The sequence below is a fragment of the Pseudonocardia xinjiangensis genome (assembly GCF_050948425.1).
Classification (GTDB): Bacteria; Actinomycetota; Actinomycetes; order Mycobacteriales; family Pseudonocardiaceae; genus Pseudonocardia; species Pseudonocardia xinjiangensis.
On record NZ_CP192009.1, the window covers coordinates 5922238 to 5979361 of the forward strand.

Sequence of the window (57124 nt, forward strand, 5' to 3'; positions counted from 1 at the left end):
GTGCTCGCGCTGCTCGCTCCGCAGCCCGGTGATCGAGTGCTCGACATCGGGTCGGGGCCGGGCTACTTGGCGGCCTCGCTCGCCGACGCCGTCGGCCCGACCGGCACCGTGTACGGGCTGGATCCGAGCCCGGCGATGAACGCGATCGCCCGGACCCGCAGCGCCACCAGGCCCTGGATCCGCATCGAGGACGGCGACGCGGTGGCCCTGCCCTACCCGGACTCGTCGTTCGATGCCGCCGTCGCCACGCAGGTGTACGAGTACGTGCCCGACATTCCGCGGGCGCTGGCCGAACTGCGGCGGGTGCTGCGGGCGGGCGGGCGGACGCTGGTCCTGGACACCGACTGGGACTCGCTCGTGTGGCACACGACCGACCGGGAACTGCACCGCCGGGTCATCGCGGCATGGGAGGAGCACGTCGTCCACCCGCACCTGCCGTGCCTGCTGGCCGGCCTGCTGCGCCGCGCCGGCTTCACCGTGCCCGAGCAGCGAGTGGTGGTGCTGTTCAACCCCCAACTGCATGCGCAGACGTTCAGCGCCAACATGATGGAGCTCATCGCGGAGTTCGTCGTCGGCCGCCAGAGCGTCACGGCCGAGGACGCCGTGGCCTGGCTCGGCGACCTGCGCGCCCGCGCCGACGAGGGCAACTACCTGTTCAGCCTCACCCGCTACGTCTTCCTCGCCACCGCCACCTGACCTCACGTGGCGACAGCCGCCGGTCGCCGGTCCCCGGCGGCCGGCACCTGGCGGCGGCCCCGCCGGTTCCGGGTCCGGTTCAGCCAGTACTCGGCGACCAGCAGGTTCACCACCCAGCTCAGCCACATGGACACCCCGACGGCCTGGGCAAGCGCCGCCGGGTCGACGGGGCCCCCGCTCATCACCTCGGGGGCGAACACCGCGATGCAGAGCATGCTCCACGGCCGGTTCGCGACGATGGAGAACGTCAGGGCGACGCTGCGGACCATCCACTCGCGGTGCTGGTCGAACCGCCGGGCCCGGGCGGCGCGGTAGCCCGCCACCGCGGTGCCCAGCCAGAGCAGCGCCAGCATGGTGTTCGCGACCTGACCGGTGGCGCCCCCCGTCTGCGCGAAGGGGGCGACGGCCAGCACGGCCACCCCGCCGGGCAGGACACCCAGAGCGAGGTAGGCGCGGCCGCTCCAGCGGTGCACGGCGGGATGCGTCCGCCGCAGCCACGGCCAGACCTGCAACGACGCCGTCAGCAGGGCGATCGAGCCGAACCCGATGTGCGCCACCAGCGCGGGGTAGAACCACGGGACGTCCTCGGGCACGGACAGCCGCGCCTGGGCGGGGGCGAGCCCGAGGTAGGGCGGGAGGGCGACGGCGAGGAAAGCGATCGTCAGCACGCCCAGCGGGAGGGCGAGCGTGCGAACGCGACGGGCGGCGGGAGCGCTGGGGGACACCAGTGACCTCCGGATCGGGAGCGGGTGTGATCACCCTCCGCCCGGGCCGGCCCTCGGTCATGCCGGTGCGCCAGCATCTCCGAGGTAGGGCAGCCCATACCGCCCGCTAGTCACCCGTCCTTCTCCGCAGAGCGCGGAGCTGCGTCCGGACGTCCTCCAGATCCCACCGGGCGTGCCCCTTCGGGGTCTCCATCGTGGGTGTGAGGGTGCCGTCCTGCCGGTACTGCTGGATCAGGCGTGCCGACACCCCGAGCTCCTCGGCCAGCTCACTGGTCAGGAGCAGCCTCGGCCGTCGTTCCTTCGGGGCACCTGGGCAATGTAGGCCCGGGCGATGAGGATCAGTCGGTCTTCCTGCGAAGTGCCCGGAGCTGCGTCCGTAGGTCCTCGAGATCCCACCGGAACTGTCCGCCAGGGGTCTCGATCCTCGGGGTCAGCCGCCCCTCGCGCGCCCACCGGGACAAGGACCGCTCGGCCAGTCCGAGAGCGTCGGCAGCCTGCTTCGTGGAGAGCAGTCGTTCCGCCGCCATGCCCGGACGCTACCGGTTGGCCGATATAGCCCTGATGGCGAGCACGGCTGAAACGGCGAGTCTGTGGCCGACATGGCGAGAATGGCTGGTAATGGCCGTGATCCCGCGGGTCAGCCCGCTCCCGCGGCGCGCAACGAGGCGCAGTCGCCGCCCGTGGGCAGCGCGCCCCGGGAGATCGCCCCCAGCACGAGCCCGGTGACGGCGGCATCGGTCGGCAGCTGGGAGTGGCTGACCCGCGCGCCGGGGCAGACCGACTGGACCGGCACGTTCGCCGCGCCCGCGAGCCGCGCGGAGTCCGGCGGGGTGACGGTCTCGTCGTCGGCGGTCCAGATCGACAGCCACGGCAGGGCCGCACCGACGTTCGCCCTGGCCAGCTCGGCGAGGTCGCCGCTGCCGGGGGCCAGCTGCCGGCACGCCTCCGGGCAGGCGTCCGGCGCGCCCGCCGCCGCGGCTGCCGCGAGCGTCGTGCCGGCCAGGGGCGCGCCGAGCGTGACCACGCGGCGGGCCTTCGCGGCGCCGTCGTCGCGGGCAACCCAGAGGCCGGTGACCACGCCACCTGCCGAGTAGCCGATCACGTCGACCGACGGTGCCCCCGCTGCGAGCTCCGTGTCGACCGCGCGGTCGAGCACGTCCACCTGCGCCGACAGGTCGCCCGTGCCGTCGCCGACGAGCGTGAGCACCTGTGCGGTGCGGCCGGTGGCCTCGATCCGCCCGGCGAGGGTGAGCAGGCTGTCGCGGGACCCGCCGTAGCCGGGCACGAGCAGCACCGGGCCGAGCCGGTCCTGGGCCGGCCGGGCCGCGGGGTCGACGGCCGGGCCGCGACCGCCGGCCAGCCGCACCCCGACGACCACCCCGAGCACCACGACGAGCACTCCCACCACCGCCACCAGCAGCCGCCGCCGAGGGCTCACGGTCGCGGCCCCCCGCTGACGGGCGACTCGCCCACGGAAAAGGGGCGACTCGCGGGCGGCCGGGGACATCCCCGCGAGTCGCCCGTTTCGCGCGCACGAGTCGCCCCCGTCCCAACCCCCCGCGAGTCGCCCGTTTCGGGAGCGCGAGTCGCCCGATTGACGCGCGCGAGTCGCCCGGCCCGCACCCGCACCCCACCCGCCCCGGCCACGTCCTCGCAGAACCGCCGTGCTCCTCGCAGACCCCACAGCACCTGCGACGAGCACACCCGGTCTGCGAGGAGACCCAACGGCCGGCGAGTCGCCCGGTGCAGGGTCACGCCGGGGCTCCTGCGAGCAGGCTCCCGATCACCCCGTCGGCGAGGAGACGCCCGCGGCGGGTGAGCACCGCACGGCCCGTCGCGAGCGCGGTGGGATCGAGCAGGCCGTCCTCGGCGGCACGGGTGGCCGCGGTGCGGCCCTCGCCGTCGAGCAGGTCCAGCGGGAGCCCCACCGCCAGGCGCAGCTGCAGCATCACGCGCTCCATGTGGCGCTCGGACTCCGCCAGCACCTCGCGGCCCGCCTCCGGCGACGTCCCCTCGGACAGCAGCGTGGCGTACCGCGCCGGGTGCTTGACGTTCCACCACCGCTCACCGGCCAGGTGCGAGTGCGCCCCCGGCCCGAGCCCCCACCAGTCCCCGTCGAGCCAGTACCCGAGGTTGTGCCGGCAGACCGCAGGTTCCGACGCGGCCCAGTTCGACACCTCGTACCAGTGCAGCCCGGCGGCCGAGAGGCGGTCGTCGATCAGCTCGTAGCGGGCCGCGGCCACGTCGTCGTCGGGAGCGGGCAGCTCGCCCCGGGCCACGCGGCGGGCCAGCGCCGTGCCGTCCTCGACGATGAGCGCGTAGGCCGACACGTGGTCCACACCCGCCGCGAGCACCGCGTCGAGCGAGGCCCGCAGGTCGTCGTCGGTCTCGCCCGGTGTGGCGTAGATGAGGTCGAGGTTGACGTGCTCGATCCCGGCGGCCCTGGCCTCCCCCGCGGCGGCGACCGCCCGGCCGGGGGTGTGCCGGCGATCGAGCACCCGCAGCACGTGCTGCGCGGCCGACTGCATGCCCAGCGACACCCGCGTGAACCCGGCCTCGGCGAGGCCCGCGAAGAACTCCGGCGACGTGGACTCGGGGTTGGACTCGGTGGTCACCTCGGCGCCGGGGGCGAGCCCGAACGTCTGCCGGACGGCGTCGAGCACCTGGGCGAGCCGCTCGGCCCCGAGCAGCGACGGCGTGCCTCCGCCCACGAACACGGTGTCGACGGGGCGGGTTCCCACCGTCCGGGCGGCGAGGTCGAGCTCGCGGCGCACCGCGTCGAACCAGCCGTCCGGCGACGCCCCGGAGCCCGCCAGCTCCGACGGTGTGTAGGTGTTGAAGTCGCAGTAACCGCACCGGGCCGCGCAGAACGGCACATGGACATAGATGCCGAACGGCGACTGGGGGGACACGACATCCCAGTCTGCCACTCGCGCACCCGACCACGAGCTCGCCGGTACGTCCGCGGGCTGCGGAGAAGGGCGACTCGCGGACGAAAAGCGGGCGACTCGCGCACACGAGACGGGCGACTCGCGGGCAGAAGGCGGGCGACTCGCGCACACGAGACGGGCGACTCGCGGCCCGAAGCGGGCGACTCGCGGGGCGGAAACGGGCGACTCGCGGGGGTGGGGGCGGGCGGGGGGCGTCCTCGGTCACAACCGGGCCGCGGGGCGGGACGGTCGTGTTGATCGTGACTAGCGTCGATGGCACCCCGGGGCGCCCGGGCACGTGACCGGGAGGACCGGGATGTCGATCGACAGGCCGCGCCGGCCGGCCGGCGTGTTCGCCGACCTCGTGTCGACGACGACGTCCACCGCACCGCGGCAGGTGCTGGGGCGAGCCGTCGTGATGGGCGGGTCGGTTGCCGGGTTGCTGGCAGCGCGGGTGCTCGCCGACGTGGCCGCCGAGGTCGTGATCGTCGAGCGGGACGGGCCCGATCCCGGAGTGGACGACCGGCCCGGCGTGCCGCACGGACTGCAGGTACACGCGCTGCTGGCGGGCGGGCGGCTGCATCTCGACCGGTGGTTCCCCGGCTTCTCGGCCGACTGCGTGGCGGCGGGGGCCTTCGTGGCCCCGTCCCGCGATCTGCGACCCGCGCTGACCGGGCGCCACCGCTGGCTGCGCAGCGTCGACCCCGGCGTCATGTCGGGGAGCAGGCCGTTCCTGGAGGGGATGATCCGCCGCCGGGTGCTCGCACTCCCCGCGGTCACCGTGGTCACCGGGCGCGCCACCGGCCTGGAGTGCCGGGGCGGGGCCGTGACCGGCGTGCACGTGGAGGCGGGCGGCGAGCAGCGCCTGGAGCGAGCGGACCTCGTCGTCGACGCCACCGGACGGGCGAGCCGGCTCGGCGAGTGGCTCGAACGGGCCGGCTGGGACCGCCCGGACCTGCTCCGGCTGCCGATCGAGCTGAGCTACGCCACCGGGTACTTCCGGAGGACGGAGACCCCCGAGCCGCCCATGTGGCTCATCCGCGACCTGCCGGGCCGGACGAACGGCGGGGTGTACGGGCCGATCGAGGACGACCGCTACATCGTGATGATCTCGGCCTACGGCGACCACCGGCCCGGCAGCACGATCGAGGACTTCCGCGCGCAGCTGCGGGCGGACCTGCCGGAACCCTTCACGGTGGTCTCGGCCGGCGAACCGCAAGGGCCGATCCGGACCTACCACATGGCCGACAGCCGCCGCCGCGACTTCGGGCCGCCGCACCGTCTCCCGGCCCGGCTGGTGGCGGTGGGCGACGCGGTGGCGTCGTTCAACCCCACCTTCGGCCAGGGCATCTCCTCGGCGGCGCTGCATGCCGTGTGCCTGGAGTCGTACCTCTCCGACGGCCCGGATCTCGATGCTCCGGCCGACGGGTTCTTCGCCCGGCAGCGGGTCGTGGTGGATGCTGCCTGGCGGTTGTCGACGATCATGGACGTGCGCCGCACGGGTGTCGTGCTGCCCCTGTCACTCCGGGAGCGGCTGGCCCGGCGCCTCACGGGCCACGTCCTGAGCGCCGGGGCCCGGGACGCCGCAGTGGAGGCCGCGGTGACCGCGGCGGGCTTCATGCTGGTGCATCCCGACGCGCTGCTCACCCCGGCCGTGCTCGCGCGGGCCGCCGTCGTGCACGGGCGGGTGGCGGTGGCCCGAGGTGTCGTGGCGGCGCGGCATGGGCTGCGGTGGCTGGCCGGGCGGGTGAACGAACGGCGCGGCCGGCGCCCGCTGCCGGTCGAGGCGGCCTGACGGCAGCTCAGCGACTGTGCGGCAGGATCGACGCCGAGTGTTCGCCTCGCCAGAGATCCGGCCGCCACCGCTGCACGAGCGGAGCAACGGGCGGCGGCTCGCCGGGCCCCGCCCACACCACGAACAGCCAGCATCGCTCGCCGCCGAGCCGCCATGCGGTACGGAGTTCGGGGTGCCGGCGCACGGCCTCGGCGTCGGCCGGGTGGAGTTCGAGCGCCACCACGATCGGGGTCCTCTCCGGCCGCCGGTCGAGCCACCGGATGTACGTCTGGGCGCTGATGCGCCGGCGCCGGTCGGAGACGCGCAGCGAGACCGCGGCGATCTCCGTCCACACCAGGCGGAACGCCGGCCTGCGGCGGCCGGTGTCGAGCCGGATCCCCTCATGGTCGATCAGCAGCCGCAGCGGCCGTCGAAGCTCGAACAGCGCCTGCGACAAGAGGAGCGCGAGCAGCCCGAGGCAGCCCCCCAGAACCCCGGCGACCACCCGTGCCGTCAGGCCTCCGTGCACCTCGCCCCGGACCGCGGCGACGAGGACCACCACGGTGAGCCCCCACAGGATCGGTGCCGAGATCAGGAGCCCCGGCGCGCTCCTCCTGCGCAGGTCGATCACTCCGCTCTCCACGCGGCGAGACGCTACGCAGACGGGCATCGGTACGGGGCCGTTCGGCGAAGACGTGTGAGTCCGCTCCCAGCATGCGGACGTCCATGGATCGTAGACCGGACAAGTGGCACGCTGTCCGTTGTGACTGCGCTGACCCTGCGACTCGTGGCCCGGCGCCACGTGGACCTGCACCGGGTGAGCAGCGCGCTCTGTCGACAGCGCTGATCTCGCGCCCCCGACCACCACATCTCAGCTGGCGCCGAGGCCTGCCGCCCTGACCGCGGTGTGCCCGTGCCGCGATCCGGAGGCTCCGTCTTGCCCCCCACCACGTCCGTTCCCGGCAAACGCAAGCGCGGCGAAGGCCAGTGGAAGCTGGGCTACCGCGAGCCCCTCAACCCGAACGAGCGCACGAAGAAGGACGACGACGGGCTGAACGTCCGCGCCCGTATCGAGAACGTCTACTCCAAGCGCGGGTTCGACTCGATCGACCCGGCCGACCTGCGCGGCCGGATGCGCTGGTGGGGCCTCTACACGCAGCGCCGGCCCGGCATCGACGGCGGCCGTACCGCGGCGCTGGAGCCCGAGGAGCTCGACGACCGCTACTTCATGCTCCGCGTCCGCATCGACGGCGGGGCGCTCACCACGGAGCAGCTGCGGGCGATCGGCGAGGTCTCGCAGGACCACGCGCGGGGCACCGCCGACGTCACCGACCGGCAGAACATCCAGTACCACTGGATCCAGATCGAGGACATGCCCGCGATCTGGAAGAAGCTCGAAGGCCTCGGCCTGCTCACCACCGAGGCGTGTGGCGACACCCCTCGCGTCATCCTCGGCTCGCCGGTCGCCGGGATCTCCGCCGACGAGAAGATCGACCCGAGCCCGGCGATCGACGCGATCCTCGAGCGCTACATCGGCAGCCCCGAGTTCTCCAACCTGCCGCGCAAGTTCAAGACCGCGATCTCCTGGCAGCAGGACGTGGCGCACGAGGTGAACGACGTCTCGTTCGTCGGCGTCGAGCACCCGGAGCACGGCCCCGGCTTCGACGTGTGGGTCGGGGGCGGGCTCTCCACCAACCCGAAGATCGCGCAGCGGCTCGGGGCGTGGGTCCCGCTCGACGAGGTCCCCGACGTCTGGGCGGGGATCATCTCGGTGTTCCGCGACTACGGCTACCGCAGGCTGCGCCACCGCGCGCGGATCAAGTTCCTCGTGGCCGACTGGGGCGCGGAGGAGTTCCGGCGCGTGCTGGAGGACGAGTACCTGGGCCGCAAGCTCGTGGACGGCCCCGCGCCCGCCACCCCCGAGAGCCCGATCGACCACATCGGCGTGCACAAGCAGGTCGACGGCCGCAACTACATCGGCGTCGCACCGGCCGCCGGGCGCGTCTCGGGAGCCACGCTGGTGGCGCTGGCCAAGGCCGCGGAGACCGCGGGCTCACGCCGGGTGCGGCTCACGCCGCAGCAGAAGATCGTCGTGCTCGACGTGCCCGACCGCAACGTCACGTCGCTGACCGCAGAGCTCGCCACCCTGGGCCTGCAGGTCGAGCCGTCGCCGTGGCGGCGCGCCACGATGGCCTGCACCGGCATCGAGTTCTGCAAGCTCGCCATCGTCGAGACGAAGGAGCGGGCGATCCGGCTGGTCGAGGAGCTGGAGCGCCGGCTCGCCGACGTCAGCCCGGACGTCCCGATCTCGATCCACCTCAACGGCTGCCCCAACGCCTGCGCCCGCACGCAGGTGGCCGACATCGGGCTCAAGGGCCAGATCGTCACCGCCGCCGACGGCACGCAGGTCGAGGGCTTCCAGGTGCACCTGGGCGGCGGCCTCGGCCTCGACGCCGGGTTCGGGCGGAAGCTGCGCGGGCTCAAGGTCACCAGCGCTGAGCTGGGCGACTACGTCGAGCGGGTCGTCCGCCGCTTCGTCGACCAGCGCGAGGACGGCGAGCGGTTCGCCCAGTGGGTCACCCGGGCCGCGGAGGGCGATCTCAAATGAGGCGCGAGGTGAGCCGGAATGTCTGAGCGTGCCGTCCCCTTCTACTGCCCGTACTGCGGCGAGGAGGACCTCCGTCCCGCGGAGCAGACCGAGAAGGTGCCGCACGGCGCCTGGTACTGCGCCGACTGCCTGCGGACGTTCTCGCTGAAACTCGTCGGAATCGGAATCGCGGAGACAGTTCGATGAGCGCAGCTTGCGCAGCGAACCATCAACACAGCGTCGCCGCGAAGCGGGCGACCGAGCGCAGCGAGGGAGCACGGTGAGCGGAGCTTGCGCAGCGAACCATCAACACAGCGTCGCCGCGAAGCGGGCGACCGAGCGCAGCGAGGGAGCACGATGAGCCTTGCGACAGAGGTTGACCTGCGGGCGGTGGCCGAGCGCGGTGCGGCCGAGCTGGGCCCGGACGCCACCGCCGAGCAGCTGCTCACCTGGGCCGCCGGAACGTTCGGCGAGCGGCTGATCGTCGCGTCGAACATGCAGGACGCGGTGCTCGTCGACCTGGCTGCCCGCGCGCTGCCGGGGGTGGACGTGCTGTTCCTCGAGACCGGCTACCACTTCGCCGAAACCATCGGGACGCGCGACGCCGTCGAGCACAGCTACGACGTGCGGATCGTCAACGCGACGGCGGAGCACAGCGTCGCGGAGCAGGACTCGCTGCTCGGCAAGGACCTGTTCGCCCGCGACCCGAACCAGTGCTGCGCGCTGCGCAAGGTCGCCCCGCTGCAGAAGACGCTCGCGGGTTACGACGCCTGGGTCACCGGCGTCCGCCGGGTCGAGGCACCGACCAGGGCGAACACGCCATTGGTCACGTTCGACGAGAAGTTCGGGCTGGTGAAGATCAACCCGATCGCCGCGTGGAGCGACGAGGACATGGACGCCTACATCGCCGAGCACGGGGTGCTGGTCAACCCGCTCGTGTCGGAGGGCTACCCGTCGATCGGGTGCGCCCCCTGCACCGCGAAGCCGGCGCCGGGCGCGGATCCGCGCAGCGGCCGCTGGGCGGGCACGGGCAAGATCGAGTGCGGGCTGCACGTCCAGTGACCGCCGCCGCAGCCCCCACCCTCGACGCGCTCGAGGCCCTCGAGTCCGAGTCCATCCACATCTTCCGCGAGGTGGCGGGAGAGTTCGACCGTCCGGTGATCCTGTTCTCCGGCGGCAAGGACTCCACGCTGCTGGTGCACCTCGCCGTCAAGGCGTTCGCGCCCGCGCCGGTGCCGTTCCCGCTGCTGCACGTCGACACCGGGCACAACTACCCCGAGGTCATCGACTTCCGCGACCGGATCGTCGAGCGGCTCGGGCTGCGCCTGGAGGTGGCGCACGTCCAGGACTGGATCGACGACGGCCGACTCGTCGAGCGCCCGGACGGCACGCGCAACCCGTTGCAGACCACCCCCCTGCTCGACACGATCGTCGAGCACCGGTTCGACGCGGTGTTCGGCGGCGGCCGGCGCGACGAGGAGCGGGCGCGGGCCAAGGAGCGGATCATCTCGCTGCGCGACGCGTTCGGCCGGTGGGACCCCCGCAGCCAGCGCCCGGAGCTGTGGAACCTCTACAACGGCCGCCACGCGCCCGGTGAGCACGTGCGCGTGTTCCCGATCTCCAACTGGACCGAGCTCGACGTCTGGCGCTACATCCAGCGTGAGGGGATCGAGCTGCCGTCGATCTACTTCGCCCACCAGCGCGAGGTCTTCCGCCGCGACGGCATGTGGCTCGCCGAGGGCCCGTGGGGCGGCCCGCGCGGCGCCGAGACCCTGGAGATGCGGGACGTCCGGTACCGGACGGTCGGCGACGGTTCGTGCACCGGTGCCGTCGAGTCCACGGCGGCCACGGTGGAGGAGATCATCGCCGAGGTCACCGCGTCCCGGCTCACCGAGCGCGGGGCCACCCGCGCCGACGACCGCCTCTCCGAGGCGGCGATGGAAGACCGGAAGCGCGAGGGGTACTTCTAGTGACACGGGATCTGCTCCGCTTCGCCACCGCCGGCAGCGTCGACGACGGAAAGTCCACTCTGGTCGGGCGCCTGCTGTACGACACCAAGTCGGTGCTCGCCGACCAGATCGAGGCCGTGCAACGCGCGTCGGTCGACAAGGGACTGGCCACTCCGGACCTGTCCCTGCTGGTGGACGGCCTGCGCGCCGAGCGCGAGCAGGGCATCACGATCGACGTGGCCTACCGCTACTTCGGCACCCCCACACGCGAGTTCGTGCTCGCCGACACCCCGGGACACGTGCAGTACACCCGCAACACGGTCACCGGCGCCTCCACCGCGGAGCTCGCGGTCCTGCTCGTCGACGCCCGCCACGGCGTCGTCGAGCAGACGCGCCGGCACGCCGCCGTGCTCGCCCTGCTGCGGGTGCCGCGGCTGGTGCTGGCCATTAACAAGATCGACCTGGTCGACTACGACGAGGCCGTCCTCGCCGCCATCGCCAAGGACTTCGCCGGCCTCGCCCGCTCGCTCGGTTTCGCCGACGAGGCCGTCGTGACGATCCCGGTGTCGGCGCTCGTGGGCGACAACGTCGTCGAACGCTCGGCGCGCACGCCCTGGTACGACGGCCCGACCCTGCTCGGGCACCTGGAGTCGGTGCCTGTGGCCGGTCCGGAGGTGGCAGCGCCGTTCCGCATGCCCGTCCAGTACGTGATCCGGCCCAGAACCGAGGAGCTGCACGACTACCGCGGCTACGCAGGCCAGGTCGCCGCCGGCACCGTCCGGCCCGGTGACGAGGTCGTGGTGCTGCCCGGCGGGGGCCGCACCACCGTCGAACGCGTCGACACGGCCGACGGACCGCTCGCCGCGGCCGGTGCCGGACGCAGCGTCACGGTGCTGCTGACCGACGACATCGACATCGCCCGCGGCGACGTCCTCGCCTCGGCCACGGCCCCGCCCCGGCTGACCGACGCGCTCGACGCCACGCTGTGCTGGCTGTCGGACAAGCCGCTGCGGCCGGGCGCCCGGCTGCTGCTCAAGCACGGCGCGCGCACCACCCAGGTGATCGTCGGAGCGCTGGGCGAGCGGCTGGACACCGACACCGTGTCCTATGTGGACGCTCCGGAGCAGCTGGGGATCAACGACATCGCACGCGTCAGCCTGCGCACGGCCGACCCGCTGCCCGTCGACGACTACGCCGACATCCGCGCCACCGGCAGCTTCCTGCTGATCGACCCGTCCACCGGCAACACGCTGGCGGCCGGCCTGGTCGGCAGCCCGCTCCGGCTGGCCACCTAGCCGCCGTGGCGCTCCAGCCCGTTCCCACCCGCCTGCCGTCGTACGCAGGAGGGCTCCGCGCCGGGGCCGAGGGGGCAGCACCGGTGCTGGTGGCCGTCGCGCACGGCAGCCGCGACCCGCGGTCGGCGGCCACCGTGGCGGAGCTCGCCGACGAGGTCCGCAGGCAGCACCCGGGGCTCGACGTGCGCGTGAGCTTCCTCGACCTGTCCGCCCCCCGCCTGCCGGACGTGCTCGCCGGCGTCGCCGCGGAGGGTCACCGGCGCGTGGTGGTCGTCCCGCTGCTGCTGGGCCACGCCTTCCACGCGAGGGTCGACGTCCCGGGCGAGGTCGCGAAGGCCGCCCGGCGCCACCCCCAGCTCGCCATCACCACGGCCGGCGTGCTCGGCGGCAGCCCGCTGCTGGAGGCCGCGGCCCTGGACCGCCTCGCCGCCGTCGCCGGCCCGCTCCCCGACCCGGGCCTCGGTGTGGTGCTCGCCGCCATCGGCTCTTCCCACGCCCCGGCGAACGCCGCCGTCGCCCAGGTCGTCGAGGGCTGGGCCCGCCGCTTCGGGTGGGCGGGCGGGGTGGCGGCCTTCGCCACGTCGACGTCCCCGACCGTGCCGCAGGCGATCGCTGCGCTCCGCGCGCAGGGCGCCGAGCGGGTGGCGGTGGCCCAGTGGATCCTCGCCCCGGGCCTGCTCCCGGACGCGATCGCCCGCACGGCCCACGCCGCAGGCGAAGACGTCCTGCTCGCCGCCCCCCTGGCCGCCCACCCGGCAGTCGCGACCCTGGTGGCCGACAGGTACCGGATGGCCCCCGCAACCCCCACCCTCTGCCGCACAGCAGGCTGACCACCCCCACCCCACCCGCACTTCGGACGCCCCGCGACCGCCCGCGAGTCGCCCGATTCCGGTGCGCGAGTCGCCCGATCCGCGCGCACGAGTCGCCCGATCCGGGCGCGCGAGCCACCGGGCCCGCACCCGGCCGCCGGAACCGCGCCCCACCGCCCCAGCCGCGTCCTCGCAGAGCGGCCGTACCCCTCGCAGCCCCCACAGCACCTGCGACGAACCCACCCGCGCTGTGAGGACACCGAACCACCCGCGAGTCGCCCGGATCGGTGGCCCGAGTCGCCCGATCTGCGCGCCCCCGCCCCCCGGGCCGCGCACGAGCCGTCCCCAGCCCTACCGCTGCACACCATGGAGCCGTACTGCTGCTGGGACGCGCCTCAGACCGCACTCCGAAGTGCGCCCGCGGTGTGGATGTCCGGACATCCTGCGCTCGCCCATCCGGCGTATCGCCCGGCCGGGGAGGTGGTGTCCGTACATTTCGTGCGGTTCCCGCCTCTCGGACGCCTGGTTGTCCTCCCCCCGGACGGGACGCACGATGGTGCAGTGACGTCGACGCAGGTGTGCCCGCAGGGCCCCACCGTGTCCCGACGTGCCGACCTCGCCTCGATGTCGGGGTTCCTGGTCACCGATCTCGAGAGGTTCTGGCCGTCCCGCCGCGGCCACGCCTTCGACGAGTTCTGTCGCTGACCTCCCGCATCGCCCGCTGATCCGCCGCCGCGCCTCCGCGCGCGCCATCAGCACACGTGCGCTCCGCCTGCCCGGGCATTCCCGGTCGGGCACGCCCCACCCAGAACAGGACTCCATCCGATGCCCCGGCTCCGCACCCCCGCCCTGATACCGGCCGTGATCACGGCCGTGATCGCCCTGCTCACCGCCACCGCGTGCTCGCGCGCCGAACCGGCGCCCACCGACAACGCCGCGCCCGTCAACGGCGGGAAGGCGACGGAGCTGCGGCTCGGGTACTTCCCGAACGTCACGCACGCGCCGGCGATCATCGGCGTGGAGCAGGGACTGTTCAAGGCCGAGCTGGGCGACACCACCTTGACGCCGCAGACCTTCAACGCTGGCGGCGACGCCGTCAACGCGCTGCTCGGCGGCTCGCTCGACGCCACCTACATCGGCTCCGGACCGGCGATCAACGCCTTCGCGAAGTCCGACGGCCAGGTGCGCGTGATCGCCGGTGCCACCGCGGGCGGCGCACAGCTCGTCGTGAAGCCCGACATCACCGATCCGCAGCAGCTCAAGGGCAAGACGATCGCAACCCCGCAGCTGGGCAACACCCAGGACATCGCGCTGAAGGTGTGGCTGAAGAAGAACGGGCTCACCGCGGGTGACGGCCCGCAGGACGTCAAGATCGCCAACCTCGACAACCCGCGCACGCTCGACGCGTTCCGCCAGGGCAGCGTCGACGGCGGCTGGCTCCCGGAGCCGTGGAGCTCCCAGCTCGTCCTCAACGCCGGTGCGAAGGTGCTGCTCGACGAACGCAGCCTCTGGCCGAACGGCCGCTTCCCCACCACCGTGCTGCTCGTGCGGGCCGACTTCGTGCAGAAGTACCCGGAGACCGTCCGCGAGCTGCTGCGGGCACACATCAAGGCGATCGACCTCGCCCAGACCGATCCGGCCCAGGCCAAGACCATCGTCAACCAGGGTCTGCAGAAGCTCACCGGCAGCGCGCTCCCCGGGCCCGTGATCGACCGTGCCTTCGAGAACATCACGCTCGACCCCGATCCGCTCGCCTCGACGTTCCCGCATCTCGCGCAGGACAGCGCCACGGCAGGGATCACCGAGAAGCCGACCGACCTGGCGGGCTTCCTCGACGTCGCGCCGCTGAACGCCGAACTCCAGGCCGCCGGCAAGCCGCCCGTGGACGCCGCAGGACTCGACAAGCCCGGAGGCAACTCATGACCGCCACCCTCGACCGTCACGTCGGCACCCAGCACCGCGCCGCGGTCGACCTGCAGGGCGTCGGCAAGGTCTTCGGCCGGGGCACCTCGGCCGTCACCGCGCTGACCGAGGTGGACCTGCGGGTGCAGCCGGGCGAGTTCGTGGTGCTGCTCGGGGCGTCGGGCTGCGGCAAGACCACGCTCCTCAACCTCGTCGCCGGGCTCGACCAGCCGACGGCCGGCGCCGTGACGGTGGACAGCGGCCGTCCCGCGGTGATGTTCCAGGAACCCGCCCTCCTGCCGTGGCTGGACGCCGGTCGCAACGTCGAGCTCCCGCTGCGGCTGGCCGGGGTCGGCCGTGCCGCCCGCCGCGCCCGTGCCGCCGAACTGCTGGACCTCGTCCGGCTGGGCGGCCTGGCGCGCAAGCGGCCCCACGAGCTGTCCGGCGGCATGCGGCAGCGCGTCGCGCTGGCCCGCGCGCTGGCCGCCACGTCGAGCGGGACCGACGCCGAGGGCGGCCTCCTGCTGATGGACGAGCCGTTCGCCGCGCTGGACGCCATCACGCGCGACTTCCTGCAGGGCGAGCTGCAGCGGATCTGGCAGGCCACCGGGGCCGCGGTGCTGTTCGTGACCCACGACGTCCGGGAGGCCGTCCGGCTCGGGCAGCGGGTCGTGCTGCTGTCGTCGCGGCCGGGCACCGTCGTGCGCGAGTGGGACCTCGCCGCCGCCGGGACCGACCGGGAGGAGCTCTCCGAGGAGATCACCGGCAGGCTCCGGGAGGTGATCTCCACACATGCCCGCGCCTGAGGTCGTCTCCGACGCGCAGTCCGCCGACACCGCCGCGGTCGGGGCGGGCCTCGACGCCCTCGACACGCCCACCGAGGCGCGCAAGCCGGTGCTGCGCCGGGTGCTGGCCACCTGGCTGCCGCCGCTGATCGCGCTCGTCCTGTTCATCGGCGTGTGGCAGGCCGTGTGGGCCTCGGCGATCTATCCGGAGTACCAGCTGCCCGCCCCGCTCGCGGTGTGGCAGGAGTTCGCCGGCACGGTCGTCGACGGCAGCATCTGGGGGATCGTCTGGGTGTCGCTGCACCGTGCGGTGCTCGGGTTCCTCACCTCGGTGGTGGTCGCCACACCGCTCGGGCTGCTCGTCGCGAAGGTCCCCGTGGTGCGGGCCGCGATCGGGCCGCTGCTGGCGGGCATGCAGAGCCTGCCGTCCGTGGCGTGGGTGCCGGCGGCCGTGCTGTGGTTCGGGCTGACCGACACCACCATCTACTTCGTGGTGCTGCTCGGCGCCATCCCGTCGATCGCCAACGGGCTGGTGTCGGGCATCGACCAGGTCCCGCCGATCCTGCCGCGCGTCGGGCAGGTCATGGGGGCAGGCCGGATCGACTCGGCGCGGCTGATCCTGCTGCCCGCCGCGCTGCCGGGCTACATCGCGGGCTGCAAGCAGGGCTGGGCCTTCTCCTGGCGTTCCCTGATGGCGGCGGAGATCATCGCGACGTCCCCGCAGCTGGGGATCGGGCTCGGCGCGTACCTCAAGCAGGGCAGCGACTTCAACAGCATGCCCGGCGTCATCGCCGCGATCTTCCTGATCCTGCTGGTCGGCGTCGGGGTCGAGCTACTGGCGTTCCGGCCGCTGGAGCGTCGCGTGCTGCGCGCCCGCGGCCTGGCGACGGCGCCCTGATGGCCGCGCCCGCGCTCGCCAGGCGGCGGCACGTCGACTACTGCCGCGTCCCCAGCACGGGCTGTCCCGCCTGATCGACGTTCCCCCGGTGGCGCGTGGCGCGCCGGGACCTCGATCGGACGACAGGACGAAACCATGAGTACCCCCGACCCCCACAACGACCCGACGGTTGGCGGCGCCCGCCGCACCGCCCTGAACGAGGACTGGGCCGCGACGATCGTCGGCCTGCTGCTGCTCGCGCTCGTGCTCACGGGCCTGGTGCCCGGCTGGCTGGTGCCCTGATGAGCAGCGCACCGGGCACCGGGGACATCGGCTCCGAGACCGCCGAGGCACCCGCACAGGACGCCGGAACCTCCCCGTCAGCGGGATGGGCTGTCGGCGGTGTCGTCGCCGTCCTCGTGCTGGGCGGCCTCGCCCGCTACCTGGAACAGACCGTCCCGGACGCCACCGACGGCACCGCCTTCGGCGAGATCGCCGCGGCCATCGAGTACCCCGTGTACGCGATCGTGCTGGGCCTGCTGGGCAACGTCGTGCTCACGCAGCTGGGCCTGCGCGACCGGCTGGCCGCCGGGTTCCGCACCGAGTTCTTCATCAAGACCGGGCTCGTGCTGCTCGGCGCATCCATCAACTTCGCCGTGATCGTCAGTGCCGCGGGCCCCGCGATCGTCCAGGCGGTCGTGCTGATCACCGTGGTCTTCGCGTTCACGTGGTGGCTCGGCGGCCGGCTGGGCCTGGACGACAAGCTCCGCGCGCTGCTCGCCTCGGCCGTGTCGATCTGCGGGGTGAGCGCCGCGATCGCGGCGGCAGGCGCCGTGCAGGCCCGGAAGGAGCAGCTGGCCTACACCGCCAGCATGGTGATCATCTTCGCCCTGCCGTCGATCTTCCTGCTGCCGGCCGCGGTCGACGCGCTGGGGCTCGACCAGGCCGTCGGTGGGGCGTGGGTCGGCGGCAACATCGACACCACGGCGGCGGTCACTGCCGCCGGGGCGATCGTGGGCGAGGAGGCGCTGCAGATCGCCACCATCGTCAAGACCACGCAGAACGCGCTGCTGGGCGTCGTCGCCGTCGCGCTGACGGCGTACTTCACCCTGCGCGTGGAGCGCAGCGCGGTCTCCGCCCGGCCGAAGGCCCGCGAGCTGTGGGAGCGGTTCCCGAAGTTCGTGCTCGGCTTCCTCGCCGCGTCGATCATCGCGACGATCTACATCGGCGCGGTCGGCTCGGCCGACGCCAGGCCGTACATCACGATCGTCAACGACCTGCGGACGCTGTTCCTCATCCTGGCGTTCGTCTCCATCGGGCTGGAGTTCCGCGTCGCGCCGCTGCGCGAGGCCGGCTGGCGCCCGGTCGGGGTGTTCGCGAGCGCCACCGTGGTGAACCTGGCCGTCGGCCTGGGACTCGCCGTCCTGCTCTTCTCCGGCTTCTCCGCCGCGACATAGGCGGAACCGGTGAACCCCTATCCCGGCTCGACGCTCACGAGGCGACGCGACCGGGACCTGTGCCACCACGCGAGCGCGCTCTGTCGGACGCACCGCCGACCCGGTCCGTCCGACACCCACCTCCTGGAGGTACCCATGTCCACCCCCACCCGCGAGTCCATCCGCCGGACCATCGCCGACCGCATGCTCGACTCGCTCGAGGACCTGGTGCGCAGGCACCGCGCTCTCGCGCTGGACGAGCAGCCCGCCGGGGAGCAGGTCGACCTGCACGCCGAGCTCATCGCCGCCGAGGTGGCGCACGAGCTGGCCGTGGTCAGCAGCGCCCTGCACCGGCACCCGCCGTTGGGCTGAGGCGCCGGCCCGACCGCCCGTCCCGGAGGGCCGGGGCTACAGCCGCGGGTCCACCGGCTCCGACTCCAGCGCGAGCACCGCGAAGACGCACTCGTGCACGCGCCACAGCGGTTCCCCCGCCGCCAGCCGCTCGAGCGCCTCCAGGCCCAGCGCGTACTCGCGGAGCGCGAGGGCCCGCTTGACGCCCAGGCCGCGCCCGCGCAGCCGCTCGAGGTTGGCGGGTGCCGCGTACTCGGGGCCGTAGATGAGACGCAGGTACTCCGGCCCCCGCACCTTCACCCCCGGCTGCACCAGGCGACGGCCCTCGCGGGTGAGGTTGGCCAGCGGCTTGACGACCATGCCCTCGCCGCCCGCGCCGGTCAGGTCCTCCCACCACGTCGTGCCCGCGGCCACCGAGGCCTCGTCGGTGGTGTCGACCACCAGGGAGGCGGTCCGGCGGAAGAGCTCCGTCCCGGCCTCGTGGAGGCGGTCGGCCACGGCGAGGTGCCAGTCGTGGGCGCGGGTGTGGAACGTCGCGCCCTCGGCGGCGAGCACCTGGAACGGGGCCAGCTGCACGCCCGCCAGCCCGTCGGTGGGCCAGCAGTACCGCCGGTACGCCTCGCGGAACGCCGTGGCACCGGCGGCACGGGCGGTCATCCCGGCCGCCAGGTCCGCCACGTCGATCCCGCGCGCCGCGGCGGCCGCGAGTGCCGCCCCGGACGCCGACAGCGCGGCCCCGGCCGCCGCGCCGACCGCGGCGTACTGGTCGCGGATGAGGCCACCCGCCTTCGCGCTCCACGGCAGCAGTTCGGCGTCGAGCAGCATCCACCCGGTGTCCAGCTCGTCCCAGAGCCCGGCCGCGGTGACCGCGGCCCGGACGCGCTCCAGCAGCTGTGCCGTCAGCGCGGGCGGGAAGAACGGGCGTCCCGTGCGCGTCACCACCGTGCCGGGCCCGGGCACCCCGAAGCGCTGCGCGCCGACGGCATCGTCGCGGCATACCAGCACGACCGCCCGCGACCCCATGTGCTTCTCCTCGCACACGACGAGCGGGACGCCGGCGGCGCGGAACCCGGCGAACGCCTCCGCGGGGTGCTCCAACAGCCCGTCGCGGGTGGACGTGGCCGTCGGCGCCATGGTGGGCGGCAGGTAGAGCAGCCACCGCGGGTCCACCGCGAACCGGCTCATCACCTCGAGCGCGGCCGCCGCCTGCTCGGCCCGCACCGTGATCGTGCCGTGGTGTGCGGTGGCGATCATGCGCTTGCCGGTCACGTCGGCGATGTCGAGCACGTCGGGCGCCCGGGCCGGGGCCTGCACGGCGGGGGGCGGGGCGAGCGGGCGCTTCGGCTCGTACCAGACCTGCTGCGCCACGACGGCCACGACCTCGCGCTCCGGGTAGCGCAGCGCCGTGAGCTTCCCCCCGAACACCACGCCGGTGTCGAGGCACATCGTCCCGTTGACCCACTCCACCTGCGGTGTGGGCGTGTGCCCGTACAGGACGGTCGCCGCGCCGCGGTAGTCGTTGGCCCACGGGTAGCGCACCGGCAGGCCGTACTCGTCGGTCTCGCCCGTGGTGTCGCCGTAGAGCGCGAGGCTGCGCACGCGTCCGGACGCGCGGCGGTGGAAGCGTTCCGGAAGCCCGGCGTGTGCGACGACGAGCCGTCCACCGTCGAGGACGTAGTGCGAGACGAGCCCGTCGCAGAACTCCCGCACGGCGGCGCGGAACTCCTCGCTCTGCCCGGACAGCTGCGACAGGGACTCGGCGAGCCCGTGGGTGACCTGCACCGTGCGGCCCGACAGCGCCCGCACCAGCTTCTGCTCGTGGTTGCCGCACACGCACAGCGCGTCTCCCCCGGCGACCATCCCCATGACCAGCCGCAGCACCCCGGGGGTGTCCGGGCCGCGGTCCACCAGGTCGCCCACGAACACCGCGCGTCGCCCGGCCGGGTGGTGCGCCCCGACCGCGCGCCCCTCCTCGTCGCGGACGAGGTCGTAGCCCAGGGTGGTGAGCAGGCCCTCCAGCTCCCCACGGCACCCGTGCACGTCGCCGATCACGTCGAACGGGCCCGTCTCGGTACGGCGGTCGTTGAGCAGCGGCTCGATCTCGATCCGCGCGGCGTCGACCTCCTCCACCGAACGCAGCACGTGCACCCGGCGGAACCCCTCCTTCGCCAGTGCCCGCAGCGACCGGTGCAGCTCGCCACGCTGGCGCCGGATCACGTGCGGGCCGAAGGTGCGGTCGGTCCGGGCCTCGTTGCGCTGCCGGCAGACCGCCTCCGGCACGTCCAGGACGATGGCGACCGGCAGAACGTCGTGCTCACGCGCCAGCGCCACCAGCGGCGCGCGGGCCTCCCGCTGCACGCTGGTGGCGTCGACGACGGTGATCCGGCCGGCCGCCAGCCGCTTGCCCGCCACGACGTGCAGCGCCTCGAACGCGGCCGTGGTGGCCGACTGGTCGTTCTCGTCGTCGGCGACCATCGCCCGGAAGGCGTCGCTGGAGAGCACCTGCGTCGGCGCGAAGTGGGTGCGGGCGAAGGTCGACTTCCCCGAGCCGGACGCGCCGACGAGCACGACCAGCGCCATGTCGGGGATGCGCAGCACACGCGGCTCACTCATCGCCCGCCCTCCGGTGCCTGCTCCCGCTCGAAGACGGCAAGCTGGGTGGGTGGGCCGACGTCCGGGTCGTCGGGGCCGACGGGCCGGAACCCGACCGTGTAGCCGTGCCGGGCGGCCACCGCCCCGGACCACTCGCGGAACTGCGCCCTCGTCCATTCGAAACGGTGGTCGGAGTGGCGCATCCGGCCCGCTTCCAGGCTGTCGAAGCGCACGTTGTGCTCGACGTTGGGGGTGGTCACCACCACCGCGGCAGGCCGCGCCGCGGCGAACACGGCGTGCTCCAGCGCGGGCAGCCTGCTCTCGTCGACGTGCTCGATCACCTCCATCAGGACGGCGGCGTCGTAGCCGGCCAGCGTCTGGTCGGTGTAGGTGAGCGCCGACTGCCGCAGCGTGATCCGCTCCCGCTGCCGCTCGGCCATCCGGTCGAGCGCCACGGCGCGCGTCGCGGCCTCGAGGGCGCTCGCCGACACGTCGATGCCGACGATCTCGGTGAGCTCCCGGTCGGCGATCAGCTCCCGCAGCAGCGCGCCGTTGCCGCAGCCGAGGTCGAGGACCCGGCGCGCGCCCAGCTCCTTGAGCACGCCGAGCACGCTGTGCCTGCGCTGCACCGCCAGTGGCTCCGGCCGCTCGGGCACCGCCGTGGCCACCGGCTCGGCGAGCGCGTCGTCGAGCTCGGCCACGTCGGTGTCGTCGGCGTCGGCGAGGCGCTCCAGCGCCGTGCGCACGTAGGGACGCTGGTGCGCGAGGTACCGCCGGCTGATCAGCGTGCGTTCCGGGTGGGCGGCGAGCCAGCCCGCGCCGGCCCGCAGGAGCTTGTCGACCTCGTCCTGGCCCACCCAGTAGTGCTTGCTGCCGTCGAGCACCGGCAGCAGGACGTATAGGTGGCTCAGGGCATCGGCCAGGCGCATCTCCCCGGTCAGCGTCGTGTCGAGGTAGCGCGAGTCGCCCCACTCGGGGAACTGCGGGTCCAGCGGCACCGGGTCGGCCACCACCTGCCAGCCCAGCGGCGTGAACAGGCGCTCGACCAGCTCCCGGCCGTCGCGGCAGGGCAGCGTCGGGATGCGGACCGACAGCGGGATCGGCCGGGCCGCCAGCTCGGGGCGCGCCGCGCAGCGGCCCTTCATCGCCGAGGAGAACACGGAGCCGAGCGCGACCGCGAGCAGCGAGCCCGCCACGTACGGCCGGTCGTTCACGTACTGCCCCAGCGTGAACCCGGTGGTAGCACCACCCTTCACGAGCGCGACCGGGTCGACGTCCAGCAGCAGGGCCGCGGTGCATTCCTCCTGGTCCGCCAGCGGGTAGAACACGTGCGCCGTACCGGCCGCCACCGGGAACGCCTGGGCCCGGTCCGGGTGCTTGTGCAGCAGGTACCCGAGGTCGGTGGCCGGCTCCGCGGTGGTGGTCAACATCAGCAACACGGAGGAAGCCTGTCAGACGGCCCGCCACGGCCGGTCCGGCGTTGCAGCAAAGCCACTTTGCGGCAACGAGGTTGCATGAAAGTGGCTTTGCTGCAATGGGGGCAGTGCTCACGTGCGGAGTGCTCAGGCGGCGGAGGCGGACTCCCGCGCCACGGGCAGGCTGCGCAGCACCGCGCGGGCCACGGCGTCGTTGTAGCGCAGGCTCTGGGCGTTCATCCCCGGGCGCGTGAACGCACCGGCCACCTTCACCGCGGTGTGCGGGCCGACGGCGAAGCGGCGCGGGTGCACCGTGCCGGAGGCGTCGACCAGCGCGCCGTCGGACGGGCGCACGCGGATGAGCCCCGTGTTGCGCAGGACGGTGCCGTCGTCGTCAACGATGACGGCCTCACCCGCGGCACCGCTGCGCATCAGGCTCGCGAGCAGCGGGTCCTCGGTGCGGGCGGCGCTGGCGTCGGGCAGCCGGGCGTCCACCAGCGCGGTGGCCGTGACGGGCGGGGCGCCCTCCAGCGTCGCGCTGCCCGCGCGGAACGTGCCGTCGGCGACGTCCACCCACATCCCGGCCCCGAGGAACTCGACGAACCCCGCCCGGGACAGCGCGAGCAGCTGGCGCACCCGGAACCCGGGCGGCCCGCTGGCGACGGCGTTGAAGAAGCTCTGCCACCAGCGCACGTCGAACGCCTGCGACCGGGCGGAGAGCGTGCCCGCCCCGATGAGCCTGCCCAGCGACCCGTACACCGAGAGCATCGCGACGAACGCCCCCAGGTGCGGGGTGTGTGCCGGGTCGACGTGCTGGCGCAGGTCCTCGGCAATCCGCTCGCGCACCAGGGGCTGCAGCGCGGCGAGGTCCGGGGCGTGCACGCCGTCGAGCGGGCGGTCCAGTGCGGCGAAGTCGATGCGGTCGACGGTGTCGGGCACCGCTGCGGTGATCAGCTCGGCCATGGCCGGGGTGTCCCAGCCGAGCTCGGAGTACCGGGCGGCGAACTCGTCCCAGGGCAGCCGGACGCGGTCCGGGTGGCCGAGGAACAGCTCGTGGTACCAGCCCCAGGCGATCTCCTTGGCCATGAGCGGCCACACCTGCGCCCGCAGCTCGACGGGCTCACCCGCGGCAATCAGCGGGTCGACCTCGGCCGGCCCGAAGAACCGCGGCAGCGGCGGGCGTCCGCCGCGCAGCTCGTAGTGGGGCTTGGAGTGGTAGGGCGCGCCCCGCGGCGAGCCCACGACCAGGTGCGGTTCGGCGCCCGACGGGACGTAGCGCAGGGTGTCCCCGTCCGCGTCGACCGGCTCGAACCGGCCGCCGCGACCCTCGAACAGCAGCACCACGAGGTCGATGAACGCGAGCCCCATGCCGCGCACGATCGCCGTCTGTCCCGGCCGGACCACCGAGAGGTCGGTGTCGGTGGTCTGCTCCGGCGGCAGGTAGAGCAGCCCGAGCTCGGCCGCCCGGTCGACGAGGGCGAGCTCCTCCGCGGTGGGCGTCGCGTCGAGATGCCCGGAGGCGAGCACCACCGTGTCGACGCGCAACGGCGGGCCGTCCTCCAGGAACACGGTCTGCGTCGGCCCGTCCTCGGCGAGCCCGACGGCCCGGGTGCGGTGGACGTGCACCCGCACCCCCGGCGGCATCCCGGCGATCACCTCGTCCAGCACCCAGCCCAGGTACGCGCTCTGCAGGCGCCTGCTGGGAAAGGTCGAGGCGGTGACGGCGCGCAGCTCGGCGGCCAGCTCGGGCCCCAGCTCGTCGGGGTCGCCGTGGGCCTGCAGCTCCTGCGCCCAGTCCCAGAACGAGGGGCCCGGCCGGATCGGCCCCTCGCAGACGACGGAGTCGTCGGTGTACATGGTGACGTCGGCGGCCATCGAGTTCATGGCCAGCAGCGGCGACTGGTCGTGGCGCCAGATCCGGCCGGCGCCCGCCGGGTAGGGGTCGATCAGGTGCACGTCGAGCCCGGTTCCGACGCTGCCCGACAGCAGTTCCGGAGCGCTCGCGCCGAGGCGCTCGAGTATCCCGGCGCCGCGCGGCCCGGCACCGACGATCGCGATCGCGGAGGTCAAGGGGTTCCTCTCGGCAGGCGGACGTGGACGGTCCGTGCCTCAGACGGCGGTGCTGGTGCGGCACAGGTCCACGTGCCACCGCCGCACCAGCCGCAACCCCATCACTCGACAGTAGGTCGGCGTGCCGTCACGGGCCAGTGATGCGGACGCAACTCACGTGCCTTTCCCGCAGTGCGCGGTGACCGCATCGACCAGGGCGGCGAGCGAGGCGGCCACCCGGTCTGCGCCTGCGGTGAGGGCTCCCGCCGGTTCCACCAGGTACCCGTCCCGGCGGATCTCGATCATGATGGAGAGCACCCGCTGGTCCGTGCCGTGGTGGGCGAGCGGGACGTAGGTGCCCGCGAACGGTGAGTCGAGCCCCACCGTCCCGATCGGGGCGAACGCCGTCCCGGCCGCCGCGACGAGCCACTCCGGGGTGTGCACGGCGTCGGTGCCGAGGCAGACGGCGGGCCGGGGACCGGCGGCGTGCAGCTCGTAGGGCAGCGGCACCGACGGGTAGGAGTGCACGTCCAGCAGCACGGCGCGGCCGGTGGCGGCGAGCCGGTCGTCGACGGCGTCGCGCACCGCGGTGGCCCACGGGGTGTAGAACGCGTCCAGCAGGGCGTGGCGGTGCCCGGGGTCGTCGTCGCGGATCCGCTGCCCGTGCGTGCCCCGCGTGTAGACCGCGGCCATGCCGACCGCCGCCATCTCCTCCCGCTCGTCGGGGAACCGCTCCGGGTCGACGACGAGCCGGGACACGCGGTTGACCAGCGTCCACGGCCGCAAACGGGCACGGTCCGCGGCAGCCGTGGCGATGCGGTCGGTGTGGTGGTCGGTCAACGCCGCCTGCTCGGCCGCCAGTTCGTCGTCGTCGACCACCAGGTGCGGGCGCGTCCACGCCGGGACCTCGGTGCCGGCGTGCGGGACGTGCAGCAGCACGGGACTTCGGCCGTCACCTGGGAGCACCCGCCCATCCTTCCCGAATGTGACCGGCCCGATGTCCGGTTGACGGCCTCAGCGCCCGGTGCTGGAGTGGAGGACGTGACCGTCCGGGTTCCCCTGGTGACGCGACCGCACATCGACCTCGGCCGGGTGTGGTCTGCGGCGTGTCCGGGCTCCTGAGCCCCCAGCCCCGCACCCACCTCCCGGAAGGACCCATCATGCCCGTCGAGTTCCTCGGCATCGGCGCCACCAACAACGGCTCGGAGACCGATCCGCGCACCGGTCCCGCGTTCGACAAGGAGTACACGCTCGCCCTCGCCCGGGCCCACGAGGAGACCGGATGGGACCGGGTGCTCACCGCCTACGGCTCCGGCAGCCCCGACCCGGCACAGGCCGCGGCGCTCATCGCGACCCACACCGAGCGGCTGCAGCTGTTGCTGGCCCACCGGCCGAACGTCTCCTACCCCACCTTCGCCGCGAAGACCGTCGCCACGCTCGACCAGATCAGCGACGGACGGCTCACCCTGCACGTGATCACCGGCGGCAACGACCACGAGCAGCAGCGCGAGGGCGACACCCTGCCCAAGGACCGCCGCTACGACCGCACCCGCGAGGCCATCCAGATCTTCAAGAAGGCCTGGACGTCGCGCGAGCCGTTCGACTTCCACGGCGAGCACTACGACTTCAGCGACTTCGTGCTGGACGTCGAGCCCGCGCAGAAGCCGCGCCCGCGCATCTCCTTCGGCGGGTCCTCGGCCGCCGCGTACAAGGTCGGGGCGGAGGAGGCCGACATCTACGCGCTGTGGGGCGAGCCGCTCGCCGGCACCGCCGAACAGATCGCCACGATCACCGAGCTCGCCCGTGCGGCCGGGCGGCCGGCGCCGACGTTCCAGGTGGCGTTCCGCCCCATCCTCGGCCGCACCGAGGAGGAGGCCTGGGAGAAGGCCTACGCCACGGTGGCCCGCATCCAGGACCGGACGAAGGGCGGCACGTCGCAGCTCACCCGCCGCCACAAGCTCACCGACCCCGAGAACGCCGGTTCCCAGCGGCTGCTGGAGGTGGCCGCGCAGGGTGAGCGCTTCGACCGTGCACTGTGGACGGTCACCGCGAAGGCCACCGGCGGGGCGGGCAACTCCACCGCGCTGGTGGGCACCCCGGAGACGGTGGCCGCCGCCCTGCTGGACTACTACGACCTCGGCGTCCGCATCCTGTCCGCCCGCGGCTACGACCTGCTCGAGGACGCCAAGGAGTTCGGCCGCGAGGTGATCCCGCTCGTGCGTGCCGAGGTGGCGCGGCGCGATGCGGAGCAGGCCCGCACCGCCGTTCCCGCCTGACGCAGACAGAGCGGCGTGGCGCAGCTCAGCGCAGTACCGCCTGGGTCTGCGTCACCCGCGCGACGCGCTTTCCGGCCGCGTCGCGCAGCTCGGTGTCGATGACGAGCGTGCTGCGCCCCGCGTGCAGCACGCTCGCCACGGCGTCGACGTGCCCGGACGTCACGGGGCGCAGGAAGTTCGTCGCCGAGGTCACGGTGGCCGTTCCCGTCGCGCCGTCGGGAAGGTTGAGGAACGCGCACCAGCCACCGGCGGCGTCGGCCAGCGCCATCAGCGCCCCGCCGTGCAGCAGGCCACCGGACGTGCACCGGGTGCCGTCCCAGTCCAGGCGCAGCGCCACCTCGTCCGGTCCGGCCCGCAGCGCGGTGGCGCCGAGCACGGCGGTGAAGGGCATCGCGCGGTGCATCTGCGTGGTGAGGTCGTCGGTCACAGGAGGCACACTGCATCCCCGCCGTGCTGCCGGTCCATTACCTGCGGGGTCATCGATCAGGCGCGCCGGGCCGGTTAGCGTCCGGTCATGACCGCCGCCACCGCCGCCGGAACCGCGTTCGGATCGCTGCTGCGGGACTGGCGTCAGCGCCGCCGGCTGACACAGCTCGACCTCGGCCTGCGGGCCGAGGTGTCCGCCCGGCACCTGAGCTTCCTGGAGACCGGCCGGTCGAAGCCGAGCCGGGAGATGGTGCTGCACCTGTCCGAGGAGCTGGACGTGCCGTTGCGAGCCCGCAACGAGCTGATGATGGCGGCCGGGTTCGCCCCGGCCTACACCCAGCACGGCCTCGACGACGCCGAGCTGGGCGAGGTGCAGCGCTCGTTGCGCCGGGTCCTCGACGGCCAGGAGCCCTATCCCGCGGTCCTCGTCGACGGCTCGTGGAACCTGCTCGCGGCGAACCGGGCGGTCGCGCTGCTCACCGACCTCGTCGACCCCGAACTGCTCGCGGAGCCCGCCAACGTCCTGCGGGTGAGCCTGCACCCGCGCGGGCTGGCCCCGCACGTCGTCGACCTGGAGGAGTACGCCGCCCATCTGGTGTCCCGGCTGCGCCGGCAGGCGGAGCGATCGGCGACCACGGGGCTGCGCGCACTGCTGGGCGAGCTCGTCGGGTACTGCCGGGACGCCGGGCTCGATCCGGCAGCGCAGCCCCGCGACCGGATCCTGCTGCCGCTGCGGCTGCGGCACCCGGACCAGGAGCTCACGCTCTTCTCGACGGTGGCGGTGCTCGGCGCGCCGCTCGACGTGACGCTGGAGGAGGTGGCCATCGAGAGCTTCTTCCCCGCCGACGACGCCACGGCCACCTACCTGCGGGAGCGGTTCGCCTGATCCCTCCCGAACTGTCGGGGCCGTGGTGGACCATGAAGGTCCGGGGTGTGACGGGGGGACCGCGTGGGTGAGAAGCCGGGGCCTGCCCCGTTGATCGGGGTCGACGACATCGGCACACCCGCATGGGCGCGGGGCTACGAGTCGGCGGCGAACGCCGGCCTGCTGGCGGTGGCCCGCACCGCACCGCGCACGGCGCTGCTGGCCGCACGCTGGGCATGGCAGACATCGCCGCGGCTCACGTTCGCCACCGGCGTGCTGCAGCTGCTCGCGGGCATGGTCACGGCGTTCGGGCTGCTCGCCACGGCCGACGTGTTCACCCGACTCCTGCAGCAGGGTCCCACCCCGGACCGCGTGGTGGCCGCGCTGCCCGCACTCGCCGTCGTGGTGGCGGCGTCCGCGGGCCGTGGCCTGCTGGACGCCGCCGTCGCCGCGCTGACGGGCGCGCTCGTGCCACGCGTGGAGCAGCGGGCTCAGGACATGCTGCACGCCGCCGTGATCGAGGTCGAGCTGGTGGCCTTCGACGATCCGGACTTCGCCGAGCTCGTCGAGCGGGCCACGACCCACGGCCCGGACCGGGTGCGGTCGGTCGTCCGGGACACCGGCGACCTCCTCGCCTCTCTGGTGTCGGTCACGGCGGCCGTCGCCACAGCGGGGCTGCTGCACCCGCTGCTGGCGCCCGTGGTGCTGCTGGCCGTGCTGCCGCAGGGATGGGCGTCGATCCGGTCGGCGCGGCTCATGTTCGACTCCTTCGTGCGCCTGAACTCGCGGCGCAGGCGCCTCGGGGTGACCAGCGGTCTGATCACCGGGCGGGACGAGGCCGCCGAGGTGCGCGCGTTCACCACCCAGGAGGTGCTGCTGCGTGAGCACCGGCGCATCTCGGACGAGATCACGCGTGACGGCGTCCGCCTCGAGCGCGACCAGACCGTGGTGCAGCTCGTCGGCCGGACGCTGTCGGGCATCGGCACCGCGCTGGCCTACGTCGTGCTCGCACTGCTGATCTATCTCGGGATGCTGGACCTGGCGCTGGCCGGCGCGGCGGCGCTGGCCATGCGCACCGCGGCGCGGTCGGTCACCACCACGATCTACCAGACCAACCGCATCTACGAGGCCACCTTCTTCCTCGACCTCTACCGCAGCGCGCTCGCCGACGCCGCCACCCGCCGCCGCGTCCCGCCGGTCGCCGAGCTGCGCGGCGACCCCGAGGTGATCACGCTGGCCGGGGCCTCGTTCCGCTACCCGGGGCAGGACGAGGACGCCCTGGTCGACATCGACGTCACGGTGTACCGCGGCGAGGTCGTGGCGCTGGTGGGCGAGAACGGCTCCGGCAAGTCCACCCTGGCGAAGCTGATCACCGGGCTGTACCTGCCCACCGCGGGCAGCGTCACCTGGGACGGCGTCGACACGGCCGCCGTCGACGCCGGTGCGCTGCACGCCCGGGTGGCGGTCGTGATGCAGGACCCGGTGCACTGGCCGATGACGGCCGAGAACAACGTGCGCATCGGACGGCTGGAGCGGGCCGACCCGGACTCCGTACGGCTGGACGCCGCCGCCCGCCTCTCGGGCGCCGACACCGTGGTCGCCGACCTCCCCCAGGGCTGGGCCACGGTGCTCTCCAGGTTGTTCCAGACCGGACGCGACCTGTCGGGCGGGCAGTGGCAGCGGTTGTCGGTGGCCAGGGGGCTGTACCGCGACGCACCGGTGGTGGTGGCGGACGAGCCGACGGCCGCCCTCGACGCGCGGGCCGAGCACGCCGTCTTCGCCACCCTCCATGGGCGCACCGGGGCCGGGGCCCACCGCATCACGGTGCTCGTCACGCACCGGCTGGCCAACGTCCGCCACGCCGACCGGATCCTCGTGCTGGAGCGGGGCAGGCTGATCGAGCACGGCCGCCACGAGGAGCTGATGGCGCTGCGCGGCACCTACCACGAGCTGTTCACGCTCCAGGCGCGCGCGTACGGCGAGTCGGCGGGCGAGCCGGATACGGTCCCCGCATGACCGACGAGCTGGTGCACCTCGACGTCGCGGCGGGCGTCGCAACGATCACCCTGGACTCCCCCGCCAACCGCAACGCGCTGTCGGCGCAGCTGCGCGGGGAGCTACTGGGTCACCTCACCGCCGCGATCGAGGACGACGGCGTGCGGGTGATCGTGCTCAGCCACACCGGACGTGTCTTCTGCTCGGGGATGGACCTCAAGGAGTCGCGCGGGGCCGGGGCGCAGGACCAGGGTGTCGGTGAGTTCCCCGCCATCCTGGAGAAGATCTGGGCCTCCCCCACCCCCGTCATCGCGCGGGTGGCGGGGCCGGCCCGGGCAGGCGGGGTCGGGCTGGTGGCGGCCTGCGACATCGCCGTGGCCGCCGAGACGGCCACGTTCGCGTTCAGCGAGGTCCGGATCGGCGTCGTCCCGGCGGTCATCTCCGTCACCGTGCTGCCGCGCCTGCTGCCGCGGGCGGCGCACGAGCTGTTCCTCACCGGCGAGACGTTCGACGCCATCCGTGCCGAGCGGATCGGGCTGGTGAACAGCGCCGTGCCCGGCTTCGACCTCGACACGGAGGTGCACCGCTACACCGAGGCGTTGCGGATGGGCGCGCCGGGCGCACTGGCCGCCACCAAGGCAATGCTCCGCAGCGAGCGGCCGGCCGCGATCAGCGAGCAGTTCGCCGAGATGCAGGAGCTCTCGGCGCGCCACTTCGCCGGCAAGGAGGGCCAGGAGGGCATGCAGGCCTTCGCGGAGAAGCGCGCGCCGTCCTGGGCGCAGTAGCGCCTCTCTCAGGCGCTCGGCGGGGTCCAGCGCGGGTCGCGGCCCGACGCGGCCAGCGCGCGCTCGAACGCCGGCGCGCCGGCCGGCACGTCCACCGCGGCGCCGAACCAGCCCCCGTCCCGTCCCATCTGCGCGATCGACTCCACGCCCTCCAGCACCACCTGGGCGAGGGCGGGCGGCACCTGGAGCGGCTGCCCGGTCGCGACGGCCAGGTCCCAGGCGTGCACGGCGAACTCCGCCGTCATGATCGAGCCGATCACCGCGGCGGGCATCGGCGAGCCGCCCATCTGCGACTCGCCCTCCCAGGCCGCCGGGGTGGCCCACGCCTGTGCCGCGGCCGCGGCCTGCTCCTCGCACGCCTGCGCCCACCCGCTCTCGGGAAGCCCGCGCAGGAACGGGGTGCGCTCGGCTCCCGTCCAGGACGGGTCCCAGGCCTGCCGGGCGCCCGAGCGGTGGGCGAGCAGGAATCCGAAGGCGAGGTGGTTGACCACGTCCCGGACGGCGAAGTCGGAGCACGGGGAGGGGTCGTCGTACCGGGCGGGGTCGGCACCCCGGATCACGGCGACGGCGAGGTCGATGCTCCTGCTCAGGTGGTCTGCGTTGTCCATGCCGGTGAATCTGCCGGGCGGCCGCCCGCCCGTATTGCACGAACGCGACACCGCGGCCCGTTCCGCCTCGTGGCAGTGCGGCGGCCACAAACGTCCACCGGGTTCCTCGCGGGCCCAGGCGGCCCCTCGCGGCGTTGCCGCCCTGGCAAATACCCCGGTATGAGCTGCGGGCGGCGCCTTGCGAGGAACCACCTGAATCCCGCGATCAACCCGGCAACGTTCCTGGCCACCGCACTAGCCTGGTCACGTGGACGTTCTGGAGGACGAGGCGCTCGACCGCGCGCTCGGCGTGCTCGCCCGCAGGCCGCTCGTGGCGCTGACCGGCGCCGGGCTCTCCACCGACTCCGGCATCCCCGACTACCGCGGCCCCGGCTCCCCGCGCCGCACCCCGATGACCTACCAGGACTTCGTCTCGGGCGAGCCTGCGCAGCGCCGCTACTGGGCCCGCAGCCACGTCGGCTGGGCCCGGATGGCGCACGCCGAGCCCAACGCCGGGCACCGGGCGATCGCCGAGCTGGAACGCGTGGGCGCCCTGCACGGCCTCGTGACGCAGAACGTGGACGGGCTGCACCACGCCGCCGGGAGCCGCGCGGTGATCGACCTGCACGGCCGGATCGCCGACGTGGTCTGTCTCGGGTGTGGCGCCCGCACCCCCCGCGACGAGCTCCAGGGCCGGCTCGCGGCGCTGAACCCCGGCTTCGTCGAGGCGGCCGGAGCAGCCGTCGAGGCCGCCCCCGACGGTGACGCGGCGCTCGAGGCCACCGACGGCTTCCGGCTCGCCGCGTGCGACGGGTGCGGCGGCGTCCTCAAGCCGGACGTGGTCTTCTTCGGCGAGAACGTCCCGCGGGAGCGGGTGGCCCGGGCCTACGCCATGGTCGACGCCGCGGGCGCGTTGCTCGTCGCCGGCAGCTCGCTCACGGTGATGTCCGGGCTGCGCTTCGTCCGGCACGCGCACAAGATCGGCGTGCCCGTGGTGATCGTCAATCGCGGCCGCACCCGGGGTGACGAGTTCGCCGAGGCGCTGGTGGACGGCGGCTGCTCGGACGTGCTCCCGGTGATCGCCGCGACCGCGGCCAACGCCGCCTGACCCAGGCCCCGTCCGTTCCCCGCAGGTGTGGGAGGACACCAGCGTGATCGTTGTGACTGTGGGTGCACACCACCTCCCTTCCTGTGACGCCGGTCCGCACCATCGTCACGACCGGGTAACGGTGCCCGGACAGGGAGGGCTGACATGCGGCGGACCGGATTACTGATCGCGATCGTGGTGACGATCACCGCGATCCTGGGCGGGCTCGGCGTGGTCGGCGCACCACCGGCGCAGGCCGCGACGCTGACCCAGGTGAGCAACTTCGGCAGCAACCCCGGAGCGCTGGCGATGTACGCCTACCGGCCCGCAGGCGCCACCTCCGGCCGGCCGGTCGTCGTGGCACTGCACGGCTGCACCCAGAACGCGGCCGGCTACGCCGCAGGCTCGGGCTGGACCGAGCTCGCCGACCGCTGGGGCTTCACCGTCGTCTTCCCGCAGCAGCCGACGGCGAACAACCAGACCTCGTGCTTCAACTGGTTCCAGGCCGGTGACGTCACCCGCGGCCAGGGCGAGGCGGCGTCCATCGCCGCGATGGTGGCCTACACCCGCTCGACCTGGGGCGCCGGACGGGCCTACGTCTCCGGGCTGTCCGCGGGCGGCGCGATGAGCGCGGCGATGCTCGCCGCCTACCCCGACGTCTTCACCGCAGGGGCGATCATCGCCGGCATCCCGGTGGGCTGCGCCACCGACACCGTCACCGCCTTCAGCTGCATGAACACCCCGCCCACCCGCACGCCGGCCCAGTGGGCGTCCGCGGTGCGGGCCAAGGCACCCAGCGGGACGACGGACTGGCCCGAGGTGTCGATCTGGCACGGCGACGCCGACTTCACCGTGCGTCCCGGCAACGCGACCGGCAGCCGGGACCAGTGGACGGCGGTGCACGGAGTGGCCCAGTCCCCGACCGCAACGACGTCGCTCCCCGGTGGCACGACCCGCGCGGTCTACGCGTCGTCCGACGGCGTGGCCCGGGTGACCACCTACACGATCGCCGGCATGGGCCACGCCACCCCCAACGACCCCGGCACCGGAGCGCAGCAGTGCGGGCAGGCCGGCGCCTACTTCGCCGACACCCTGTGCTCCAGCTGGTACGACGCGGTGGCCTGGGGGTTGGACGGCGGCTCCGGCGGCACTCCCCCGACGACGGCCACGCCGACCACGCCCCCGACCAGCACGCCCCCCACGACCGGGCCGTCGCTCGGGTGCTGGACCGCGTCCAACTACGCCCACACCCAGGCCGGCCGGGCCACCCAGTCCGGCGGCCGGGCCTACGCCGTGGGCTCCGGCACCGACCTCGGGCTGTGGAACACCTTCGTGACCACCAGCCTCCGGGAGACCAGCGCCGGCTACTACACGAACGTGCCTGCCTGCTGAGACGCTGCCGGCCGCGCGGCCCGGCTCACATACAGGCGATGTGCTGGGCCCCCCGTCACGCAGGGGCCCAGCACCGCCAGTTGTGGGCATCGATTACTGCGCCTGCCGAGTGCCTACTCCAACAAATCTCGTCGCCACATCAGACACTCACATCGACGATCTTCGATTCAACCGCGCCGGCCCCGTGGACGTCAGGTGGGCGCATGGCAGCCAGCTGGTAGAGCATTTACCCACCAGCGCCGATGACGCGTCCGGTTTTACCCGTGAAGGTAATTCACGACCGCAGGTTCCTCGGGTAACGAACCAGATCGGACGTCGAAAATGTCCCAATTCTCCCGTCGCGCGAGCCGCGCCACCGCCTTTGCCGCCATCTTCTTCGCCGGGTTCGCGCTACTCGGCGCGTGCGCCGGCTCCCAGGCACCGGCGGCCGCGCCGACGGCACCGGAGTCCAGTTCATCGACGGCGGCCACCGCGCCTGCGGCGGCACCGTCCACCGGCGTGAAGCCCACCGTCGTGCTGGTGCACGGGGCGTGGGCCGACGCGTCGAGCTGGGACGGGGAAGTCTCCGCACTGCGCAAGCAGGGCTACGACGCCCGGGCCATCGCCAACCCCCTGGAGAACCTCACCACCGACGCCGAGTCCGTCAAGAGTTTTCTCTCGACGCTGAGCGGGCCGATCGTGCTGGTCGGCCATTCCTATGGCGGAGCGGTGATCACCAACGCCGCAGTGGACAACCCGAACATCAAGGCGCTGGTCTACATCGACGCCGCCGCTCCGGACGTCGGCGAGACCAACGGCTCGCTGAGCGGCGCTGATTCGGTTCTCAAGACGAATCCCGATGGAAAGCTCTTCGACAAGGTCCCGTACCCGGGCGCACCGGCAGGCGCCGTCGACCTCTACCTCAAGCAGGACATCTTCGTGCACAACTTCGGCAGCGATCTCCCGCCGGACCTGGCCACGCAGTTGTGGGCGACCCAGCGCGCCGCGTCGACGAGTGCCTTCGACACGCCCTCGAAGTACGCGGCATGGAAGACGATCCCGTCGTGGTACTTCATCAGCAGCGGCGACCAGATCATCACGCCCACCTCCGAGAAGGCCATGGCCCAGCGGGCCCACTCACACGTCACCCTCTTCAACGGCGGGTCGCATCTGACCCTGATCTCCCACCCCGACGCAGTGACCGCTGTCATCCAGCAGGCCATCGACTCCGTGCGCTGACGCGATCGCCATGGCGACGACATCATCCAGACCGCAGAAGCGGTGGGACACGCGCCGCACCGCCAAGGCCGAACGCCTGCGAGCCGGCGCCGCGCACTGCGACGGCAAGGTGGTCGAACGGGGCCGGCTGAAGGATCTGCTGCAGAACGTCGTCCGACCTGGCGACCGGGTGGCTCTCGAGGGAGACAACCAGAAGCAGGCCGACTACCTGTCGCGCACGCTTGCGGACTGCGATCCCGAGCGGATCAACAAGCTGCACATGCTCATCTCGTCGGTGTCCCGGTCCGAACACCTCGACCTGTTCGAACGCGGCATCGCAACCAAGCTGGACCTGGCCTATGCGGGTCCCCAGAGCGTCCGGATCGCGCAGCTGGTCGACGACGGCACCGTGCAGATCGGCGCCATCCACACCTATGTCGAGCTGTACGCCAGGATGTTCGTCGACCTGGCCCCGGACGTCGTGCTGCTGTGTGCCGACAAGGCAGACCGCGACGGCAACCTGTACACCGGCGCGAACACCGAGGACACCCCGACGATCGCCGAAGCCGGCGCGTTCCACGACGGCGTGGTGATCGTCCAGGCGAACGAGATCGTCGGCTCCGAAGAGCTTCCGCGAGTGGACATCCCGGGCAGTTGGGTCGACTACGTCGTCGCCGCGGACCGTCCGTTCTTCCTCGAGCCGCTGTTCACCCGCGACCCTCGGCACATCGGTGACGTCGAGATCCTCAAGGCCATGATCGCCATCCGGGGCGTCTACGAGCGTCACGAGGTGGTCTCGCTCAATCACGGCATCGGTTTCGACACGGCAGCGATCGAACTGCTGCTACCGACGTATGGCGAACAACTCGGCCTCAGGGGCCGGATCGCGAAGCACTGGGTGCTGAACCCGCACCCCACCATGATCCCCGCGATCGAGTCCGGGTGGGTCGAGTCGATCTACAGCTTCGGTGGGGAGTCCGGCATGAACCGGTACGCCGCCGCGCGCCCGGACGTGTTCTTCAACGGCGCCGACGGCTCGTTGCGCTCGAACCGGGTGCTCGGTCAACTGGCGGGCCAGTACGCCGTCGACATGTTCATCGGATCGTCGCTGCAGATCGACGGGGACGCGAACTCCTCGACCGTCACGGACGGGCGGCTGTCCGGCTTCGGCGGCGCTCCGAACATGGGTCACGATCCACACGGCCGTCGGCACTCCACGCCTGCCTGGCTGGAACTCGCCCGTGGAGAGGGCGCAAGCAGACGGGGTCGCAAACTGGTGGTTGCGCTGGCCCCGACCTTCCGGGCCGGAGGAGTACCCACCTTCGTGGAAACGCTCGACGCGGTCTACGTCGGCAAGCAGGCCGGCATGCCGCTGCCGCCGGTGATGATCTACGGCGACGACGTCTCCCACGTGGTCACCGAGGAAGGCGTCGCGTACCTGTACAAAGCGCATTCCCTGGCCGACCGGCGGGACGCGCTGGCCGCGATCGCCGGCGTCACCCCGGTCGGACGTCGTGCCGAAGCGCGGCGCACGGAGGCGCTGCGCCGCGACGGTCTCGTCGCCTTCCCCGAAGATCTCGAGGTCGAGACCCGGCTGGCCAACCGCTCGCTGCTCGCCGCGCGCAGCATCGAGGACCTGGTCGCCTGGTCCGGTGGGCTCTACGAACCACCGTCACAGTTCAGGGACTGGTGATCCGGTGACTGCCGCAAGGCTGGAGACGACAACGGCTCTCGCCGCGGACGACGTCGCCGATCTGGCCGTCACGGCACTGCGCGCCGAGGCCGACCTGACCCCGAAACCGGGACTGGTCGACCGCCGGGGCACCGGCGCCCATGCCGACATGGACCTGAGCATGTTGCACGACTCGGCCGAGTCGTTGCGCGGCGCATTCACCGAATGCGCCTCGGCAGCGGGGGACTCGGACTCGGCGATCGACCTACGCGTGCGTCTCGGCCTGATCGGCCGCAACGGTGAAGAGGCCATGCTCGATGCCACCGGCGGGGTCAACACCCACCGCGGCGCCCTGTGGGCGCTGGGCCTGCTGAGCGCCGGAGCGGCGGTGCGCGGCGACATGGCAGGTGCGATCGACGTCGCCGCCCTGCTGGCCCGGATTCCCGACCCCGCCCTGGAGGGTGACCCGATCGCGACGATGTCGCACGGTGCACGGGTCCGCAGGCGTTACGGCACGTCCGGTGCGGCAGGCGAGGCGCAGGCGGGGTTTCCCCACGTTCGGCGGCACGCATTTCCTGCGCTCCACGCGGCCCGCCGGGCAGGCCTCGACGAAGCGTCCGCCCGGTTGGACGCGCTGCTGTCCCTGGTCGCCCATCTCGACGACACCTGTGTGCTGCACCGCGGCGGACCCGCAGCATTGAGTGCCGTTCAGGCCGGCGCCCTGGCCGTCCGTGCGGCGGGCGGGTGCCGTACCCCACTGGGTCGAGACCACTTCACGGCGCTGGACCGGATGTGCCTGGACCGCCGGCTGTCTCCGGGCGGCAGCGGGGACCTGCTGTCGGTCACGCTGTTTCTCGACGCCCTGGACGAAAGGACATCCCCGCCGTGCAGACTCTGAACTACGAGTTTCCCGCCACGCAGGTGGCACGACGCGCGGTCCACATCGGCGTCGTCGCCTCGGGTGATCTCGAGATCCTGCTCGCACCACCTGAATCGGGCGAGCCGCCGGACCTCGCCACCGTGCGGGTCCGCACCAGTGTCAACGGGTTCGACACGGTATGGCACGACGTCCTCGAGCGGTTCTTCGCACGGGCCACGCTGGCGGGTCGATGGGAGCTCAACGACTTCGGCGCCACGCCGGGCGTGGTCAATCTGCGCCTGCGCCAAGCCGCCGAGTCGGCCACCACGAACGGAGCGGACTCGTGACCGGCACCGAGAACGCCGCCCTGTTGGGCGAACAGACCTGGCACGACTTGCTCCAACGCCGCAGCTTCATCGAACTCGACGCACTCGGCCGTGCCACTGCGCTCCTCGACCCTGGTTCCGTGCGGGTCCTCGCCGGGCCGTTCGACCGGCTGGAGTCCCCATGGCTGATGCCCCAGGACGTCACGCCGCAGGCCGATGACGGCACCGTCATCGCCCGCGGCACCGTCGACGGGCACCCAGCGGTGACAGCCGCGATCGAACAGGGTTTCCAGGGCGGCGGGACCGGCGAGGTGTCGGGCGCAAAGATCTCCCAGGCGCTGCTGCTGGCAGCCGCGGATTCGCGGGCCGGGACACCGACCGCCGCGGTGATCCTCTTCGAGACCGGCGGAGTCCGGCTGCAGGAGGCCAACCTCGGTCTCAATGCGGTCGCCGAGATCTGTTCGGCCGTGCTCGATCTACGTCCTCTCGCACCGGTCATCGGTGTCGTCGCGGGCACCGTCGGTTCGTTCGGCGGGATGAGCATCGCGGCGGGGCTGTGCACCCGGTTGATCGTCACCCCGCAGGCGCGGATCGGGCTCAACGGGCCGGCCGTCATCGAACAGGAGGGCGGCGTCGACGAGTTCGACTCGAGCGACCACAAGCTGGTCTGGGCGGTCACCGGCGGAGAGCAGCGAGTGGCGACCGCACTCGCCGACGACCTCGTTCCGGATGACGCGGATCTGTTGCGCGCCACCCTGGTGTCGGCCGTCGCCGCCGGCGTCGCCGAGCCCGGCCGATACCGCAGCCAACGCCTCGACGTCCTCGCGTCACGCTTGGCGACGCTCGACCCCGCCGAACAGCCGACCCCCGCAGACCTTCGCCGACTCTGGGGTTCTGCGTACGAGCCGGTCCCCACGCCGGCGCTGCCGGACGGCTCACCCGCGCGGCACACCCATCCCGAGACGCGCGGGCGGGCCTGGCTGGGCGCCCTCAGTGGTGGCGTCACCCCCGAAGCGATCATCCCGTCGGTCCTGTCGGCGACGACGCAGGACGCCCGCTATCTCGCCGTGGTTCCCGATCCGCAGAACCGGTTCTATCGCGCCCGCGAGGGGCAGGTCGGGCTCACGGAGTCGCTGGCCCTGGCCCAGTCCGTGCGTGACCTGATCGAAGCCGACCGGGACGCAGAACGGAAACGGGCGATCATCGCCGTCGTCGACCTCCCCAGCCAGGCCTACGGCCGCAACGAGGAGATGGCGGGCCTGCATCAGGCCATGGCAGCTACCACCGATGCGTATCACGCGGCCCGCACCGCGGGGCACCCGATCGTCGCCGTGGTCGTCGGAACGGCACTGTCCGGCGGATTCCTCACCCATGGCCTGCAGGCCAACCAGATCCTGGCTCTCGATGACCCTCACGTCGAGATCCACGCCATGCACAAGGCCGCCGCCGCGCGAATCACGCTGCGCAGCGTGCAACAGCTCGACGAGCTCGCGAAGACCATCGTGCCGATGAGCTACGACGTCCGGACTGGGCCGAGCTCGGATTCTGCGACGGCCTGCTCGCCGTCGACGACGCCGACGCGCCGACTCCGGGCGACGTCCGCAAGGTCGGAGCGGCGATCACCGACGCGGTCGAGCGCGCGCAGCACGGCCCGCTCGACCTGTCCAACCGGCTCGACTCCGAGGCTGCCGTCACCACCCGGCACGCCTCGCGCGCGGTCCGTGACCTGCTTGCCCGGCAATGGAACCCAGAACCACAGCCGTGACACCGCCGCAACCACACGATCTGCTCAGGCTGTCCGGCGCGGCAGCGGATGCACTGCCCGCCGGCGCCCCGTCATGGGTGCGGTCCGCGCTGCGGGCCACCCCGTGGGTGGTCGTCCGGCGGGCTGCGGTCCCCGATGGGCTCATCGCGGTCGGTGTCCGCGGAAGCGGCCGATCTCATCGCCATGCGTGGAGCGTCACCCCGCACGACGTCGTCCGGCGCGTGGCTCCGGAAGACCTCGTCGACGTGCCCTCCGCATCCGGCGCCGAGGTGGCAGCGATCCGGGCGTTCAGAGCGGTCCGGACGCTGCTCGACGAGTCGGGGATGGCGTGGGGACCGACCGGAAGCGTCGGCTTCGAGCTCACGACCGGGTCGCCCACCGCGTCGCCGGACAGCGATCTCGATCTTCTGGTCCGGGCCCCGCAGCTCACCTCGGCCGTGCTGAACCGGCTCGCGGCGGTGCGCCGTCACCTCGACCGGTCGGAAGTCCGCGTCGACTGCCAGGTCGAGATCCGCACGGGCGCGATCGCACTGGACGAGCTCCTCTCCGCCGGCCGCGACGTCCTGGTGAAGACGCCGCTGGGCCCCCAGCTGCTGCCACGCGCACTTGCCGTGCGATGAGCCTGGCCTTCCTGTTCCCCGGCCAGGGTTCCCAGCAGCCGAACATGCTGGATGCCCTTCCCGGCAGTCCCGCCGTCGCAGCCGTCCTGGCTGAGTCCCGGTCCTGTCTCGAGCGTCTCGGAATGCCTGCGGACGTCGACAGCGCCTCGGCCCTGGCCGACACCACCAATGTCCAGCTCGCCCTGCTGATCGCCGGGGTCGCATGTGCCCGCGCCCTCATCGAGGACGGGGGGCTGAAGCCGCAGTTCGTCGCCGGCCATTCCGTTGGAGCGTTCGCCGCCGCCGTGACCGCGGGAGTGCTCGACCTCGCAGACGCCATGACCGCCGTCGAGCTCCGCGGGCGATCGATGAAGGATGCTTGCTCACAGGGCGGCTGGGGAATGGCCGCCCTGACCGGCTTGCCCATCCGTGCCGCGAGGCAGCTGGTGGAGGACCTGCCGACCGACGACGTGTGGTTGGCCAACATCAACAGCGCCACGCAGACCGTTCTCAGCGGCACCACGGCCGCACTGCAGATTGCGGGCCACGCCGCCAGGGCGGCCGGCGCCGCCGATTACCAGCGGCTCGACGTCACGGTCGCCTCGCACTGTCCCCTGCAGGCGGGCACCGCGCAGCGGCTCGTGGCGCACCTTGCCGGACTCCCCCGGCGCATCCCGACGGCGCGCTACCTCACCAACACGCGGGGCCGGGCGGTGGACACCGCCGAGGCGATCTTCGACGATCTCGCGCAGGCGGTGGCCCATCCCGTGCAGTGGTACGACGCCGCCCGGCTGATGCCCGAGCTCGGTGCCTCGTTCACCATCGAGACCCACCCGGGTCACGTCCTCACCCGGCTGGTGCGGTCGGCAACCACCGGACTCACCGCGGTGTCGTTGCAGGACGACGGCTTTCACTCGACAGTCGCCCGGGCTCGCCGCAAGCAGTGATCGTGGGTTCCTAGGGACCGTTCGGACGGTCCCGCCCCAGCTGGGCGGCCGCCAGGTCGACCAGCCGGTCCACGCCTGCCGAGGTGCCCCAGCACAGGGGCAGCACCACCACAATGGCCAGGACCACCTGCAGCGGGAACGGGAGCTGGGTGATCCACAGCTCGACCGCGTCCCACCAGTCGGCCACCGCGCGCATCACGTCCCCACCCCCCGTCACGTTCCGAGCCGCCTCATCGCCCACACGGTAGCGGGCAACCGATGCGACTAGTTTTCCTGCCATGTTCGCCGTCTACGCCGCAGAGCCCAACGCCGACGCTCCGCTCGACTCCCTGACCGTGGGCGAGCGCCCCGAACCCGAGGTGCCCGACGGCTGGGTGGCCGTATCGGTCGCCGCCGCCAGCCTGAACATGCACGACCTGTGGACGCTGCGAGGCGTCGGCATCAAGCCCGAGCAGTTCCCGATGATCCTCGGCTGCGACGGCGCCGGCACCCTGGAGGACGGCACCGAGGTCGTGCTGCACTCGGTGATCGGCGACGCGTCGCTGCACGGTGACGAGACCCTCGACCCGAAGCGCACACTGCTCACCGAGAAGCACCAGGGCACGTTCGCCGACACCGTCGTGGTCCCGAAGCGCAACGCCGTGCCGAAGCCCGCGGGTCTCACCCCGGTGCAGGCGTCGGTGATGGGCACGGCCTGGCTGACGGCCTACCGGATGCTGTTCGTGAAGTCCGGGCTGCGGCCCGGCCAGACCATGCTGGTGCAGGGTGCGTCCGGAGGGGTCTCCACGGCGCTCGTACAGCTCGGTACCGCGGCGGGGATGCGGGTCTGGGTCACCGGCCGCACGGAGGAGAAGCGGGCGGTCGCGGAGAAGCTGGGCGCGCACGCCACGTTCCCGTCGGGGGAGCGGCTGCCCGAGCGCGTCGATGCCGTATTCGAGACGGTCGGTGACGCCACGTGGTCACACTCGATGCGGGCACTCAAGCCCGGCGGTGTGATTGTTGTGAGCGGATCGACGAGCGGTCCGAACCCGGGCGCCGATCTCCAGCGTCTGTTCTTCCTCCAGCTCCGCGTCGTCGGTTCGACCATGGGCACCCGGGAAGAGCTGTCCGACCTGCTCAGTTTCGTTGCGAACGCCGGTATCAGCCCCGAGATCGGGCTCGAACTGCCGATGGATCAGGCTGCTGAGGGGTTCCGCGCGATGCTCGACGGCGAGACATCTGGCAAGATCGTCTTTACCAAATAGCGCCGTCCGTCGCGTTGGATCAGCCGCTCGTCTACGGCAACTGGTTCCTGAGAGACCCGCTTGGCCCTCTCAGGACGTACAGTAAGTAACCGTGTCTGAGCCACCAAGTCGAACGGCGCCGGGGTCCGTGTACATCCCGGTGCCCCGAGTGACAGGTCTGGTCGAGTTGCTTGACCGGTTGGACCGTGCGGTCGCCGCCGCACTGTCGCCGGTCACCTCGGCGGAAGGGGTCAGCCGAGATGGCTGGCGAGTGCTGCTGATGCTGGCCCGCGGCGGTGGTCGGAGCATGGGCGAGATCGCCTCGCACACCGCTCTGCCTGCCCCGACGGCCACCCGTGTGGTGGACCGGTTGGTCGCTGCCAAGCTGGCCTACCGGCGCACGGATCCGGAGGACCGCCGTCGCGTTCTCGTCCATCTCGCTGCGGACGGTCGCGCTGTGGTCGAACGAGTCTGCGGGCGCGTGGAACGCCGCGCAGGCGAAGCACTCGGCTCCCCCCACACCCCCGAGCGCGCCCAGCTCGCCGAACTCCTCGAAGCCCTGGCCTGCCAGGGCGTCAACGTCTGACCGACCTTCGCTCCCACGCCGCCTCCCCAGCAGCCTCGCCTCCCCGCCCACAGCCTCCCCGCCAGCCCCCCGGATCAGCCCCGCTTCACCCCGAGCGCGTTGTCCAGCCAGTCCCGCCCGCGAGCACCGAGGTGCTCGCGGGCAGCCACGATCATCGGCACCTGGCTGCGCTCGCCGGTGAGCGCAGCCATCAGGTGGGTCACCGTGACGCCGTGAACGGGACGGTCGAGCACACGCACGGAGTCGCCCGCCGCCACCGCGCCGGGACGTTCGACGGCCAGGTAGGCACCTGGCCGTCGGGCGGCGACGAACCGCCGGACGAGATCGGGCACGCCGCGGAACCCGGCGAACACCTGGCACGGGATCCGGGGGCCGCGGACCTGCAGCACGGTGTCCCCCACCTGCCAGCGCTCGCCGATCACGGCGCCCGAGCAGTCCACCCCCGACATCGTGAGGTTCTCCCCCACCCCGCCGGGCAGCACCGGCTGTCCGAGCTCGGCCGTCCAGAACGCGAGGTCGTCGACCGAGTAGGCGTACACGGCCTGGTCCGGGCCGCCGTGGTTCGCGACGTCGCACACCGTGTCGCCGTCGAGGCCGGTGGCCGTGAGCAGCACCGGGCCCTCGACCGGACGCTTGTCGATGCCGGAACGCCCGCTCTTGACCTTCGTCCAGTCGTCGGTGCGCACGACGGCCACGTTCACCGACTCGACCCGTCCCCCGGCCTGCGTGGCCTGCGTGGTCATCTCAGCGCTCCCCCGTCCCGAGGTCCCGGAGCGGGCGCTCCGAGCACCGTGTCAGCCGTGACCCGTCCCGCGTCGGTGTAGGGGAAGACAGCGAGCACCAGCACGGCCACCCCGAGCACCACCAGGCGCCAGAGCAAGTTGCCGCGTCCGCACAGCCAGCCGGCCGCGTAGGCGACCGTCAGCGGCACCGCCACCGCGTAGAACCCGGTGAGCTCCGCCGCGCGGTCGGCGACCGCCCCGGGCGCGGCGGCGAGCACGGTGACCGCGACGCCGATCCCGAGGGTCACCAGCAGCCCTACGAGAAGCAGCGTGAACCGCCGCTTCGACCGGCCGGCGAACACCCCGATCACCAGGACGACCACCAGGACGAGGCCGGCGACCCCCGGCGACTGCCCGCCGGGTGCCGCCGGAAGATCCGTCATGGGGTCATGGTAAGGGGAACGGCGATCATCGCCGAGATCATTCGCACCGGCGGCGCCCCATGATCAGGGCGGCGCCGACGCCTACTTCTTCCCGGACTTGGCGTCCCCCGCGGAGTCGGTGGACAGCGCCGCGACGAAGGCCTCCTGCGGGACCTCGACCCGTCCGATGGTCTTCATCCGCTTCTTGCCCTCCTTCTGCTTCTCCAGCAGCTTGCGCTTGCGAGTGATGTCACCGCCGTAGCACTTGGCGAGAACGTCCTTGCGGATCGCCCGGATGTTCTCCCGCGCGATGATCCGCGACCCGATCGCCGCCTGGATCGGCACCTCGAACTGCTGGCGCGGGATCAGCTCACGCAGCTTGGTGGTCATGGACGTGCCGTAGGAGTAGGCATCGTCCTTGTGCCGGATCGCGGAGAACGCGTCGACCGCCTCGCCCTGCAGCATGATGTCGACCTTCACCAGCTCCGCCTCCTGCTCGCCCGCCTCCTCGTAGTCGAGGCTGGCGTAGCCGCGGGTGCGTGACTTCAGGGCGTCGAAGAAGTCGAAGATGATCTCGGCGAGCGGCATCGTGTAGCGCAGCTCGACCCGGCTCTCCGACAGGTAGTCCATCCCGCCGAGCTGGCCGCGCCTGCCCTGGCACAGCTCCATGATCGTGCCGATGAACTCCGACGGCGCCAGTACCGTCACCTTCACCACCGGCTCGAAGATCTGCGCGACCTTGCCGGTCGGCCAGTCGGACGGGTTGGTCACCGTCATCTCGGTGCCGTCGTCCTTGATCACGCGGTAGACGACGTTCGGCGCGGTGGAGATCAGGTCCAGCCCGGCCTCGCGCTCCAGCCGGTCGCGGGTGATCTCCAGGTGCAGCAGGCCGAGGAACCCGCAGCGGAACCCGAAGCCCAGCGCCGCCGAGGTCTCCGGCTCGTAGGTGAGCGCGGCGTCGTTGAGCTGCAGCTTGTCCAGCGCCTCACGCAGGTCCGGGTACTCCGAGCCGTCGACGGGGTAGAGGCCCGAGTAGACCATCGGACGCGGCTCGCGGTAGCCCGTGAGCGGCTGCGTGGCGCCGTGGCGCTGGCTCGTGATCGTGTCGCCGACCTTCGACTGCCGCACGTCCTTCACGCCGGTGATGAGGTAGCCCACCTCGCCGACGCCGAGCCCGACGCTCGGCTTGGGCTCCGGGGAGACGATGCCCACCTCGAGCAGCTCGTGGGTGGTGCCCGTGGACATCATCTTGATCCGCTCGCGCGGGGTGATCTTCCCGTCGACCACACGGATGTAGGTGACGACGCCGCGGTAGGTGTCGTAGACCGAGTCGAAGATCATCGCCCGTGCGGGGGCATCGGGGTCACCGACCGGCGCCGGTGTCACCCGGACCACCTCGTCGAGCAGCTCCCGCACGCCGAGCCCGGTCTTGGCGCTCACCCGCAGCACGTCGTCGGGCTCGCAGCCCACGATGTGCGCGATCTCCGCCGCGTACCGGTCCGGGTCGGCGGCCGGCAGGTCGATCTTGTTGAGGACCGGGATGATCGTGAGGTCCTTCTCCAGCGCCAGGTACAGGTTGGCCAGCGTCTGGGCCTCGATGCCCTGCGCGGCGTCGACCAGCAGGACGGCGCCCTCACACGCCTCGAGCGCCCGGCTCACCTCGTAGGTGAAGTCGACGTGGCCGGGGGTGTCGATGAGGTGCAGGACGTGTTCCGTGGTCCCCACCTTCCACGGCAACCGCACGTTCTGCGCCTTGATCGTGATGCCGCGCTCGCGCTCGATGTCCATCCGGTCGAGGTACTGGGCGCGCATCGCCCGCTCCTCCACCACACCGGTGAGCTGCAGCATGCGGTCGGCCAAGGTGGACTTGCCGTGGTCGATGTGGGCGATGATGCAGAAGTTCCGGATCAGCTCCGGAGGGGTGAACGTCTGGTCGGCGAACGAGCTCACTCACGGATCCTTCAGGTATAGGTCCCTCTATCGTCCCATGCGGCGCCGTGAGCGCGGAGCCGCCGGTCACCCGGCCCCCGCGCACGCACCATGGAGCCGTACTGCTGTGGGGACGGGCTGCACGGAGCATTACGGCTCCGCAGTGCGCCGGCCCGGGCGGGCGCGACCTGGCGATCACCGTCAGCGGGCCGGACAGATCGCCGAAACCGGCCTCCCACCGGAGCGCATCTCGTGTCACCATGACCAAATCGTGGAGACTCAGGGCCGAGACGGAGCTCCGCGGTCCCCCCGTCGGGACCCCAGCCTCGGCGACCGATCCGAGCTGCCCGATGGCCTTCGCAGGGGGCGACCCGTGACTCCGCGCTCATCGGCCCTCGCCGTCCCGAGCGAGTGCGTACTCGTGAGGGGCGAGGCGAGCTGCCGCTGCGCACAGGACGCATGCCGGCTGACCGACCAGCAGATCCTGGTCCGGGCCACCGACAAGTTCCGCTGGCAGCAGCGGGGCACCTCGGCGGGCGCGGTGGCCGCCCGGATCGGGCTGGACGAGCTGCTCGCGCACGCCCGCAAGCACCGCCCGTCGCCACTCGTGTCCGAGCTGCTCCGGATGTGCATCCTGCTGCGCATCCTCGACCCGGTCCGTACCGCCCCTGGCCACCCCGACGCGGAGACGGTCGAGGCGGAGGTCGAGGCTCTGCTCCTGGAGTACACCGAGCTCGCCGAGCTCGATGACGACCCGCGCAGGCTCGGCGAGGCCGCCACGCTCCGCGCGCACCGCACCGCCGTCTTCCACCAGGGGGAGAACGCGCTCACCGACACCGCAGTCGCCCACGCCATCCTCACCGAGCTCACCGCCCCGGGTCCCCACGAGGACCCTGCAGAATGGTCGCGGCTGCTCTCGCGGAGTCTCAACGGGCTGGTCCTCGTGCTGCTCAAGCTCGGCTCGCACGAGCTGGCCGACGAGGTGTCACAGCGGGCGATCACCGTGTCCGAGGGCGGTGCGTCGTTGATGGACCGTCTCGTGCTCCAGCTCAACCGCGTCCGGCTGCAGCTGTCGTGGGCGCTGCGCCTCGAGCGTGGCGGACGCGATGCGGCCGCCGCCACCCGCTTCGTCGGCGCCGCGCAGACCGCGCAGACCGCCGCCCGGCTCTGGGCCGCCGCGCACGGCCTGCCCGAAGGCGGGACCGCGGCCATCGAGGAGTGCTCGATCATCGGAGCGGCGTACTCCTTGAAGCAGCCGGCGCCCGAGCACCTGGAGATGCTCGTCGCGCTCGAGCCGATGACCAACTTCACCGAGGACCGCATCATGCTCGCCATCGCCACGGCACGTTGCCTGCTCGCAGCGGGCGGTCCGGGCGACGCGGCGGCGGCACTCGCCCCGCTGCACCACGAGCTGCGCAAGTCCACCCCGGACGCCGTGCTCGCTCTCGCGCTGCACCGGGAGTTCGCGAGGATGGACGAGCTCGCCCACGGTGCACCGCGGCGCTCCGACGCGCTCGCGAGCTACGCCGAGGCGCTGGAGGCCGAGCTGTGGGCCCTGCGCGAGGCGCGCCTCACCGCGCTGCGCAGCCACTCCGAGCACCACCGGTTGGCCCGCGAGCACGGCGCGGTGGCCGCCCAGGCCCTGCAGGACCCGCTCACCGGGCTGCCGAACCGGCGGGCGCTGGACATGCGGCTCGTCGAGGCCACCACCACGCCGGCACTCCAGCCGTGTGCCGTCGCCCTGATCGACCTCGACCGGTTCAAGGACGTCAACGACGCCCGCTCCCACGCCGCGGGCGACGCCGTGCTGCGCGAGGTCGCCATGTGCCTGCGCACCATCCTGCGTTCCCAGGACCTCGTGGCCCGCTACGGCGGCGACGAGTTCGTCGTGGTCATGCCGGCCACGCCGCTGCCCGAGGCGCGGGCGGCGCTGCAGCGGGCCACCGACGCCGTGGCCGCACTGCCCGCCGATGTCGCCGCCGGCGTCACCATGTCGGTCGGGGTGGTCCGCGCCCCGCTCGACGGCGAGCCCGAGGTGGCGCTCGCCGCCGCGGACGCCGCCATGTACCGGGCCAAGCACTCCGGTGGCAACACCGTGGTCACCGGCGCCGTTCACGCCGGCCGCGTCATGTCCACAGTGCCGTCGAGCGCGGCCACCGTTCCGCCCGAGTAGCTGCCGTCACCGGCGGCACGCCGATGTCACGGGGCCGGGGTCACTGGGAGTCCAGGAACCGGGCCAGCACCGCCGCGCCCCGATCGGGATCCTGGGTCATCCACCAGTGCCCGAGCCCGTCGAGCACCTCCTCACGAGCACCCGCCCGCACCGCGGCACGGTGGCGTTGCTCGACCGTGCCCACGAAATGATCCTCGGTGGCCACCACCGAGAGCCCCGGGCGGGCCGCCGCAGCCTCCAGCCCGGCCCCGAGCTCCGCCAGCACCGGCTGCGCCGCCGAGCGGTACAGCGCGAGGATGCACTCCCCCATCGTCGCGTCGAAAGCAGGCGCGATGCGCTCGGCGACCTCAACAGCCATGCCGCGCTCGGCCAGGTTCGCCACCACCTTCTCCACCGGGATGTCCAACCGCTCCTCGATCGCCGCCTCACCCACCCCGGGGGTCTGCCAGTCCTGCGCCAGGTCGTGCCACACGTAGTCCGGATCGAAGATCCCCACGACATCGGAGCACCAGCTGCGCAGCAGGTCGGGCCGGGTCATCGCGACGTTGAGCACGTGCCCACCGCCCCAGTCGTGACCCACCAGGTCGACCGGGCGCCCGATGGCCTCCAGCTCGGCCACCAGCCAGTCGCGGTACTCCTCGACCGTCGCGGTCCAGCCCGGCGGCACCGGGGCCCCGAACCCCGGCGGCGAGAGCCGCACCTGGTCGGCGTGGCCGAGCGCGGACAGCCGCTCGCTCAGCGGCTCCCACAACGCCTCGGTCTCCGGATTGCCGTGCACCAGAACCACCGTCATGCGATCACCCTAGGCCGACCGCGGGAGCTGCCCGGCCGGGCCGATTTCCGGCGGCCCCCGCCGGGCTGTAACATGGACCGCTGAGCGCCCGGCGTGAACGCAGGATCCCCCGCCGCCGGTGCGGACCGGAACAAGGCGAAGAAGAACTCGAGGCATTCGCGTGGCCAACATCAAGTCCCAGATCAAGCGGGTCAAGACCAACGAGAAGCGCCGCCAGCGCAACAAGTCGGTCAAGTCCGCCGTTCGCACCGCCGTGCGGCGTTTCCGCGAGGCTGCGGAGGCCGGCGACACCGAGAAGGCCACCGAGCTGCAGCGGGCCGCAGCCCGTGCGCTCGACAAGGCGGCCAGCAAGGGCGTCATCCACAAGAACCAGGCCGCCAACCGCAAGTCGTCGCTGTCCAAGCGCGTCGACGCGCTCTGACGAGGCGCCAGCTCCAGCTCACAACGGCGCTGCCCCCCGGGGGCGGCGCCGTTGTGCTGTGTCATCGCCACAGCGCCGACCCTCCGGTTGCGCTCAGCGTGACTCGCGCGCCGCGCAGATCCGCAGCACCGCGCGTTCCAGCGCGTACCCCGCGTCGGCCGCCGCCCCCTTGACGTCGGCGTTCACCTCGGCCGCCGCGTCGAACGCGACCGCGAGCGACTCGGGCTGCCACGCCCGTACCTGGGCCTGAGCTTTGCGCACCTTCCACGGCGGCATGCCCAGCGTGCCCGCGAGCCGATTGGGGTCGCCCCGGCCGGCCGCACCCACCCTGGCCAGGGTGCGCACCCCGTCGGCCAGCGCGTCGGCCACGAGAACGGGCGCCACCCCCAGCACGAGCGCCCAGCGCAACGCCTCCAGCGCCCCCGCCCGGTCGCCGGCCATCACCTTGTCGGCCACCGCGAAACCGGACGCCTCCGCGCGGCCCCGGTGGTAGCGGCGCACGGCCTGCTCGTCGACGGTGCCGCCGGTGTCGGCCACGAGCTGGCCCGCCGCGGCAGCGAGCTCCCGCAGGTCGGACCCGACCGCCTCGATCAGGACGCCCACCGCGGCGGGGGCGATCCGCCCACCGGCGCGTCGCACCTCGGAGCGCACGAAGTCGGACCGCTCCTCGGAGCGGGTGATCCGGTTGCACGTGGTGACGACGGCGCCACCCTTGCGCAGCGCGTCGGCCAGCGCCTTGTTGCGGGCGCCCCCCGCGTGGAGCACGACCAGGACGATGCCATCGGCCGGATCGGCCGACTGCTCGACGATCGCCGTGGCGAGCTCCTTGCCCACCTCGTGGGCGGCCTGCAGGACGATGACCCGGCCCTCGGCGAACAGCGACGGGCTCAGGTTGTCGGCCAGGTCGACCGGGGTGAGGTCGGCGGCCCGGTAACGCCGCAGCTCGGCGCCGGGCTCACCCGCCCGCACCTCCGCGACGACCTGCTCGACCGCCCGCTCCACCAGCAGCTCCTCCTCGCCGAGGATGAGGCGCAACGGCGCGGGCGGAGGGGGCGCGGACATGCCGTCCATGCTTGCGCACGCCACCGACATCGCGTGACCCGGCTCCCAGAATCCGGACAGGACTTGGGTCCGCAGTGGATCGTGACGTAACGTGTCTGACATCTGACGGCTGCTCGACCAGCCGCGGAACAACTTCACATGGCTCATCCAGAGGGGCAGAGGGAACGGCCCGGCGAAGCCCCGGCAACCGGCGATGCGCGTCCGCGCTCGATCACGGTGCCAATTCCGACCCGCATGGTGCGGGGAAGATGAGGAGATCTTTCGATGACCCTGACTGCCTCCACGCGTCCCGACGGCGGATCCACCGCCGCCTACGACCTCGGGCCCGCGCGCGCCCTGTCCTGTCGGGAGTGCGGCCACCAGATTCCGCTCGCGGCCGAGTTCGCCTGCCCCCAGTGCTTCGGCCCGCTCGAGGTCGCCTACGACTTCGGCACGGTGACCCGTGAGTCCATCGAGGCCGGCCCCAAGTCGATCTGGCGCTACCGGCAGCTGTTGCCCGTGCCGTCCACCGTGCAGGAGCACCCCAACACCGAGCCCGGTCTCACCCGCCTGATCAAGGCTGACCGGCTGGGCGCCGCGCTGGGGCTGCGCAACCTCTGGGTGAAGGACGACACCGGCAACCCGACCCACTCCTTCAAGGACCGCGTGGTCGCGGTGGCGCTCGCCGCCGCGCGCGAGCTCGGGTTCTCGGTGCTCGCCTGCCCGTCCACGGGCAACCTCGCCAACGCCGTGGCCGCCGCAGCGGCCCGCGCCGGGTGGGACTCGGTCGTGCTCATCCCGTCCTCGCTCGAGCAGGCGAAGGTGCTCACCACCGCCGTCTACGACGGCACCCTGCTCGCCGTCGACGGCAACTACGACGACGTCAACCGGCTGGCCACCGAGCTCGCCGCCGAGCACGAGGACTGGGCGTTCGTCAACGTCAACGTGCGGCCGTACTACGCCGAGGGCTCCAAGACCCTGGGCTACGAGGTGGCCGAGCAGCTCGGCTGGCGGCTGCCGGAGCAGATCGTGGTGCCCGTGGCGTCGGGGTCCCAGCTGACCAAGGTGGACAAGGGCTTCACCGAGCTCGGCAAGCTGGGCCTGGTGGAGCCCACGCCCTACCGCGTGTTCGGGGCGCAGGCCACCGGCTGCTCCCCCGTGGCCAAGGCGTTCGAGGACGGCCACGACGTGGTGCAGCCGGTGCGCCCGGACACGATCGCCCGCTCGCTCGCGATCGGCAACCCGGCCGACGGCCCCTACGTCCTCGACGCGGTGCGCCGCACCGGGGGTGCGGTGGCGCACGTCAGCGACGCCGAGGTGGTCGACGGCATCCGGCTGCTCGCCCGCACCGAGGGGGTCTTCGCCGAGACCGCGGGCGGGGTCACGGTGGCCACCGCGAAGAAGCTCGTGGAGTCGGGCAAGCTCGACCCGGACGCCGAGACCGTGCTGCTGATCACCGGCGACGGCCTCAAGACCCTCGACGCGGTCGCCGGCCAGATCGGCCCGTCGGCCACGGTGCCCTCCACCAGCAAGGCCGTGCGCGAGGCGCTGGCGGCGCGCGGGCTCTGAGCCGGGGCGGCCCCCGGCGCGGTCACGAGGCGCTGGGGGCGGCAACCTCGGGTTGCGCGTCCCGGATCGTGTGCCAGATCGCGCGCCTGCGCTGCTGTTCGGCCGGGTCGGCCACGGGCGCCGAGGCGAGGAGCCGTTGGGTGTAGCGGTGGCGCGGCGCCTGCAGCACCTGGGCGGTGCTCCCCTGCTCGACGATCCGCCCGCGGTGCATGACGCCGACCCGGGCCGCGAGCGCGCCGATCACGGCGAGGTCGTGCGAGATGAACAGGCAGGCGAACCTCAGCTGTGCCTGCAGGTCCCGGAACAGGTCGAGGATCCGGGCCTGCACGGAGACGTCCAGGGAGCTGGTCGGTTCGTCGGCGATCAGGAGGTCGGGGTTCAGGGCGATGGCTCTGGCGATGCCGACCCGTTGACGTTTGCCCCCGGAGAGCTCGTGCGGGAACCGGTCGCGTGTGGAGGTCGGGAGCTGCGCGGCGTCGAGCAGGTCGTCCACCCGGCGGCTCAGGTCGCTGCCGTGCAGGCGGGTGTGCAGGCGCAGCGGCTCGGCCACGCTGGCGCCGATGGTGGCCCGGGGGTTCAACGACGACGCGGGGTCCTGGAAGACCATGCCGATCCGGCCACGGGCGCGCCGCAGGGCCTTGCCGCGCAGCGCGGCGAGGTCGTCGCCGGAGAGCCGGATCGCGCCCCACTCTGGTCGCACCAGGCCGGTGATGGCCGCGGCGATCGTGCTCTTGCCCGAACCCGACTCACCGACGAGCCCGTACACCTCTCCGGCGGCGACGTGCAGACTCACCCCCTCCACGGCCGGGACGTCGAACCGCCCGCGGTAGGTCACCCGCAGGTCCTCCACGGTCAGGATGCCGGCGCCGTCGACACGGATGCCGGGCTGCTCCGGCGCGGGGACCGGCGGGGCGGCGGGCAGGGACACCACGGCGTCGAGCAGTTGGCGCGTGTACTCCTCACGGGGTGCGGCGAACAGCTGCGCGACGCTCGCCTCCTCCACCACCCGGCCCGCCCGCATCACGACGACCCGGTCGGCGAGGTCGGCGACCACCCCCATGTCGTGGGTGATGAGCAGGATCCCGATGCCGAGCCGGTCACGCAGGTCGCGCAGGAGGTCGAGGATCTCGGCCTGCACGGTCACGTCGAGCGCGGTGGTGGGCTCGTCGGCGATGAGCAGGGCGGGCTCGTTGGCGATCGCGATGGCGATCACCACCCGTTGCAGTTGACCGCCGGACAGCTCGTGGGGGTAGGAGCGGGCCTTGCGCTGCGGGTCGGGTAGCCCGACCAGCGCCAGGAGCTCGAGCATGCGCTGCCGGGCCGCCGCCCGCGTCAGCGAACGATGGGTCGTGATCGCCTCGAGCACCTGGGCACCGATGGTCAGCACCGGGTTGAGCGCGCTCATCGGCTCCTGGAAGACGAAGCCGACCTCGTTGCCACGCACAGCACGCAGCTCCTCCGCGTCGAGGGCGATCAGCTCCCGCCCGCGCAGCAGCGCCGAGCCGGACACCGTGGCGGTGCCCGGGAGCAGCCCCAGCAGCGACATCGCCGTGACCGTCTTCCCCGAGCCCGACTCGCCGACGACGGCCACCACCTCGCCGGTTCCCACCGAGTAGCTGACCTCCGTCACGGCGGCGGTCGACCGGCCGGCGGCGCCGAAGGACACCGAGATGTCCCGCACCTCCAGCAAGGCAGGCGCGGTCACGGCGTGATGCCCACCTTGAGGTAGTTGGGATAGGCGGGGAAGGCCGCCACGAAGAAGTCGCCGACCTTCGAGCCGCGCAGGAACGAGTTGCGCGTGTAGATCAGCGGCACGACGGGGCTGTCCTGCATGATCCGCCGGTCCACCGCGGCCCACTTGCGTCCGGCCTCGACCGGGTCCACCGTGGCCTGCGCGTCGGCGATCAACGCGTCCACCTCGGCGTTGGAGTACCGGGAGATGTTGTAGCCGCCGTTGCCGATCTCGCCGGACGCGAAGAGCGGCTGGATGTTGCCGTTCGGGCTCGGGAAGTCGGGCTGCCAGCTGAAGTAGGCCAGGTCGTAGTTCGCCTGTGCGCCCGTCACCTCCGCGGTGAAGGCGTCGGAGTCGAGCGGCCGGATCGACACCTGGATGCCCGCCCTGGCGAGTGCCGCCCCGACCGCCTGTGCCCTGTCCGCCCCACCGTTGGAGGTGCTCACCAGCAGGCTCAGGCCGGGCAGGCCGTCGGGATGGCCGGCGGCCGCGAGCATCTGCTTGGCCTTCTCCGGGTCGCCGGCCGGTTGCGTGGGGTAGAGGTCGTAGGTCTCCCGGCCGGCGATGCCGGGGGTGATGAGGGTGGTGGCGACCTCCCCGGCGAGCGCCGCCGAGCCTGCGGCAGCCACCTGGAAGGCGCTTCGGTCCACCGCGTACTGGAACGCCGTGCGCACCGCGGGATCGGCCAGCGGGCCCTTCTGGGTGTTCATGACCAGCATGGCCAGCGCGCCGGCGTCGGAGGTGACCACCCGCTGCTTGACGGCGGGGTTGCCCTCCAGCTGGGCCAGGGTGGCCGCTGCGACGAACGAGGCCCCGAAGGCGAAGCGGTCGTCACCGCTGTCGGCGGCGAGTCGCTGGGAGATCACCGTCCGGTCCTGGGAGAACTGGAAGACGACCTGGTCGGGCAGGCCGGTGCGGACCTGGTCGGTCGCCTTGTCCCAGTTCGGGTTGCGCACCAGGGTGGCTCCCACGCCCTGCTGGTAGGACTGCACCTGGTACGGGCCGGAGCCGACGGGGTGTTCGCCGTAGTTCGCCTCGGCGCCGGTGTTACGCGGCACGGGCGCGAAGGCCGGGGTGCTGGCGATCCACGTCCAGTCGCCGTAGGGGCGGGCCAGCCGGAAGACGATCGTCTTCTCGTCGGGGGTCTCGATCGAGCTGAGCTCCTGCCCCTCGAACGGGCCGCGGTAGTCGCCCCCGCCGACGAGCAGCGACTTGTGGTAGGTGAGGCCCTGCGAGAACGCGGGCGAGAAGGACCGCTCCACCCCCCACTTGACGTCCGCGCTGGTGATCGGGGACCCGTCGGAGAACCGCAACCCGTCCTTGAGGGTGAACGTCCACGTCGCCCCGCCGTCGCTGGGCGTGCCGGTGTCGGTGGCGAGGTCCGGTACCACCGTGGCGGTGACCCCGGGCCGGATGTCCCAGCTGGTCAGCCTCCGGTGCACGAGGGCCAGCGAGGTGATGGCGAGGCTCTGGCTCTTCGCCGGGTCGAAGGTGTTGGTGGCGCTGTCCTGGAGGACGTAGAGCGTGCCGCCTGGCGCGGTGGCCGCGGTCGTGGTGGCACCGGAGCTGCGCTCGTTCGCGTTGCAGGCCGCCAGCAGTGCACCGGCCCCACTGACCGCGCCTGCCGTCGCAACGAGTCGTAGGAATGCCCGCCGGTCCATGAAGTTCTCCTTGTCGATGATCACGAACGAACCAGCCGCGCCCGGGGGTCGAGCAGGCCGTAGAGCAGGTCGACCAGGGTGTTGGCGACCACGATGAGGAAGGTGGCGAAGACCGTGTAGCCCAGCAGCAGCGGCAGGTCGAGCTGCTGGACGGCATCGATGAGCAGGCCGCCCAGGCCGGGCATCGAGAACACCCGCTCGGTGATGACCGCACCGCCGAGCAGCGAACCGAGGTCCAGACCGAAGATCGTCACCACCGGCAGCGCGACGTTGCGCAGCGCGTGCCGCCGGATCACGCGGGACTCCCGCACGCCCTTCGCCCTGGCCGTGCGGATGAAGTCTCGCCCAGGACGTTCAGCATCTGGTTGCGGGTGAGCCGGGCGTAGAGCGCCGCGTGCAGGAACGCCAGCACGAGCCACGGCAGCACGAGGTGCCACGCCCAGTCGACCGGGCTCTCGGTTAACGGGACATACCCGCTGACCGGCACCACGTCGAGCGTGAACCCGAACAGCAGGATCCCCAGCAGCCCCACCAGGTACGTCGGCGCGGAGACCCCGGCAACGGACCCGGCCATCAGCAGCCGGTCCAACGGCCGTCCGCGGTGCAGTGCGGACACCACCCCGGTGCCGACCCCGACGCACAACCAGATCACGGCCGCCCCGATGGCCAGCGAGAACGTCACCGGCACCCGGCCGGCGATCAGGTCGCTCACCGGGGCGTTCTGCTGGAAGGAGTACCCGAAGCACGGTGCGGCGCAGTGGATGGCGGCGGGGCCGGTGCCGTACGTGCGCCCGACCAGGACGGCCGCGAGGAAGGACAGGTACTGCAGGAACCACGGCTGGTCGAAGCCCATGTACTGCCGCGCGATCGCGAGGTTCCCCGGGGTGCACGGCTTGCCGCAGGAGAGCAGGGCCGGATCGGACGGCAGCAGGTAGAAGACCGCGTAGGTGGCGAGGCTGACCACGACCAGCACCAGCACCATGGACAGCACCCGACCCGCGACGAACCTCAGGAGCGCCATCAGATCCGGTGTCCCGAGCGCGGGTCGACCGCGTCCCGCAGCCCGTCGCCGAGCACGTTGAACGCCCAGGTGGCGAGGAACAGGGCTGCCCCGGGGAAGATCAGGAACATCGGGTCGGTGGCGACCCAGCCGATCGCGTCGGAGATCGATCTGCCCCAGCTGGGCGTCGGCGGGGGAACGCCCACGCCGAGGAAGGACAGGGCCGCCTCCAGCCCGATGTTCGCCGGGATGCTGAGCGTGAACACCACGACGATCGACGCCCACAGGTTGGGCAGCAGCTCCACCCTGAGGACGTGCCAGGGCGGCGCCCCGAGCGACCGCGCGGCGGAGACGAACTTGCGTTGCTTCAACGACAGCGTCTCGGCGCGCACGATCCGCGCGACGCGCGGCCAGCCGAAGAACCCGATGATCAGCACGAGCAGCAGGGGCCGCGGGAAGGACGCCGGCGCGATCGCGCCGAGGGCGATCATGAAGACGAGAGAGGGGAAACCGAGCAGCACGTCCGCGACCCGGACCACGATCCGGTCCACCCAGCCACCGCGGTAGGCGGCGCTGACCCCGAGCAGCACCCCCACCACCGTGGCGATCACGGTGGAGACGGTCCCGATCAGGAACGACGTGCGCGCCCCGTAGGCGACGATCGCGAACAGATCCCGCCCGGTGAGCGGCTCGACACCGAACCAGTGCGCCGCACTCACTCCACCGAGCACCCCTGCCGGCACCCCCGTGGCGGGGTCCAGGGCCGCGATGTCGTAGGTGTACGGATCCTGGCCCTCCAGCGCCGAGAGCAGCGGTGCGGCCAGAGCCACCAGGAGCAGCACCACGATCACCACGGCGGCGGCGAGCACCCAGCGGTCCGTGCGCACTGCCCGCCGCAGTGC

Annotated in this window: 54 protein-coding genes, 2 pseudogenes and 1 riboswitch (2 of these 57 running past the window's edge); of the genes and pseudogenes, 33 read left to right on the plus strand and 23 right to left on the minus strand. The window is 72.7% G+C overall.

Annotation, left to right across the window (positions count from 1 at the left end; all coding sequences use genetic code 11):
* On the plus strand, window positions 1-696 hold the 3' portion of the coding sequence (locus tag ACQPZA_RS27850) for a methyltransferase domain-containing protein (protein WP_433275126.1). Its footprint begins 87 nt before the window's first position; 696 of the gene's 783 nt are visible here — the last part of the coding sequence; its start codon lies beyond the left edge, outside the window; its stop codon occupies window positions 694-696.
* A gap of 2 nt (window positions 697-698) precedes the next feature.
* Here ACQPZA_RS27850 and ACQPZA_RS27855 read toward each other — a convergent pair whose 3' ends face one another.
* From ACQPZA_RS27855 to hemW, 5 genes are all read right to left on the minus strand, one after another.
* On the minus strand, window positions 699-1421 hold the full coding sequence (locus ACQPZA_RS27855) for a DUF2306 domain-containing protein (RefSeq protein ID WP_433275128.1): 723 nt from the start codon (window positions 1419-1421) through the stop codon (window positions 699-701).
* A 106-nt stretch (window positions 1422-1527) separates the two neighbouring features.
* The gene (locus ACQPZA_RS27860; RefSeq protein ID WP_433283024.1) at window positions 1528-1833 is read right to left on the minus strand and encodes a MerR family transcriptional regulator; all 306 of its coding nucleotides are present in this window, start codon (window positions 1831-1833) and stop codon (window positions 1528-1530) included.
* Window positions 1760-1948, minus strand: a complete 189-nt coding sequence (locus ACQPZA_RS27865; protein ID WP_433275130.1) for a helix-turn-helix domain-containing protein — start codon at window positions 1946-1948, stop codon at window positions 1760-1762. Before ACQPZA_RS27865 ends, ACQPZA_RS27860 begins: the two co-directional genes overlap by 74 nt.
* Window positions 1949-2058: 110 nt before the next feature.
* Complete coding sequence (locus ACQPZA_RS27870) at window positions 2059-2859, minus strand: esterase/lipase family protein (RefSeq protein WP_433275132.1); 801 nt, start codon at window positions 2857-2859, stop codon at window positions 2059-2061.
* A gap of 313 nt (window positions 2860-3172) precedes the next feature.
* Window positions 3173-4333 (minus strand): radical SAM family heme chaperone HemW, encoded by a 1161-nt coding sequence (gene hemW, locus ACQPZA_RS27875; RefSeq protein ID WP_433275133.1) that lies wholly within the window; start codon window positions 4331-4333, stop codon window positions 3173-3175.
* A gap of 334 nt (window positions 4334-4667) precedes the next feature.
* On the opposite strand from hemW, the gene ACQPZA_RS27880 reads away from it, so the two are divergent.
* Entirely contained in the window at window positions 4668-6146 is a 1479-nt protein-coding gene (locus ACQPZA_RS27880) for an FAD-dependent oxidoreductase (protein WP_433275134.1), read from the plus strand.
* A gap of 7 nt (window positions 6147-6153) precedes the next feature.
* Here the strand turns inward: ACQPZA_RS27880 and ACQPZA_RS27885 are convergent, their stop codons facing one another.
* The gene (locus ACQPZA_RS27885; RefSeq protein WP_433275135.1) at window positions 6154-6768 is read right to left on the minus strand and encodes a hypothetical protein; all 615 of its coding nucleotides are present in this window, start codon (window positions 6766-6768) and stop codon (window positions 6154-6156) included.
* A 294-nt stretch (window positions 6769-7062) separates the two neighbouring features.
* Between ACQPZA_RS27885 and ACQPZA_RS27890 the strand changes: the two genes are divergently transcribed.
* The 13 genes from ACQPZA_RS27890 (at window position 7063) to ACQPZA_RS27950 (ending at window position 18137) form a co-directional block, all read left to right on the plus strand.
* Entirely contained in the window at window positions 7063-8733 is a 1671-nt protein-coding gene (locus ACQPZA_RS27890; RefSeq protein WP_433275136.1) for a nitrite/sulfite reductase, read from the plus strand.
* An 18-nt stretch (window positions 8734-8751) separates the two neighbouring features.
* Window positions 8752-8919: an Insertion element protein gene (locus ACQPZA_RS27895; protein WP_169400433.1), complete on the plus strand. Its 168-nt coding sequence runs from the start codon at window positions 8752-8754 to the stop codon at window positions 8917-8919.
* Window positions 8920-9069: 150 nt separating this feature from the next.
* A complete protein-coding gene (locus ACQPZA_RS27900; protein ID WP_169400434.1) occupies window positions 9070-9774 on the plus strand; it encodes a phosphoadenylyl-sulfate reductase in 705 nt (234 codons plus the stop codon).
* Window positions 9771-10682 carry a sulfate adenylyltransferase subunit CysD gene (cysD, locus tag ACQPZA_RS27905; RefSeq protein WP_433275139.1) on the plus strand — a complete coding sequence of 304 codons (912 nt, stop codon included), beginning with the start codon at window positions 9771-9773 and terminating at the stop codon, window positions 10680-10682. The genes ACQPZA_RS27900 and cysD overlap by 4 nt, the downstream gene beginning before the upstream one ends.
* Entirely contained in the window at window positions 10682-11956 is a 1275-nt protein-coding gene (locus ACQPZA_RS27910; RefSeq protein WP_433275140.1) for a sulfate adenylyltransferase subunit 1, read from the plus strand. The genes cysD and ACQPZA_RS27910 overlap by 1 nt, the downstream gene beginning before the upstream one ends.
* A gap of 5 nt (window positions 11957-11961) precedes the next feature.
* Window positions 11962-12786, plus strand: a complete 825-nt coding sequence (locus ACQPZA_RS27915) for a sirohydrochlorin chelatase (protein ID WP_433275141.1) — start codon at window positions 11962-11964, stop codon at window positions 12784-12786.
* A gap of 540 nt (window positions 12787-13326) precedes the next feature.
* Window positions 13327-13470 (plus strand): hypothetical protein, encoded by a 144-nt coding sequence (locus tag ACQPZA_RS27920; RefSeq protein WP_169398364.1) that lies wholly within the window; start codon window positions 13327-13329, stop codon window positions 13468-13470.
* Between the two features lie 120 nt (window positions 13471-13590).
* On the plus strand, window positions 13591-14688 hold the full coding sequence (locus tag ACQPZA_RS27925; protein WP_433275143.1) for an ABC transporter substrate-binding protein: 1098 nt from the start codon (window positions 13591-13593) through the stop codon (window positions 14686-14688).
* A complete protein-coding gene (locus ACQPZA_RS27930) occupies window positions 14685-15473 on the plus strand; it encodes an ABC transporter ATP-binding protein (RefSeq protein ID WP_169398366.1) in 789 nt (262 codons plus the stop codon). Before ACQPZA_RS27925 ends, ACQPZA_RS27930 begins: the two co-directional genes overlap by 4 nt.
* On the plus strand, window positions 15460-16350 hold the full coding sequence (locus ACQPZA_RS27935; protein WP_433275144.1) for an ABC transporter permease: 891 nt from the start codon (window positions 15460-15462) through the stop codon (window positions 16348-16350). Before ACQPZA_RS27930 ends, ACQPZA_RS27935 begins: the two co-directional genes overlap by 14 nt.
* A 135-nt stretch (window positions 16351-16485) precedes the next feature.
* On the plus strand, window positions 16486-16632 hold the full coding sequence (locus tag ACQPZA_RS27940; RefSeq protein ID WP_433275146.1) for a hypothetical protein: 147 nt from the start codon (window positions 16486-16488) through the stop codon (window positions 16630-16632).
* Entirely contained in the window at window positions 16632-17786 is a 1155-nt protein-coding gene (locus tag ACQPZA_RS27945; protein ID WP_433275147.1) for a YeiH family protein, read from the plus strand. Before ACQPZA_RS27940 ends, ACQPZA_RS27945 begins: the two co-directional genes overlap by 1 nt.
* 135 nt (window positions 17787-17921) lie before the next feature.
* The gene (locus ACQPZA_RS27950) at window positions 17922-18137 is read left to right on the plus strand and encodes a hypothetical protein (protein ID WP_433275149.1); all 216 of its coding nucleotides are present in this window, start codon (window positions 17922-17924) and stop codon (window positions 18135-18137) included.
* Window positions 18138-18173: 36 nt separating this feature from the next.
* Here the strand turns inward: ACQPZA_RS27950 and ACQPZA_RS27955 are convergent, their stop codons facing one another.
* The 4 genes from ACQPZA_RS27955 to ACQPZA_RS27970 all read right to left on the minus strand — a co-directional run bounded on the left by ACQPZA_RS27955 (window position 18174) and on the right by ACQPZA_RS27970 (window position 25138).
* Window positions 18174-20729: a polynucleotide kinase-phosphatase gene (locus ACQPZA_RS27955; protein ID WP_433275151.1), complete on the minus strand. Its 2556-nt coding sequence runs from the start codon at window positions 20727-20729 to the stop codon at window positions 18174-18176.
* Complete coding sequence (locus tag ACQPZA_RS27960) at window positions 20726-22147, minus strand: 3' terminal RNA ribose 2'-O-methyltransferase Hen1 (RefSeq protein ID WP_433275153.1); 1422 nt, start codon at window positions 22145-22147, stop codon at window positions 20726-20728. The genes ACQPZA_RS27955 and ACQPZA_RS27960 overlap by 4 nt, the downstream gene beginning before the upstream one ends.
* Window positions 22148-22270: 123 nt before the next feature.
* Window positions 22271-24193 (minus strand): FAD/NAD(P)-binding protein, encoded by a 1923-nt coding sequence (locus ACQPZA_RS27965; RefSeq protein ID WP_433275154.1) that lies wholly within the window; start codon window positions 24191-24193, stop codon window positions 22271-22273.
* 153 nt (window positions 24194-24346) lie between these two features.
* The gene (locus ACQPZA_RS27970; protein WP_433275155.1) at window positions 24347-25138 is read right to left on the minus strand and encodes an N-formylglutamate amidohydrolase; all 792 of its coding nucleotides are present in this window, start codon (window positions 25136-25138) and stop codon (window positions 24347-24349) included.
* 194 nt (window positions 25139-25332) lie between these two features.
* On the opposite strand from ACQPZA_RS27970, the gene ACQPZA_RS27975 reads away from it, so the two are divergent.
* The gene (locus ACQPZA_RS27975; RefSeq protein ID WP_169398373.1) at window positions 25333-26448 is read left to right on the plus strand and encodes an LLM class flavin-dependent oxidoreductase; all 1116 of its coding nucleotides are present in this window, start codon (window positions 25333-25335) and stop codon (window positions 26446-26448) included.
* A gap of 25 nt (window positions 26449-26473) precedes the next feature.
* Here the strand turns inward: ACQPZA_RS27975 and ACQPZA_RS27980 are convergent, their stop codons facing one another.
* Window positions 26474-26875, minus strand: coding sequence for a PaaI family thioesterase (locus tag ACQPZA_RS27980; RefSeq protein ID WP_433275156.1), 402 nt, complete (start codon window positions 26873-26875; stop codon window positions 26474-26476).
* 87 nt (window positions 26876-26962) lie between these two features.
* Between ACQPZA_RS27980 and ACQPZA_RS27985 the strand changes: the two genes are divergently transcribed.
* The 3 genes from ACQPZA_RS27985 to ACQPZA_RS27995 all read left to right on the plus strand — a co-directional run bounded on the left by ACQPZA_RS27985 (window position 26963) and on the right by ACQPZA_RS27995 (window position 30519).
* Window positions 26963-27760, plus strand: a complete 798-nt coding sequence (locus tag ACQPZA_RS27985) for a helix-turn-helix domain-containing protein (RefSeq protein ID WP_433275157.1) — start codon at window positions 26963-26965, stop codon at window positions 27758-27760.
* 63 nt (window positions 27761-27823) lie between these two features.
* On the plus strand, window positions 27824-29755 hold the full coding sequence (locus ACQPZA_RS27990) for an ABC transporter ATP-binding protein (RefSeq protein WP_433275158.1): 1932 nt from the start codon (window positions 27824-27826) through the stop codon (window positions 29753-29755).
* Window positions 29752-30519, plus strand: coding sequence for an enoyl-CoA hydratase-related protein (locus tag ACQPZA_RS27995; RefSeq protein WP_169398377.1), 768 nt, complete (start codon window positions 29752-29754; stop codon window positions 30517-30519). The genes ACQPZA_RS27990 and ACQPZA_RS27995 overlap by 4 nt, the downstream gene beginning before the upstream one ends.
* Window positions 30520-30527: 8 nt before the next feature.
* Here ACQPZA_RS27995 and ACQPZA_RS28000 read toward each other — a convergent pair whose 3' ends face one another.
* Entirely contained in the window at window positions 30528-31127 is a 600-nt protein-coding gene (locus ACQPZA_RS28000) for a TIGR03086 family metal-binding protein (protein WP_433275159.1), read from the minus strand.
* Window positions 31128-31374: 247 nt separating this feature from the next.
* Between ACQPZA_RS28000 and ACQPZA_RS28005 the strand changes: the two genes are divergently transcribed.
* From ACQPZA_RS28005 to ACQPZA_RS28045, 9 genes and pseudogenes are all read left to right on the plus strand, one after another.
* Entirely contained in the window at window positions 31375-32214 is an 840-nt protein-coding gene (locus ACQPZA_RS28005; protein ID WP_433275160.1) for an NAD-dependent protein deacetylase, read from the plus strand.
* 144 nt (window positions 32215-32358) lie between these two features.
* A complete protein-coding gene (locus ACQPZA_RS28010; RefSeq protein WP_433275161.1) occupies window positions 32359-33585 on the plus strand; it encodes an extracellular catalytic domain type 1 short-chain-length polyhydroxyalkanoate depolymerase in 1227 nt (408 codons plus the stop codon).
* A gap of 321 nt (window positions 33586-33906) precedes the next feature.
* On the plus strand, window positions 33907-34803 hold the full coding sequence (locus tag ACQPZA_RS28015; protein ID WP_433275163.1) for an alpha/beta hydrolase: 897 nt from the start codon (window positions 33907-33909) through the stop codon (window positions 34801-34803).
* A gap of 10 nt (window positions 34804-34813) precedes the next feature.
* Window positions 34814-36475 carry a malonate decarboxylase subunit alpha gene (mdcA, locus tag ACQPZA_RS28020; protein WP_433275164.1) on the plus strand — a complete coding sequence of 554 codons (1662 nt, stop codon included), beginning with the start codon at window positions 34814-34816 and terminating at the stop codon, window positions 36473-36475.
* A 4-nt stretch (window positions 36476-36479) separates the two neighbouring features.
* A complete protein-coding gene (locus ACQPZA_RS28025) occupies window positions 36480-37352 on the plus strand; it encodes a triphosphoribosyl-dephospho-CoA synthase (protein WP_433275165.1) in 873 nt (290 codons plus the stop codon).
* Window positions 37340-37660, plus strand: a complete 321-nt coding sequence (gene mdcC / locus ACQPZA_RS28030) for a malonate decarboxylase acyl carrier protein (RefSeq protein ID WP_433275166.1) — start codon at window positions 37340-37342, stop codon at window positions 37658-37660. The genes ACQPZA_RS28025 and mdcC overlap by 13 nt, the downstream gene beginning before the upstream one ends.
* Window positions 37564-39153, plus strand: a pseudogene (gene mdcD, locus ACQPZA_RS28035) (biotin-independent malonate decarboxylase subunit beta); the annotation flags it as partial. The gene mdcC and the pseudogene mdcD, both read left to right, overlap by 97 nt.
* A 226-nt stretch (window positions 39154-39379) precedes the next feature.
* Window positions 39380-40024: a malonate decarboxylase holo-ACP synthase gene (locus ACQPZA_RS28040; protein WP_433283026.1), complete on the plus strand. Its 645-nt coding sequence runs from the start codon at window positions 39380-39382 to the stop codon at window positions 40022-40024.
* Between the two features lie 20 nt (window positions 40025-40044).
* Window positions 40045-40950, plus strand: a pseudogene (locus tag ACQPZA_RS28045) (ACP S-malonyltransferase); the annotation flags it as partial.
* Between the two features lie 10 nt (window positions 40951-40960).
* Here the strand turns inward: ACQPZA_RS28045 and ACQPZA_RS28050 are convergent.
* The gene (locus ACQPZA_RS28050) at window positions 40961-41167 is read right to left on the minus strand and encodes a hypothetical protein (RefSeq protein ID WP_433275167.1); all 207 of its coding nucleotides are present in this window, start codon (window positions 41165-41167) and stop codon (window positions 40961-40963) included.
* 61 nt (window positions 41168-41228) lie between these two features.
* On the opposite strand from ACQPZA_RS28050, the gene ACQPZA_RS28055 reads away from it, so the two are divergent.
* Together ACQPZA_RS28055 and ACQPZA_RS28060 are read left to right on the plus strand one after the other, a co-directional pair.
* On the plus strand, window positions 41229-42194 hold the full coding sequence (locus tag ACQPZA_RS28055; protein ID WP_433275168.1) for a zinc-binding dehydrogenase: 966 nt from the start codon (window positions 41229-41231) through the stop codon (window positions 42192-42194).
* Between the two features lie 148 nt (window positions 42195-42342).
* Window positions 42343-42759 carry a MarR family winged helix-turn-helix transcriptional regulator gene (locus tag ACQPZA_RS28060; RefSeq protein WP_433275169.1) on the plus strand — a complete coding sequence of 139 codons (417 nt, stop codon included), beginning with the start codon at window positions 42343-42345 and terminating at the stop codon, window positions 42757-42759.
* A 74-nt stretch (window positions 42760-42833) separates the two neighbouring features.
* On the opposite strand, the gene ACQPZA_RS28065 is transcribed toward ACQPZA_RS28060, so the two are convergent.
* The 3 genes from ACQPZA_RS28065 to lepA form a co-directional block, all read right to left on the minus strand.
* A complete protein-coding gene (locus tag ACQPZA_RS28065; protein ID WP_433275170.1) occupies window positions 42834-43502 on the minus strand; it encodes an MOSC domain-containing protein in 669 nt (222 codons plus the stop codon).
* Window positions 43499-43924: a hypothetical protein gene (locus ACQPZA_RS28070; RefSeq protein ID WP_169395724.1), complete on the minus strand. Its 426-nt coding sequence runs from the start codon at window positions 43922-43924 to the stop codon at window positions 43499-43501. Before ACQPZA_RS28070 ends, ACQPZA_RS28065 begins: the two co-directional genes overlap by 4 nt.
* 81 nt (window positions 43925-44005) lie before the next feature.
* On the minus strand, window positions 44006-45853 hold the full coding sequence (gene lepA / locus ACQPZA_RS28075; RefSeq protein WP_169395723.1) for a translation elongation factor 4: 1848 nt from the start codon (window positions 45851-45853) through the stop codon (window positions 44006-44008).
* A gap of 352 nt (window positions 45854-46205) precedes the next feature.
* Between lepA and ACQPZA_RS28080 the strand changes: the two genes are divergently transcribed.
* Window positions 46206-48005, plus strand: coding sequence for a diguanylate cyclase (locus ACQPZA_RS28080; RefSeq protein WP_433275171.1), 1800 nt, complete (start codon window positions 46206-46208; stop codon window positions 48003-48005).
* Between the two features lie 40 nt (window positions 48006-48045).
* Here the strand turns inward: ACQPZA_RS28080 and ACQPZA_RS28085 are convergent, their stop codons facing one another.
* Complete coding sequence (locus tag ACQPZA_RS28085; RefSeq protein ID WP_433275172.1) at window positions 48046-48798, minus strand: alpha/beta fold hydrolase; 753 nt, start codon at window positions 48796-48798, stop codon at window positions 48046-48048.
* A gap of 160 nt (window positions 48799-48958) precedes the next feature.
* Between ACQPZA_RS28085 and rpsT the strand changes: the two genes are divergently transcribed.
* Window positions 48959-49219: a 30S ribosomal protein S20 gene (rpsT, locus tag ACQPZA_RS28090; protein WP_169395720.1), complete on the plus strand. Its 261-nt coding sequence runs from the start codon at window positions 48959-48961 to the stop codon at window positions 49217-49219.
* Between the two features lie 93 nt (window positions 49220-49312).
* Here rpsT and holA read toward each other — a convergent pair whose 3' ends face one another.
* Window positions 49313-50281, minus strand: coding sequence for a DNA polymerase III subunit delta (holA, locus tag ACQPZA_RS28095; protein ID WP_433275173.1), 969 nt, complete (start codon window positions 50279-50281; stop codon window positions 49313-49315).
* 140 nt (window positions 50282-50421) lie between these two features.
* Window positions 50422-50536, plus strand: a riboswitch (SAM riboswitch).
* A gap of 9 nt (window positions 50537-50545) precedes the next feature.
* Here holA and thrC point away from each other — a divergent pair.
* Window positions 50546-51829 carry a threonine synthase gene (gene thrC / locus ACQPZA_RS28100; protein ID WP_169395718.1) on the plus strand — a complete coding sequence of 428 codons (1284 nt, stop codon included), beginning with the start codon at window positions 50546-50548 and terminating at the stop codon, window positions 51827-51829.
* Window positions 51830-51851: 22 nt separating this feature from the next.
* Here thrC and ACQPZA_RS28105 read toward each other — a convergent pair whose 3' ends face one another.
* The 5 genes in view from ACQPZA_RS28105 to ACQPZA_RS28125 are tightly spaced (each overlapping or abutting the next) and all read right to left on the minus strand, a layout consistent with a single transcriptional unit that may run on beyond the window.
* Window positions 51852-53534, minus strand: a complete 1683-nt coding sequence (locus tag ACQPZA_RS28105) for a dipeptide ABC transporter ATP-binding protein (protein WP_433275174.1) — start codon at window positions 53532-53534, stop codon at window positions 51852-51854.
* Window positions 53531-55246, minus strand: a complete 1716-nt coding sequence (locus ACQPZA_RS28110) for an ABC transporter substrate-binding protein (RefSeq protein WP_433275175.1) — start codon at window positions 55244-55246, stop codon at window positions 53531-53533. Before ACQPZA_RS28110 ends, ACQPZA_RS28105 begins: the two co-directional genes overlap by 4 nt.
* Window positions 55243-55518 (minus strand): ABC transporter permease subunit, encoded by a 276-nt coding sequence (locus ACQPZA_RS28115; RefSeq protein ID WP_433275176.1) that lies wholly within the window; start codon window positions 55516-55518, stop codon window positions 55243-55245. The genes ACQPZA_RS28110 and ACQPZA_RS28115 overlap by 4 nt, the downstream gene beginning before the upstream one ends.
* Complete coding sequence (locus ACQPZA_RS28120; RefSeq protein WP_433275177.1) at window positions 55515-56243, minus strand: ABC transporter permease; 729 nt, start codon at window positions 56241-56243, stop codon at window positions 55515-55517. Before ACQPZA_RS28120 ends, ACQPZA_RS28115 begins: the two co-directional genes overlap by 4 nt.
* Window positions 56243-57124 carry the 3' portion of an ABC transporter permease gene (locus tag ACQPZA_RS28125; protein WP_433283028.1) on the minus strand. The gene runs 9 nt beyond the window's last position, so the window shows 882 of its 891 coding nt (coding positions 10-891); the start codon falls outside the window, past its right edge — the gene reads right to left on this strand; its stop codon occupies window positions 56243-56245. Before ACQPZA_RS28125 ends, ACQPZA_RS28120 begins: the two co-directional genes overlap by 1 nt.

Bases quoted from the DNA above. Each gene is read 5' to 3' on its own strand.
- ACQPZA_RS28065 (WP_433275170.1), bottom strand. From the start codon at position 43,502: ATGACCACGCAGGCCACGCAGGCCGGGGGACGGGTCGAGTCGGTGAAC.
- ACQPZA_RS28120 (WP_433275177.1), bottom strand. From the start codon at position 56,243: ATGGCGCTCCTGAGGTTCGTCGCGGGTCGGGTGCTGTCCATGGTGCTG.
- ACQPZA_RS28055 (WP_433275168.1), top strand. From the start codon at position 41,229: ATGTTCGCCGTCTACGCCGCAGAGCCCAACGCCGACGCTCCGCTCGAC.
- ACQPZA_RS27975 (WP_169398373.1), top strand. From the start codon at position 25,333: ATGCCCGTCGAGTTCCTCGGCATCGGCGCCACCAACAACGGCTCGGAG.
- holA (WP_433275173.1), bottom strand. From the start codon at position 50,281: ATGTCCGCGCCCCCTCCGCCCGCGCCGTTGCGCCTCATCCTCGGCGAG.
- ACQPZA_RS27930 (WP_169398366.1), top strand. From the start codon at position 14,685: ATGACCGCCACCCTCGACCGTCACGTCGGCACCCAGCACCGCGCCGCG.
- thrC (WP_169395718.1), top strand. From the start codon at position 50,546: ATGACCCTGACTGCCTCCACGCGTCCCGACGGCGGATCCACCGCCGCC.
- ACQPZA_RS27865 (WP_433275130.1), bottom strand. From the start codon at position 1,948: ATGGCGGCGGAACGACTGCTCTCCACGAAGCAGGCTGCCGACGCTCTC.
- ACQPZA_RS28015 (WP_433275163.1), top strand. From the start codon at position 33,907: ATGTCCCAATTCTCCCGTCGCGCGAGCCGCGCCACCGCCTTTGCCGCC.
- ACQPZA_RS27900 (WP_169400434.1), top strand. From the start codon at position 9,070: ATGAGCCTTGCGACAGAGGTTGACCTGCGGGCGGTGGCCGAGCGCGGT.
- ACQPZA_RS27925 (WP_433275143.1), top strand. From the start codon at position 13,591: ATGCCCCGGCTCCGCACCCCCGCCCTGATACCGGCCGTGATCACGGCC.
- ACQPZA_RS27895 (WP_169400433.1), top strand. From the start codon at position 8,752: ATGTCTGAGCGTGCCGTCCCCTTCTACTGCCCGTACTGCGGCGAGGAG.
- ACQPZA_RS27940 (WP_433275146.1), top strand. From the start codon at position 16,486: ATGAGTACCCCCGACCCCCACAACGACCCGACGGTTGGCGGCGCCCGC.
- ACQPZA_RS27985 (WP_433275157.1), top strand. From the start codon at position 26,963: ATGACCGCCGCCACCGCCGCCGGAACCGCGTTCGGATCGCTGCTGCGG.
- ACQPZA_RS27995 (WP_169398377.1), top strand. From the start codon at position 29,752: ATGACCGACGAGCTGGTGCACCTCGACGTCGCGGCGGGCGTCGCAACG.
- ACQPZA_RS27955 (WP_433275151.1), bottom strand. From the start codon at position 20,729: ATGAGTGAGCCGCGTGTGCTGCGCATCCCCGACATGGCGCTGGTCGTG.
- ACQPZA_RS27880 (WP_433275134.1), top strand. From the start codon at position 4,668: ATGTCGATCGACAGGCCGCGCCGGCCGGCCGGCGTGTTCGCCGACCTC.
- ACQPZA_RS28085 (WP_433275172.1), bottom strand. From the start codon at position 48,798: ATGACGGTGGTTCTGGTGCACGGCAATCCGGAGACCGAGGCGTTGTGG.
- ACQPZA_RS28010 (WP_433275161.1), top strand. From the start codon at position 32,359: ATGCGGCGGACCGGATTACTGATCGCGATCGTGGTGACGATCACCGCG.
- ACQPZA_RS27945 (WP_433275147.1), top strand. From the start codon at position 16,632: ATGAGCAGCGCACCGGGCACCGGGGACATCGGCTCCGAGACCGCCGAG.
- ACQPZA_RS27950 (WP_433275149.1), top strand. From the start codon at position 17,922: ATGTCCACCCCCACCCGCGAGTCCATCCGCCGGACCATCGCCGACCGC.
- ACQPZA_RS27935 (WP_433275144.1), top strand. From the start codon at position 15,460: ATGCCCGCGCCTGAGGTCGTCTCCGACGCGCAGTCCGCCGACACCGCC.
- ACQPZA_RS28070 (WP_169395724.1), bottom strand. From the start codon at position 43,924: ATGACGGATCTTCCGGCGGCACCCGGCGGGCAGTCGCCGGGGGTCGCC.
- ACQPZA_RS28000 (WP_433275159.1), bottom strand. From the start codon at position 31,127: ATGGACAACGCAGACCACCTGAGCAGGAGCATCGACCTCGCCGTCGCC.
- ACQPZA_RS28040 (WP_433283026.1), top strand. From the start codon at position 39,380: ATGGAACCCAGAACCACAGCCGTGACACCGCCGCAACCACACGATCTG.
- mdcA (WP_433275164.1), top strand. From the start codon at position 34,814: ATGGCGACGACATCATCCAGACCGCAGAAGCGGTGGGACACGCGCCGC.